54 protein-coding genes and 2 other annotated features are annotated in these 53,987 nt (G+C 30.4%); of the genes, 4 read left to right on the top strand and 50 right to left on the bottom strand.

Going from position 1 to position 53,987, the window contains the following annotated elements; genetic code table 11:
* Positions 1 to 287: 287 nt before the first annotated feature.
* Both N4A57_RS12435 and N4A57_RS12430 read right to left on the bottom strand, forming a co-directional pair.
* Positions 288 to 1,196, bottom strand: coding sequence for a cache domain-containing protein (locus N4A57_RS12435; RefSeq protein ID WP_293658314.1), 909 nt, complete (start codon positions 1,194 to 1,196; stop codon positions 288 to 290).
* Positions 1,197 to 1,252: 56 nt separating this feature from the next.
* Positions 1,253 to 1,384 (bottom strand): hypothetical protein, encoded by a 132-nt coding sequence (locus N4A57_RS12430; protein ID WP_293658313.1) that lies wholly within the window; start codon positions 1,382 to 1,384, stop codon positions 1,253 to 1,255.
* 128 nt (positions 1,385 to 1,512) lie between these two features.
* Between N4A57_RS12430 and N4A57_RS12425 the strand changes: the two genes are divergently transcribed.
* Entirely contained in the window at positions 1,513 to 3,033 is a 1,521-nt protein-coding gene (locus N4A57_RS12425) for a recombinase family protein (RefSeq protein ID WP_293658312.1), read from the top strand.
* 6 nt (positions 3,034 to 3,039) lie between these two features.
* On the opposite strand, the gene N4A57_RS12420 is transcribed toward N4A57_RS12425, so the two are convergent.
* The 4 genes from N4A57_RS12420 to N4A57_RS12400 form a co-directional block, all read right to left on the bottom strand.
* Positions 3,040 to 4,374 (bottom strand): MATE family efflux transporter, encoded by a 1,335-nt coding sequence (locus tag N4A57_RS12420; RefSeq protein WP_330671515.1) that lies wholly within the window; start codon positions 4,372 to 4,374, stop codon positions 3,040 to 3,042.
* A 181-nt stretch (positions 4,375 to 4,555) separates the two neighbouring features.
* Complete coding sequence (locus tag N4A57_RS12410) at positions 4,556 to 4,768, bottom strand: transcriptional regulator (RefSeq protein WP_293658311.1); 213 nt, start codon at positions 4,766 to 4,768, stop codon at positions 4,556 to 4,558.
* Between the two features lie 88 nt (positions 4,769 to 4,856).
* Positions 4,857 to 4,988, bottom strand: coding sequence for a hypothetical protein (locus N4A57_RS12405; protein WP_293658310.1), 132 nt, complete (start codon positions 4,986 to 4,988; stop codon positions 4,857 to 4,859).
* Positions 4,989 to 5,080: 92 nt separating this feature from the next.
* Positions 5,081 to 5,266, bottom strand: coding sequence for a hypothetical protein (locus N4A57_RS12400; protein ID WP_293658309.1), 186 nt, complete (start codon positions 5,264 to 5,266; stop codon positions 5,081 to 5,083).
* Between the two features lie 124 nt (positions 5,267 to 5,390).
* Between N4A57_RS12400 and N4A57_RS12395 the strand changes: the two genes are divergently transcribed.
* Positions 5,391 to 7,025: a recombinase family protein gene (locus tag N4A57_RS12395; protein WP_293658308.1), complete on the top strand. Its 1,635-nt coding sequence runs from the start codon at positions 5,391 to 5,393 to the stop codon at positions 7,023 to 7,025.
* Positions 7,026 to 7,081: 56 nt separating this feature from the next.
* Here N4A57_RS12395 and N4A57_RS12390 read toward each other — a convergent pair whose 3' ends face one another.
* The 23 genes from N4A57_RS12390 to N4A57_RS12280 all read right to left on the bottom strand — a co-directional run bounded on the left by N4A57_RS12390 (position 7,082) and on the right by N4A57_RS12280 (position 30,196).
* The gene (locus N4A57_RS12390) at positions 7,082 to 7,438 is read right to left on the bottom strand and encodes a sigma-70 family RNA polymerase sigma factor (RefSeq protein WP_293658307.1); all 357 of its coding nucleotides are present in this window, start codon (positions 7,436 to 7,438) and stop codon (positions 7,082 to 7,084) included.
* Between the two features lie 70 nt (positions 7,439 to 7,508).
* A complete protein-coding gene (locus N4A57_RS12385) occupies positions 7,509 to 9,155 on the bottom strand; it encodes a peptidoglycan D,D-transpeptidase FtsI family protein (protein WP_293658306.1) in 1,647 nt (548 codons plus the stop codon).
* Between the two features lie 66 nt (positions 9,156 to 9,221).
* Positions 9,222 to 9,872, bottom strand: a complete 651-nt coding sequence (udk, locus tag N4A57_RS12380) for a uridine kinase (RefSeq protein ID WP_293658305.1) — start codon at positions 9,870 to 9,872, stop codon at positions 9,222 to 9,224.
* A 1-nt stretch (position 9,873) separates the two neighbouring features.
* On the bottom strand, positions 9,874 to 11,106 hold the full coding sequence (locus N4A57_RS12375) for a peptidase U32 family protein (protein ID WP_293658304.1): 1,233 nt from the start codon (positions 11,104 to 11,106) through the stop codon (positions 9,874 to 9,876).
* Between the two features lie 11 nt (positions 11,107 to 11,117).
* The gene (locus tag N4A57_RS12370; RefSeq protein ID WP_293658303.1) at positions 11,118 to 11,759 is read right to left on the bottom strand and encodes an O-methyltransferase; all 642 of its coding nucleotides are present in this window, start codon (positions 11,757 to 11,759) and stop codon (positions 11,118 to 11,120) included.
* Positions 11,760 to 11,819: 60 nt separating this feature from the next.
* Positions 11,820 to 12,824: an endolytic transglycosylase MltG gene (gene mltG / locus N4A57_RS12365; protein WP_293658302.1), complete on the bottom strand. Its 1,005-nt coding sequence runs from the start codon at positions 12,822 to 12,824 to the stop codon at positions 11,820 to 11,822.
* Positions 12,825 to 13,003: 179 nt separating this feature from the next.
* On the bottom strand, positions 13,004 to 14,674 hold the full coding sequence (locus N4A57_RS12360; RefSeq protein ID WP_442863861.1) for a ribonuclease J: 1,671 nt from the start codon (positions 14,672 to 14,674) through the stop codon (positions 13,004 to 13,006).
* Between the two features lie 257 nt (positions 14,675 to 14,931).
* Entirely contained in the window at positions 14,932 to 15,378 is a 447-nt protein-coding gene (locus tag N4A57_RS12355; protein WP_330671514.1) for a Fur family transcriptional regulator, read from the bottom strand.
* 49 nt (positions 15,379 to 15,427) lie between these two features.
* Positions 15,428 to 15,658, bottom strand: coding sequence for a DUF1292 domain-containing protein (locus tag N4A57_RS12350; protein WP_293658300.1), 231 nt, complete (start codon positions 15,656 to 15,658; stop codon positions 15,428 to 15,430).
* Between the two features lie 18 nt (positions 15,659 to 15,676).
* Positions 15,677 to 16,087: a Holliday junction resolvase RuvX gene (gene ruvX, locus N4A57_RS12345; protein ID WP_293658299.1), complete on the bottom strand. Its 411-nt coding sequence runs from the start codon at positions 16,085 to 16,087 to the stop codon at positions 15,677 to 15,679.
* Positions 16,088 to 16,102: 15 nt separating this feature from the next.
* Positions 16,103 to 17,053: an aldo/keto reductase gene (locus N4A57_RS12340; protein ID WP_293658298.1), complete on the bottom strand. Its 951-nt coding sequence runs from the start codon at positions 17,051 to 17,053 to the stop codon at positions 16,103 to 16,105.
* Positions 17,054 to 17,056: 3 nt separating this feature from the next.
* The gene (locus N4A57_RS12335) at positions 17,057 to 19,216 is read right to left on the bottom strand and encodes a hypothetical protein (protein ID WP_293658297.1); all 2,160 of its coding nucleotides are present in this window, start codon (positions 19,214 to 19,216) and stop codon (positions 17,057 to 17,059) included.
* Between the two features lie 9 nt (positions 19,217 to 19,225).
* Positions 19,226 to 19,531 carry an IreB family regulatory phosphoprotein gene (locus N4A57_RS12330; RefSeq protein ID WP_442863860.1) on the bottom strand — a complete coding sequence of 102 codons (306 nt, stop codon included), beginning with the start codon at positions 19,529 to 19,531 and terminating at the stop codon, positions 19,226 to 19,228.
* Positions 19,532 to 19,602: 71 nt separating this feature from the next.
* A complete protein-coding gene (alaS, locus tag N4A57_RS12325) occupies positions 19,603 to 22,242 on the bottom strand; it encodes an alanine--tRNA ligase (protein ID WP_293658296.1) in 2,640 nt (879 codons plus the stop codon).
* A 46-nt stretch (positions 22,243 to 22,288) separates the two neighbouring features.
* Positions 22,289 to 22,511 (bottom strand) — a binding site (T-box leader).
* 63 nt (positions 22,512 to 22,574) lie between these two features.
* Complete coding sequence (locus N4A57_RS12320; protein ID WP_293658295.1) at positions 22,575 to 22,769, bottom strand: hypothetical protein; 195 nt, start codon at positions 22,767 to 22,769, stop codon at positions 22,575 to 22,577.
* A gap of 103 nt (positions 22,770 to 22,872) precedes the next feature.
* On the bottom strand, positions 22,873 to 23,973 hold the full coding sequence (gene mnmA / locus N4A57_RS12315; protein WP_293658294.1) for a tRNA 2-thiouridine(34) synthase MnmA: 1,101 nt from the start codon (positions 23,971 to 23,973) through the stop codon (positions 22,873 to 22,875).
* 118 nt (positions 23,974 to 24,091) lie between these two features.
* Complete coding sequence (gene nifU / locus N4A57_RS12310) at positions 24,092 to 24,529, bottom strand: Fe-S cluster assembly scaffold protein NifU (protein ID WP_293658293.1); 438 nt, start codon at positions 24,527 to 24,529, stop codon at positions 24,092 to 24,094.
* Positions 24,529 to 25,713 (bottom strand): cysteine desulfurase NifS, encoded by a 1,185-nt coding sequence (gene nifS, locus N4A57_RS12305; protein WP_293658292.1) that lies wholly within the window; start codon positions 25,711 to 25,713, stop codon positions 24,529 to 24,531. Before nifS ends, nifU begins: the two co-directional genes overlap by 1 nt.
* A gap of 17 nt (positions 25,714 to 25,730) precedes the next feature.
* Positions 25,731 to 26,186, bottom strand: coding sequence for an RrF2 family transcriptional regulator (locus tag N4A57_RS12300; RefSeq protein ID WP_293658291.1), 456 nt, complete (start codon positions 26,184 to 26,186; stop codon positions 25,731 to 25,733).
* A gap of 224 nt (positions 26,187 to 26,410) precedes the next feature.
* A complete protein-coding gene (locus N4A57_RS12295) occupies positions 26,411 to 27,385 on the bottom strand; it encodes a GDP-mannose 4,6-dehydratase (RefSeq protein ID WP_293658290.1) in 975 nt (324 codons plus the stop codon).
* Between the two features lie 3 nt (positions 27,386 to 27,388).
* Positions 27,389 to 28,156, bottom strand: coding sequence for a sugar phosphate nucleotidyltransferase (locus N4A57_RS12290; RefSeq protein WP_293658289.1), 768 nt, complete (start codon positions 28,154 to 28,156; stop codon positions 27,389 to 27,391).
* Between the two features lie 294 nt (positions 28,157 to 28,450).
* On the bottom strand, positions 28,451 to 29,443 hold the full coding sequence (locus tag N4A57_RS12285; protein WP_293658288.1) for a glycosyltransferase family 4 protein: 993 nt from the start codon (positions 29,441 to 29,443) through the stop codon (positions 28,451 to 28,453).
* 27 nt (positions 29,444 to 29,470) lie between these two features.
* A complete protein-coding gene (locus tag N4A57_RS12280; RefSeq protein ID WP_293658287.1) occupies positions 29,471 to 30,196 on the bottom strand; it encodes a hypothetical protein in 726 nt (241 codons plus the stop codon).
* A gap of 129 nt (positions 30,197 to 30,325) precedes the next feature.
* Between N4A57_RS12280 and N4A57_RS12275 the strand changes: the two genes are divergently transcribed.
* Positions 30,326 to 31,642, top strand: coding sequence for a hypothetical protein (locus tag N4A57_RS12275; protein WP_293658286.1), 1,317 nt, complete (start codon positions 30,326 to 30,328; stop codon positions 31,640 to 31,642).
* A gap of 84 nt (positions 31,643 to 31,726) precedes the next feature.
* Here N4A57_RS12275 and N4A57_RS12270 read toward each other — a convergent pair whose 3' ends face one another.
* Positions 31,727 to 32,518 carry a hypothetical protein gene (locus N4A57_RS12270; protein ID WP_293658285.1) on the bottom strand — a complete coding sequence of 264 codons (792 nt, stop codon included), beginning with the start codon at positions 32,516 to 32,518 and terminating at the stop codon, positions 31,727 to 31,729.
* 188 nt (positions 32,519 to 32,706) lie between these two features.
* Between N4A57_RS12270 and N4A57_RS12265 the strand changes: the two genes are divergently transcribed.
* Positions 32,707 to 34,104 (top strand): hypothetical protein, encoded by a 1,398-nt coding sequence (locus tag N4A57_RS12265; RefSeq protein WP_293658284.1) that lies wholly within the window; start codon positions 32,707 to 32,709, stop codon positions 34,102 to 34,104.
* Positions 34,105 to 34,172: 68 nt separating this feature from the next.
* On the opposite strand, the gene N4A57_RS12260 is transcribed toward N4A57_RS12265, so the two are convergent.
* The 20 genes from N4A57_RS12260 to spoVS form a co-directional block, all read right to left on the bottom strand.
* Complete coding sequence (locus tag N4A57_RS12260; RefSeq protein ID WP_293658283.1) at positions 34,173 to 34,442, bottom strand: DUF3343 domain-containing protein; 270 nt, start codon at positions 34,440 to 34,442, stop codon at positions 34,173 to 34,175.
* 185 nt (positions 34,443 to 34,627) lie between these two features.
* Complete coding sequence (gene glyA, locus N4A57_RS12255; RefSeq protein WP_293658282.1) at positions 34,628 to 35,857, bottom strand: serine hydroxymethyltransferase; 1,230 nt, start codon at positions 35,855 to 35,857, stop codon at positions 34,628 to 34,630.
* 100 nt (positions 35,858 to 35,957) lie between these two features.
* On the bottom strand, positions 35,958 to 36,386 hold the full coding sequence (locus tag N4A57_RS12250; RefSeq protein WP_293658281.1) for a SoxR reducing system RseC family protein: 429 nt from the start codon (positions 36,384 to 36,386) through the stop codon (positions 35,958 to 35,960).
* A 133-nt stretch (positions 36,387 to 36,519) separates the two neighbouring features.
* Complete coding sequence (gene aspS / locus N4A57_RS12245) at positions 36,520 to 38,298, bottom strand: aspartate--tRNA ligase (protein ID WP_293658280.1); 1,779 nt, start codon at positions 38,296 to 38,298, stop codon at positions 36,520 to 36,522.
* 11 nt (positions 38,299 to 38,309) lie between these two features.
* Positions 38,310 to 39,566 (bottom strand): histidine--tRNA ligase, encoded by a 1,257-nt coding sequence (gene hisS, locus N4A57_RS12240; protein WP_330671513.1) that lies wholly within the window; start codon positions 39,564 to 39,566, stop codon positions 38,310 to 38,312.
* A 128-nt stretch (positions 39,567 to 39,694) separates the two neighbouring features.
* Positions 39,695 to 39,902 (bottom strand) — a binding site (T-box leader).
* 44 nt (positions 39,903 to 39,946) lie between these two features.
* Positions 39,947 to 41,428: a coproporphyrinogen dehydrogenase HemZ gene (gene hemZ, locus N4A57_RS12235; protein ID WP_293658279.1), complete on the bottom strand. Its 1,482-nt coding sequence runs from the start codon at positions 41,426 to 41,428 to the stop codon at positions 39,947 to 39,949.
* Between the two features lie 14 nt (positions 41,429 to 41,442).
* The gene (locus N4A57_RS12230) at positions 41,443 to 41,622 is read right to left on the bottom strand and encodes a hypothetical protein (RefSeq protein ID WP_293658278.1); all 180 of its coding nucleotides are present in this window, start codon (positions 41,620 to 41,622) and stop codon (positions 41,443 to 41,445) included.
* Between the two features lie 64 nt (positions 41,623 to 41,686).
* Positions 41,687 to 42,307, bottom strand: a complete 621-nt coding sequence (locus N4A57_RS12225; protein ID WP_293658277.1) for an MBL fold metallo-hydrolase — start codon at positions 42,305 to 42,307, stop codon at positions 41,687 to 41,689.
* Positions 42,308 to 42,317: 10 nt separating this feature from the next.
* Positions 42,318 to 42,767 carry a D-aminoacyl-tRNA deacylase gene (gene dtd / locus N4A57_RS12220; RefSeq protein ID WP_293658276.1) on the bottom strand — a complete coding sequence of 150 codons (450 nt, stop codon included), beginning with the start codon at positions 42,765 to 42,767 and terminating at the stop codon, positions 42,318 to 42,320.
* A gap of 13 nt (positions 42,768 to 42,780) precedes the next feature.
* Entirely contained in the window at positions 42,781 to 44,952 is a 2,172-nt protein-coding gene (locus N4A57_RS12215) for a RelA/SpoT family protein (RefSeq protein WP_293658275.1), read from the bottom strand.
* 70 nt (positions 44,953 to 45,022) lie between these two features.
* Positions 45,023 to 45,535, bottom strand: a complete 513-nt coding sequence (locus N4A57_RS12210; protein WP_293658274.1) for an adenine phosphoribosyltransferase — start codon at positions 45,533 to 45,535, stop codon at positions 45,023 to 45,025.
* 157 nt (positions 45,536 to 45,692) lie between these two features.
* Positions 45,693 to 46,574 carry a protein translocase subunit SecF gene (gene secF / locus N4A57_RS12205; protein ID WP_293658273.1) on the bottom strand — a complete coding sequence of 294 codons (882 nt, stop codon included), beginning with the start codon at positions 46,572 to 46,574 and terminating at the stop codon, positions 45,693 to 45,695.
* Positions 46,575 to 46,591: 17 nt separating this feature from the next.
* Entirely contained in the window at positions 46,592 to 47,839 is a 1,248-nt protein-coding gene (gene secD, locus N4A57_RS12200) for a protein translocase subunit SecD (RefSeq protein WP_293658272.1), read from the bottom strand.
* A gap of 28 nt (positions 47,840 to 47,867) precedes the next feature.
* Positions 47,868 to 48,380 carry a gamma carbonic anhydrase family protein gene (locus tag N4A57_RS12195; RefSeq protein ID WP_293658271.1) on the bottom strand — a complete coding sequence of 171 codons (513 nt, stop codon included), beginning with the start codon at positions 48,378 to 48,380 and terminating at the stop codon, positions 47,868 to 47,870.
* Between the two features lie 12 nt (positions 48,381 to 48,392).
* Positions 48,393 to 49,742, bottom strand: a complete 1,350-nt coding sequence (scfB, locus tag N4A57_RS12190; protein WP_293658270.1) for a thioether cross-link-forming SCIFF peptide maturase — start codon at positions 49,740 to 49,742, stop codon at positions 48,393 to 48,395.
* A gap of 173 nt (positions 49,743 to 49,915) precedes the next feature.
* The gene (gene scfA / locus N4A57_RS12185; protein WP_095129783.1) at positions 49,916 to 50,062 is read right to left on the bottom strand and encodes a six-cysteine ranthipeptide SCIFF; all 147 of its coding nucleotides are present in this window, start codon (positions 50,060 to 50,062) and stop codon (positions 49,916 to 49,918) included.
* 58 nt (positions 50,063 to 50,120) lie between these two features.
* Entirely contained in the window at positions 50,121 to 50,519 is a 399-nt protein-coding gene (locus N4A57_RS12180) for a TIGR04086 family membrane protein (protein ID WP_293658269.1), read from the bottom strand.
* A gap of 279 nt (positions 50,520 to 50,798) precedes the next feature.
* Positions 50,799 to 52,229, bottom strand: coding sequence for an adenylosuccinate lyase (purB, locus tag N4A57_RS12175; protein ID WP_293658268.1), 1,431 nt, complete (start codon positions 52,227 to 52,229; stop codon positions 50,799 to 50,801).
* Positions 52,230 to 52,294: 65 nt separating this feature from the next.
* On the bottom strand, positions 52,295 to 53,113 hold the full coding sequence (locus N4A57_RS12170; protein WP_293658267.1) for a PHP domain-containing protein: 819 nt from the start codon (positions 53,111 to 53,113) through the stop codon (positions 52,295 to 52,297).
* A gap of 113 nt (positions 53,114 to 53,226) precedes the next feature.
* Positions 53,227 to 53,487, bottom strand: coding sequence for a stage V sporulation protein SpoVS (gene spoVS / locus N4A57_RS12165; RefSeq protein WP_095129775.1), 261 nt, complete (start codon positions 53,485 to 53,487; stop codon positions 53,227 to 53,229).
* Positions 53,488 to 53,987 lie beyond the last annotated feature (500 nt).

Below are 53,987 nucleotides of genomic sequence, written 5' to 3'. Positions count from 1 at the left end.
TACAACCCACTACTGAAAAGTAGCAAAGCCTATGGAGTGTTATAGCAAACCAAAGTAGCTTCGGCAAAATGGGACATTATGAAGTAGGAAAGAAACAAAATCTTTAATTTGTAGATTTTTATAGATTTTTGGTAACGGAAAAAGATGAAACAAAAAAACTTCAAACTTTCTATCTTTTCTTTTGTATTTTTAGCATTACTTTTAAAGATAATGTACCTATAACTCAAAAGAATTAAATTAAGGTGGTTCTATTTTTTAGAACCACCTTGCACCAAAACTATTTTCTATTATTCTTCATTTTTATATAACTTTTCGTAAACTACCTTACTAATTGCCAAAACCAGCACTTCTGCTAAGGCAGCCAATTCACCAATCTTTTCTATTTGTTCCTTATTCTTCTCATTCATATTTAAATTATTGTACTCTAATACTAAAGTCAATTTGTTGTAAGGAATAGTAAAATATATACCATAAACTTCCTCATCCCTATAATTTTTATAAGGTAACTTATTAGAATAATCTATTGATGATTTTATCTTTCCAATATTTGCACTCTGTTTCCCTACAGCATTAGGAATAAACCTGGATTCAGTAACAAATATTCCTTCACTATCTAACATAAAACTCTCTGCATCTTCTCCTATTAGTTTAGAATTTGCCATTATATCATTCAGATATGTTAAATCTACCTTAGCATATATAGTACCAATTACTTCTTCATCTCTATATACTGGAATTGCCACATCCGTATATATGCTATTTTTTATTTTTAATATTTCTCCAAAAATTAGATCTCCACCTAAGGCATGCTTTATACATTCATTATTATGAAAGTTTTCTTGTCCATAATTATTTCCATATATTAAATTAAACTCCTTATCTATAACAAATATATCCATAAAAATATCTCTGTTTTTGAAATTAATATATTCTATAATTCTATTTACATCGTCACATTTCATTCCTGATATAGAATAGCCCTGTGCAATTAAATTTAAATTATATAAAACATTATCATAGAATTCTAAAATTCTATTTTCTTGATCCTTACCAATTGTATATAATGTTTTAGTAGTAGTATCTAGTATTTGTTCTTCACTAATACTCTTATAGAAAAAGCTTGTACCAAATGCAGTCACAGCAACAAACACCACTACTAGCCCATAAATTAACTTTTTCTTTATTTTCTCTGGCATTTTGCCACCCCTGCTATATAATATTATTTATATCATCTATGTGCTAATAAATTTAATTATTTATTTTTATTAATTATCTCTTTTTTTAAAATAGATATAATACTTTTCTTAATTTCTCCTTCAATTTCCTCCATTTCATCATCTTTTAGTACAGGCTTAACTATTATTATATTCACCTTTTCGCTCATATACGTATCATCCCCTTATTACTTAATATGCATAGACACTCATTTTAATAATAAATTTTTCATAGTTAATAATAAATTCACTTTCTATTAAATATACTCTAATAACAAAACTCAAATGGGTGATTATATTGAAAAAAGTATGTATCTATTTAAGAAAATCAAGAGCAGATGAAAATTTAGAACAAAATCTTTCTAATGAAACCTTAAGAAAACATGAAAGTACTTTGCTTGATTTAGCTGATAAAGGGAATTACATGGTAACATCCATAAAAAGAGAAATCGTATCTGGGGATAGTTTAGTAAGTAGAACTGAAATGTTATATCTTTTAAAGGAAGTAGAAAGGAAAATATACTATGGAGTACTATGCATGGACATCGATCGCTTAGGAAGAGGAAATATGAGAGAACAAGGTCTAATATTAGATACATTTAAAAAATCCCATACTAAAATAATTACTCCAAGAAAAATCTATGATTTAAATAATGAATTTGATGAAGAATATAGTGAATTTGAAGCCTTCATGGCCAGAAAAGAGTTAAAATTAATTACTAGGAGATTGCAACGAGGTAGAATTCGATCTATTTTAGAGGGTAATTATATTTCTCCAAATCCTCCCTTTGGTTATTTTATAAAAGAAAAGGATGAGAATAGATTTTTAATTCCTAAAACTAATGAAGCCTTAATTGTAGAAAAAATATTTCACTGGTATACTACAGAATCTATAGGTTCTAGTAAAATAGCTCAACGACTGAACGATCTAGGTCATATAACTAACACTAATAAGCCTTGGAATAACTATTCCGTATTAAATATACTGAAAAATCCCATATATACAGGTAAAATAACTTGGAAGAAAACTCGAACTTACAAAGATTCCCTTGGAAATAAGCACGTTGTTTCTCAAGATAAAACTAGTTGGATGATTGTTGATGGAAAGCATGATGCCATAATAACAGAGGAAATATATAAAAAGGCTCAATCCATATTAGTTAACAGAAGAAACTCACCTGTTCCCGGGAAAAGGCATTTGAAAAATCCCTTAGCAGGTATAATATTTTGTGAAGTATGTAATAAAAAAATGGTACTAAGACCATATAAGGATAGAGAATCTCAACTAATCTGTACTAATAAATGTGGTAATAAAAGTAGCAAATTTAAATTAGTTGAAAAATCTCTAATTGATAATTTAAAAAAATACTTTTCAAATTATCATATAAACATTCATATGGAAAAGGATTTATTAGATGATCTAAATTCATCTATTTCCCTTTACACTAACTCAATTAATATTAATAAACGCCTATTAAGAGAGCTCCATTTACAGAAAAATAAAGTTTACGATTATTTTGAGAAAAACATATATAATAAACAATTATATGAAGAAAGAATGGTCTTCTTAGAAAATAAAGAATTCCATATTAAGGATGTAATTTCAAAAAGTAAAATGCATCTAGAAGAATATATTAAACTAAAGGATACTCTAAAAACCAACTTATCTATCAACAGAGATTTAATAGACCACTATTTTTTATCCAATAGTATAGAATCACAAAATAGATTTATTAAAAGCCTTTTGTATAGGGTCACTTATTACAAACCTAATAAAAAAAATGTGACTTTAAAAATCTATCCTAAGATAAGATGCTAGATATGTCTACTTAGATTTTTTTAGCATCTTGTCAAATTTATACTTATATATCATATAAATAATCCCCCCTTGAAGTATCCATTGAATAGATGTTATCCACCAAACATAAGTTATTGAACTTTTCTTTATAGCTATAAAATAATACATTAAAGGCAATCTTATTAACCAATTGGTAATTAATGCCACTATAAATGGATTCTTCGTATCACCTATTCCCTTTAGAATTCCTTCAGTAGTCATTGATATGGCCATTGGAATCTGTTCTATTGAAGCAATCATTAAACATATGGTTCCTAATCTTATGACTTCTGTTTCTGAGCTTTTAATAAACATCTGTATAAGATTACTTGGAAATAAAATGAATATACAGGAACATACTCCCATTACCCCTGCACTTAGTATAATAGATGTATTGGCGTATTCTCTTGCTTTATCATATCTATTTTCACCTATTTTTTGTCCTACTAAAGTAGTAGAGGCTACAGCAAATCCCCACCCTGGCATGAAAGATAGTGATTCTATGCTTACTGTAATTTCATTAGCCGAAAATGCCACATTCCCTAAAATCATTATCATAAAAGTATTTATTAATCTAGCAATACTAAAACTTGCCTCTTGTAAGCTGGCAGGAATTGATAGTTTCATCAACTCTTTACCTCTCTTTAAATTCATCTTTAATATTGAATTAATTTCCGGTTTTATGTATTCTTTATTTCTAATATGTAGTAATGTAAATACAAAGCCAATGACACTGGCTACTGAAGTGGCCACAGCTGCACCCTCTACTCCCATTTCTTTGAAACCAAATCTTCCAAAAATTAAAATCCAGTCTAATCCTATATTTATCACATTTATTATAATAGATGAATACAAGGGTGTCTTCGTATCTCCCTGACCTCTTAAAACTCCATTTAAATTATTTCTCATCATATAAAAAAATATTTGTACAGAACATATTTTTATATAGCTTGTCCCTAAGATTACAACTTCTCCAGTTGCTCCAGCTATTAGGAGGATTTCCTTCGCAAAAACAAAAAATAATATGGACACTACAATACTTAAAAATAAGGTTATATGCAAACTTACAGATGCATATTCCTCAGCTCTTTTATAATTCTTGGCCCCCACATTTCTAGCTACTAGGGATGTAACCCCAACACTTATTCCATTGCCAACAAATATACCTATAAAAGTATATATTATTTGAGCACTGAGCCCAACTGCTGTTACGGTAAGTTTGCCTCCATATTTTCCGATCATCATAGTATCACATATCCATATTAACATGTATAAGATCATTTCTCCTACAGCTGGTAGTGCTAGGTTCAAAACATCTCTTATAGTTTTTTTATTAATAAATAATCACCCCTTTAATTTTGATAAATAGTTAATGATAATTCGTTGCCCTCTTTATCAATTCCTATAGGGTCTTGTAGTGATACCTCACTTTTAGTTTTCTTACCAGACCTTATTGTCATTAATATTTCATTAGGAATACTAAACTTAATGCTACTTTATAAAATTACCATGGTATGTTATCGTACATATCACCCCTAAAAATAGGAATTAATCTTTCTCTTAATTTCTTATCCACTTCTTTTAATTTTAAGTTATCTATCCTAAATACTATACAATCATCGACCTTTAATTTTAATGCCAACTCCTTTACAGTGTATGACATATTTTTTCTAAGATAACTTATTTTTTTATTTTTGTTTCTAAAATAAAAAAACATATTTTTCCTCCCTTTTTCCAAAGTACTATATAAAATATATTACTTTGAAAAAACTAATAAGTAAAGAAAAATATGCTTTAATCATATTCTAATTTCTATCATCTATCACATCTTCCATTATCTCTTTTCCTTGAATTATTAATTCAGAAGCAACCATATCTGTATTTAGGCTCATTTCTATTACTCCATTAGTAATTTCCACAATATACTTGTCCATCATAATTCACCTTCCCTAATTAATAGATAGTTAATATCATTGTATGTATGACTTATATCTTATATGCGAGTTTTATAATAGTAATTATACTTTTTTTAATATGAATATTTTTCCCCTTTCTTATTTTCTCTCAATTTTTCACATATCATTTCCTTTTTATCTTCACTAATTTCCAATTCATCTATATAATTTCTAATTATCCTTTTGTGAGTAGTAGTAATACATGTCTTTAATATATCTATTCCTTCATGATCCCTTGGTATATGGATTTTTACAATCATTTCCCATCCTCCTTCTAAAAAAATCTTCCCTCTATTTTAAATTTATTCAATATGACTTGGACTAATTATCTAAAATAATAATAAATCCATATATTACTTAATACTTATAATTAAAGGTGATATTATGAAGTGTGCCATATATTCAAGGAAGTCTAAATTTACAGGTATAGGCGATTCTGTAGAGAATCAAATACAACTATGTAAAGAATATGCTATTAACACTTTCCATCTATCTAATAGGGATTTTATAATATATGAGGATGAAGGTTTTTCAGGTGGTTCCATGGATAGGCCTGAATTTCAAAAAATGCTATTGGATGCTAAATTAAAATCATTTAATATGATAATATGCTATAGACTAGATCGAATCAGTAGAAATGTAGCTGACTTTTCATTTCTCATTGAAGAGTTAAGTAATTATAATATATCCTTCATATCCATTAAAGAAAATTTTGATACCTCTACACCAATGGGACGTGCAATGATGTATATAGCCAGTGTTTTCGCCCAACTAGAACGGGAAACTATAGGTGAACGTATAAGAGATAATATGCTTCAACTTGCCAAAGATGGTCATTGGTTAGGGGGAATATGTCCAACAGGATTTAAATCTACATGTGTAACAATAAGAGATGAAAAAGATAAAACAAGAAAAATTCATATTCTAGAATCTATTCCAAAGGAAATTTATACTGTAAGATTAATCTTTAATAAATTTTTAGATTTAAAGTCTCTAACCCAATTAGAAATATATTGTATAGACAAAAATATAAAAAGTAAAAATAATATTAATTTTTCTCCCATAACTTTGCGAAATATATTATCTAATCCTGTTTATGCTGTGGCCGACTCAAATATTTATGCTTATTTTATTACAAATAAATATTCTGTCTATGGATCTAGAAATCTCTTTAATAACAAACACGGTATTATGGCCTATAATAAAACTATTCAAAAGAAAAATTATGGACCTAAATTGAGAGACCCGTCCCAATGGGTAATAACGGTAGGTTCCCATGATGGAATTATTCCTAGTCAAAAATGGATCACTGTACAAAATATACTCTCTAAAAATACTTTTAAATCCTTCAGACGTAGAAAATCTTCACAGGCCCTTTTGTCTGGGATTTTATATTGCAAAACCTGTGGTTCACGTATGAGACCAAAGATTGGAAGAACTAATAAAAATGGATTTAAAACATTTTATTATATATGTGAAAATAAGATCAAAAGTAAAAAGTCCAATTGTTCTATAAAAAACATTCAAGGTAACGAACTTGATAAAGCTTTATTAGAAAATATAAAAAATAATTTCCGAGAAAATCCAATCTTCATGGATGCAGTGGGCAAAAGTGACTTTACCTTTACTAGGACAAAAAAGAATTCTAATTTAAATCTATTAAAAAAAATTATAGAAAAAAAGAAGTTCCAAATACAACAATTAGTCCAATCCATATCCTACACTGAAGAAGAATCCATTAAAAAATATATTTTTAAAGAAATAAAAACTTTGGAGGAAGACCTGAATGAATTAGAATGTAAGTATAAAATCTTATACAACAAATTAAATACGCAATCGAGTAAATTTAATATTGGCCATTTAGTAAATACCCTAGGAAATTTTCATAAATTAATAGATTTATTGAGTAATGTGGAAAAAACTGACTTGATCAATAGTTTAATAGAAAAAGTAATTTGGGACGGAAATACGGTAGAAGTAGTTTTTGTAGGCTCTACTAAAAAAAAAAGGTTCATGTAAAAAGGATTGGAAATAAAATCTCCAATCCTTTTTTATATTTCTTCTTAATGTTTCCATTAAATAAGTATAGCATTTTCTATACATCTAGCAGCATAAGTAGCCAATCTAGTACCCTTATTCCTATCAAAAGAAGTTATAGCTTTTATCAAACCAATAGTACCAATAGAAATAAGATCATCCATTTCTCGTCCCGTATTGTGGTATTTTTTCACAATGTGTGCAACTAACCTTAAGTTCCTTTCCACTAAAACATTTTTTGCCTCTTCATCTCCTTCTTCGTATTTTTGTAAATATTCATTTTCTTCTTCTGATGTAAGTGGAGTAGGAAAAGAATTATTACTTGATACATATGAAACAAGCATATACAGTGGTTTAATCATAACAATAGATACAGTAGTAAATAAACTCAACATTCCTATGCACACCTCCTAAAACCCATCACTTTTAAATTATATGTAGAAAAATAAGATTTTGTGCATGTCTTTAATGTATTTTTTCTATTTCATCTACTATATCTTTGAATAAGGGCGCTGCCACTTGACCTCCTGATCCACCATCCTCTATACATATACTCACGACATATTTGGGGTTATTATAAGGATAAAACCCTGTAAACCAGGCATGTACCACATCTTTGCCATTTACAGTGGATTGAGCAGAACCAGTTTTTCCTGCAATACTTATATTTTTGTCATATATATTTTTTGCTGTGCCATTTACAACGACCTCTTTCATCATTTTCTTTAACTTTACTGCTATGGATTTATCTATTACTACATTGCTAGGATATTTTTCTATAATTTGCCTATTATTTTGATCAACAATTTCTTTTAACAGGTGTACCCCCCTATCAATACCATCATTTGCTACTATATTAGTCATCTTTGCAACTTGTATTAAAGTACTTTCAATTGGCCCTTGACCTATTGATATATTACCTATGCCAGATCCCTTAATATAATCAATATTAGGAAGAATTCCTTGGCTCTCTTCATCTAATTCAATTTCAGTTTTTTTTCCAAATCCTAATTTTCTTGCCATATTCAATATATTTTCTCCACCTATTTCTTGTCCTAACTTTATAAAATATGAATTACAAGATTTACTAAAAGCCTCTTTCATATGGATATGTCCATGGCCTCCAGACTTATAGCTATGACACTTAATTACTATCTCATCTATTTCTTCATATCCATCACAAAAATAAGATTTATCCATATCTACCCTAGCCTCTAGGGCTGCTGCTGTTACCACAATCTTGAATATGGACCCAGGTGGATAAGAAACCTGTATAGCCCTATTATAAAACTCTTTATCTTTTTTACACAAATATGAAGCTATGTCTAATGGATTAAAATTAGGTCTACTGGCCATAGCTAATACATTTCCTGTTTTAGTATCTAAGACAACTACACTACCTTTGTTAAATTTATCATCCAGCTTTTCTTCTACTATTCCTTGGATTTTTCCATCTATAGTAGTTATAATATCTTTTCCACCTTTATCCTTCAGTTCTTTTGATTTTTCAATACCTAATATTCTTCTCTTTTGTGCATCTACAACTACTTCCATTTTCTTTTCTTGGCCCTCTGTTAAGATATTATTATATTTTCTCTCTAATCCATATTGACCCTTATTATCTGCCATATTTATATACCCGATTAAATGTGCTGCCCTTTGATTTTCTTCATACCTCTCTTCGTAAGCTACAATAAATAAACCCTTCTCCCTTTCTAATATTTTAATTATATCCGTATTATAATCCTTAATTTTTAAATCTAATATTCTCTTTAAGGTTAATTTGTTTTTTATGTTAATACCAGTAATTTCCTCAATTTTACTAAGATTTTCTTTGTCAGGCAAAAAAATTTCTGGATATATAATCATATGTTGACTTCTTACCCTATTAGTTAAGGGATTCATATTAGTATCATATATAGTACCTCTTTTAATGCCTATTGGTATTTCCTTGACTCTTTGACTATTAGCTAAGGATTCATAGGTTTTACCTACTATAACTTGTATATAAAATAATCTTACCATTAGTCCCATCATCATAAAACTAAATACTGTGGCAACTATTTTAACCCTATTATATTCTCTCTTTTTTTTATTTTCTCTTCTACCCATATAAAATCCCTCCTTCATATGACACATTTTAATTTTATCCATATAAAGGAGGGGCTATACTATACTTTATTTTATTTTATATTCTTCACCATGTTGTTTCTCATAAATTATAGATTTTACTTTTGATACCATAATATCTATAGCTACCTTATTATATCCACCCTCTGGAATAATAATATCAGCATATCTTTTGCTAGGTTCTATAAATTGAAGATGGGCTGGTCTTACAGTGGACAAATATTGACTAATCACTGATTCTAATGTTCTTCCCCTTTCATTTATATCTCTTGTTATCCTTCTAACGATTCTCACATCTGCATCTGTATCTACAAATATTTTAATATCCATAAGTTCTCTTAATTTTTCATCTTCTAAAATCATAATTCCTTCTAAAATAATAATATCTTTAGGATACACTGTAACAGTTTTAGTTTCTCTAGTATGCTTAGAAAAATTATATATGGGCTTTTCTATAGGCTTATTGTTAAGTAAATCTACTAAATGCTTATTTAATAAATCCGTATCAAAAGCCAGAGGATGATCATAATTAGTCTTAACTCTTTCCTCCATAGATATATGAGTTTGATCCTTATAGTATGAATCTTGTTCTATTATTGATATGTTTGTTTGAGGAAGACTTTCAAATACAGCCTTTGCAACTGTACTTTTTCCTGATCCTGTTCCTCCTGTAATTCCTATTACTATGGGTCTACTCAATTTAATCATCCTTTCTAGGTCTTCTAAATATATAATATTTTTCCACAGGTGTATCCATCTTAATCTTTATAATCTGTTTTGCATGAGGTGCCACTTGGATTGCCTCATTCTTGTCATTTAACATTACTTCAATAGTTTGGTTGAAATTTTCTATGCTAGGACCCATTATCTCTACTTCTTCTCCTCTGAAAATTCTATTTCGTTGTTCTACAGTTGCAAGTTTAGTTTCACTATCATAATCTAGAACAACTCCGATGAAGTCATAATCACGCACATAGGAACTACTTCCATAATGCTGCTCTGTATGGGTTGGCCTCTGAAAATAAAAACCTGTTGAAAAATCTCTATGACTAGCTTTTTTGATTTCATCTAGCCACTTTGGATTAAACTTGAAATTTTCTTTATCTCTATAATATGTATCTATAGCCTTCCTATATACAGAAACTATGTTAGCCACATAATAGGCACTTTTCATTCTTCCTTCAATTTTAAGACTGTATATACCTGATTCTATTACTTTATCTAAATGCTCTATCATACACAGGTCCTTAGAGTTGAAGAAGTATGTTCCCTTTTCATTCTCTTCAACCTTGTAATATTCTCCTGGCCTTTTCTCTTCTACTAAATAATAATTCCATCTACATGATTGAGCGCAGTCTCCCTTATTAGCATCCCTATTTGTCATATAATTGCTAAGTAAGCATCTTCCAGAATAAGAGATACACATGGCACCATGGATAAAGGCCTCAAACTCTAAATCATCATCTGTCTTTTCCCTAATCTCTTTCATTTCCTTTAATGATAATTCTCTGGCTAAAACTACCCTCTTTATTCCTTGTTTATGCCAGAAGTTAGCACTCATATAGTTAGTATTATTAGCTTGAGTACTTAAGTGAACCTCCATATTAGGAATATACTCTTTTACGTACATTAAAGTACCTGGATCTGATAATATTACTGCATCTACGCCTATTTCTTCTAACTTGCTTAAATAGTCAGGGAGTTCATTAAGATCGTCATTATGGGGAATAATATTTAAGGTAACATATACTTTTTTACCCCTTTCATGGGCAAATTCAATTCCAGCCTTCATATCTTCTAGTGAAAAGTTCTTCGCACTAGCTCTTAGGCCAAATATCTGTCCTCCTATATAAACGGCATCTGCTCCATATACAATTGCCATTTTTAATCTCTCTAAATCACCTGCTGGAGCTAACAATTCTACTTTTTTCATAAATTTTCCTCCTAGCCTTTATAACTTATGGCAACACCATCACCAATTGGTATTACACATGTGGTTAATTCATCCTTTTTGTTGATATAATCAATATAAGTTCTCATTCTTTTTACTATAGTTTTTTTTCTTCTCACTACATATTCATCAGTGGCTATCATTCCCTTGTATAGTACATTATCAGAAATTAGAACTCCTCCAGATTTTAATTTGTCTATGCTCAATTCCAAAAAATTCATGTACTGTCCCTTTGCCGCATCTAAAAAAATCATGTCAAATTGTCCATCCACATGTTCTAAAACTTCCTCTGCACTACCTTCTATGATTTTTATTCTCTCTTTTAATCCAGCCTTATCTATATAATTAGTAGCCTCACTTACTCGATCTGCTCGCCTTTCTATTGTAACTATTTGCCTATCATCATCATCCTTGCATAATACTATTGAAGAATATCCAATTGCCGTTCCAACTTCTAATATCCTTTTAGGCTTATGAATTTTCACAAGTACTTCTAACAACTTAGCTACTTCCGGTTGTACAATGGGCACATGGTTTTCTTCAGCATAGATTTCCATTTCCTTCAAAAGACCATCATATCTTTTTATATTATTTCTTATGTATTCTTCTACTACTTCGTTAACTATATTACTCAAAATGTATTAATCCTCCTTGCACTTTATAAAAACTAATACGTCAACGTATTAGTTTTTATGTTAGCTTCTATTTTTATCCTTTAAATGACCCTTATAGGTTTTGTTAAAATAATGTTGTCCATTTTTTCCAACCACAAAATATAAATATTCCGTATCAGCAGGATTTAAAGCAGCTCTAATGGATACCCTTCCTGGTGAAGCTATAGGTCCCTGTGGTAACCCAGCATAAAGATATGTGTTATATTTAGAATCTATTTGAGTATCCTTTATTGATAATTTAGGTTTTCTTTCTTTTAAAATATATTGTACTGTAGCACAAGATTGTAATTTCATATTTTTATCTATCCTATTATAAAACACACTTGCAACTAAGGGTCTCTCCTCATCGTATTTAGCTTCCCTTTCTATGACAGAGCCTATTGTAATTAGTTCTCTAATTGTCATATTTCTGTCTATACTTTTATTTTTATACTCTTCATAGAAAACATCATCAAATCTTTCAAGCATCTTTGTAATAATTTCATATTCACTAGCACCCTCATATACTTCATAGGTATCTGGAAATAAAAAACCTTCAAGTCTATTCTCACCCTTTGGAATATCCTTTAGAAATTCGTACTCAAAATTCCCCTCATTAACCAATTTATAAAATTTTTCTTTATCTATTAAATTCATACTTACAAGTCTATCTGCAATTTGCCTTAATTCAAATCCTTCTGGTATTGTAAATTTCACAGTATTTTTTACTACATTTCCTTGTACCATTTCCCCAATAATTTCTTTTACATTCATATTTTTAGACAATATATATTTCCCTGCTTTTAATTTGCCATTAGTATGTGATAATTTATTTAATACTCTAAAAGCAGTAGTATTCTTAATTAATTCTTCATCTTTTAGTATGTTCCCAATCTGCCCTGTTGATACACCTTTAGGAATACTGACTAATATCTTACTATTGTCATTAGGATTTACTGGACCTATTTGAATTTTGTAGTATATAGTTAAGGTAAATATAACACATATCACTATGCCTAAAATAAAAATTCCTTTTTTGTTTTTCATTCTAACGCCTCCAACGACTCAAATCCTATCTAATCTATTATACATTTATCTACATGTATTTACAAGATTTTATATTAATTAAGTAAAAAAACTATTAAAGAGGATTCTTTAATAGTTTTTTTAATATTGTCTAATACTATTCTTTTGTTTTTATTTCTTTGCCTATTATTGTATATGTATTATACTTCCATAATAATAGGTAATATCATTGGACTTCTCTTTGTTTTTTCGTATAAGAAACCTCTTAAGCTATCTTTTATGGATGATTTTAGTACGGCCCATTCCCTTGTACCATTACTTTCACATATTTGTAGTGCATTTTTAACCACATTTCTAGCTTCTTCCATAAGAACCTCAGATTCCCTAACATATACAAATCCTCTAGAAATAATATCTGGGCCTGAAACTACATGTCCATTTTCCTTTGTTATAGTGACTACAACCACCATTAACCCATCTTCTGACAAGTGTTTTCTGTCCCTTAATACTATATTTCCCACATCTCCAACGCCAAGTCCATCTACTAGTATTTTTCCAGCAGTTACACTTCCTGCAATTCGTGCATGATCCTTTGAAATCTCCACAACCTGCCCTGTTTCTATAGTGAAGATATTTTCTTTTGGCATTCCAAGACTTTCAGCCAATTTTCCGTGCTGTCTCAAATGTCTGTATTCTCCATGAACTGGTATAAAAAATTTAGGTTTAACTAAAGCATGCATAATTTTTAATTCTTCTTGACATGCATGGCCTGATACATGTACATCTGCTAGGGCTTCATATATTACATTGGCTCCCTTTTCGAATAATTGGTTTATAACTCTAGCTACGGTTTTTTCATTTCCTGGAATCGGAGTGGCTGATAATATTACTAAATCACCTGGATGTATCTCTAACTTCCTGTGTTCAGATGAAGCCATTCGTGATAATGCTGACATAGGCTCTCCTTGACTGCCTGTAGTTATGACCACAATTTCATTATCTGGATATTTATTAATATCATTTATATCAATTAATATATCATCTGCAACTTTCAAGTATCCTAGTTCCATAGCCACGTTTACCACATTTACCATACTTCTTCCTGATACAGATACTTTTCTATTGAATTTATGGGCTGCATCAAAAATTTGCTGAACCCTATGAACATTAGAGGCAAAAGTAGCTACTATTATCCTTTGAGTTGCATTTCTAAATATGTTTTCAAAAGTTACTCCAACAGTTCTCTCTGACATGGTATATCCAGGCCTTTCCACATTTGTAGAATCTGCCAATAATAAGAGTACTCCTTTTTTTCCAAGTTCTGCTAACCTATGGAAATCTATTGGTTCACCATCTATTGGGGTAAAATCTATTTTAAAGTCTCCCGTATGTACAATAACCCCAACTGGCGTATGAATAGCTAAACATACTGCGTCTGCAATAGAATGGCTTGTCTTCATGAATTCAACCTTATAATTTCCTAATTTGATAGTATCTCCTGGTTTTACTATATTAGTCTGAACACTAGATATGAGTTTATGTTCTTTTAATTTATTCTCAACTAGTCCTAAAGTTAATTTAGTTCCATAGATTGGTACATTCAATCGCTTTAGAACATAAGGCAATGCTCCAATATGATCTTCATGTCCATGAGTTAAAACAATCCCTCTAACCTTATCTTTATTCTTAATTAGATAAGTTATATCCGGTATAACAATATCGATTCCTAGCATGTCGTCTTCAGGAAAACTCATTCCACAGTCTACCACTATAATGTCATCCTTATATTCAAAGGCCATCATATTTTTACCAATTTCATTCAATCCGCCAAGAGGAATTACTTTAACTTTTGCTGTTCTCCTTGCCACAATTATCACTCTCCTTATATTTTGGTGTATCTATATTTTAATTATTATAAAGTCTAAATTGAGCCGTACACTTTAACACTTATTTAATTATACTTGATTTGGAATATGTTAGCAATGTTTTAAACTCTCTTACTATATATTATTATTGCTCACTTTAATCATATGTAAACCCTATGATTAAATTATGAATATTATTTATTATAAAAAATCCAATTCTATACATAAAGCCCTTATATTCAAACAATAAAATCCTGTAACTTTTAGCTACAGGATTTATTACATTTAGAACAATGACCAAAAAACTTAACTTTGTGATCACTTATTGTGAAATTGTAATTTCTTTCAATTTCTGATTCTAATTCATCTAATAGATCTACTCCCACTTCTATTATAGCCCCACATTTTGTGCATATCAAATGATGATGTTGATGATTGTCGTCATCGTTATTTAACTCATATCTACTACATCCATCATCTAAATTTATTTTTGAAATTATATCTAACTCATCTAATAATTGTAAAGTTCTATATACCGTAGCCAATCCAATTTCTGGACACTTCTCTTTAACTATATCATATATTTCTTCCGTACTCAAATGTTTTCCCTTGTTTTCTATAACAGTATCTAAGGTGGCTCTACGTTGAGGAGTTAACTTATACCCCTTTTCCTTAAGCCTATCTTTAACAGTATCCATTATCTCATTCACATTTACACCTCTTTATTATTAATATATAGTTCCTATTATCTTTATTAACTTATTCATTAAAATCATCAATTACTCTCATAATAATTGATTCATCAGTAACTAATTCAAGAATTTGATTTTCAATATTTAATACCTTAAATACTAATATCCCTTCTTCTTCATTGTCATCTAAAGGCATTAATATGGCATAAGTATCATTTTCCATTTCAACCATATCTATTATCTGAAATTTTATTTCTTTGTCATTTTCATCTACTAAGCTTATATATCCATTTTTCATCATATTCACCTCTATTTTCTATTTTTGTGCATCCAAGTATCCTTGTAATATGTAGTTAGCAGCCACCATATCAATTACTTTTTTTCTCTTCTTTCTACTTACATCTGCTCCAATAAGCATTTTTTCTGCCGATACAGTAGTAAGTCTCTCATCCCACATTATGATTTCAACTTTAAACCTTCTTTTTATACCTTCTACAAACTCTAATACTTTTTCACCCTGTGGTCCTAAGGTTCCGTTCATATTCTTGGGTAAACCAACTACTAATTTGGACACTTCTTTTTCTTTTATAAGCTCTCCCAATCTTTTATAATCTGATTTCAAGTTGGTTCTTCTAATGGTCTCCACACCTTGTGCAGTCCATCCCATAAGATCACTTACTGATATTCCAATAGTTTTATCTCCTACGTCTAATCCCATTGTTCTCATTTTTATACCTCATCTCTAGACTATTTTTATGCAAAATTGTGGACAATATTTACTACAATATCCGCATAAAACACATTTTTCTTTTTTCACCATAAGCTTTCCTTCTACAATCCCTAGTGCCTTGTGATTACAATGTTTTACACATTCACCACAGGCTTCACACCAAAAGTCTATATGTAACTTTCTTTCTTTGGTAGAAATCCTATTTACTATTTCCTTAGGGATTTCCTTGTTTTCAAATTTATTTACATTATATATTACTTCTTCAACCGTTTGCATTCCCACAGCAATAGAATGTAATTCTTCTATGTTTAAAACATAATCTAATGAAGCAGGTACATCCTTTATAAGATTTCCTCCTCCAATGGGTTTCATACCATAGATGCCTTTACCATTAGTATATGCCTTTTTTATGGCTTCTAACATATCTTTTACTGTTCCATCTTGAATCCCTACACCAGCCTTATTTATGATTGGATGAATAATGTCAATCTCATCCATTTTACTTGCCACTTCTACAGCTCTAACCGTATGAGTAGATAGGCCCACAGCTTTTATAATCCCCTTTTCTTTTAAATTTAAATAGTATTCTAAGGCTTCATAATGGCCCCTTATAGTGTGCTCACTTTCTTGTTCATGCAATAAAAAAATATCTAATACATCCCTATCAAGTTCTCTACGGGCCTTTTCTATACTATTTTTAGCTGTCACCTTATCATAAGCATATGATTTACTTCCTATTATAATATGATTTTCCTTGTAAATTTTTAATGCTTCTCTTATATATGAATAAGTTTCATACAATTCAGCCGTATCAATAAAGTTTACTCCACGTTTAAAGGCTTCCACCATTACATTAGCACCTTCATTAATGGATAGATTGGCTTGAAGAGGACCTACTGTTAGGCCTCCAAAGCACAATCTAGATACTATTAAATCCGTATTTCCTAATTTTTTATATTCCATTGTTTACTCCCGTAATCTATCTTCTTCCATATAGAATATCAAATATAAGATACTCATACCTAAAAATATTATTCCAGTAGCTGCTGCTACTACTCCAGAATCGTTTACTAAAAAGGCAACCATGCAGGCACAAAGTATACCTGAAAATCCCTTAGCTAGATTTGGATATTTATTAGATAATCTAGATATGGTTCCTGTTGGCTTATAAAATAGAACTCCTATGATTAGGATTGTACTAATTAAAACCTTACTCCATACGGTAATTCTAATTAATCTTAAATTCATGCTAATTTTTCTATTTATTATTCTTATAACTTCAATAGGCCCCTCTTTTATGATCTTCATAACAGCTCTTCCTAAATGTGACCCTCCGTTTAATACTTTTATATCTATATATGCCAATATACCCACAATAACTACCACACTAACACCTATAATAACAAAATGCTTTAATCTTATCTTCACATTATAAAGTCTAAGGGTAACAAATATAAATGCACATATGGCCGTAATAGTACCTCCCACATTAGCACCTAATTTAGGAAAACCCATAATTATGATTAGTATAGTAAATAAAGTTATAGTATTTATTCTTTTAATGGAAAATCTATCTAATAGAGCCGTGGCAAAAACTAAACTAGCTCCAATTAGAACTCCCATAAATTCATTTCCTATACCATAATATCTAGCACCTATTATAGGATCATATCCTAACAATGATTTCTTTATTAGGGTAGCCCCTGTGCATATATCCACCATAAGAGATATAGTAGTGACACCTGATAATATTAAAATACCATCTAATGGTTTTTTCTCCATTTTCTTAGCTACCATGGTAAGTAGTATAGTTCCGCCTATTACTAGTCCATAGGTAATATAAATGTTATATATGCCAAATAGAGGTATGATCAATAATACTACTGGTACAGCCATAGTACTAAGCAATACATTAGTATAATATTTAATTCCTTTACTACTAATTTTATCTTTAAATAAGATTAAGATTAAGCCTACTAAAGATATAACTATTTCAAAAATAGCAAAGGTAGATAATACTGGATATCTATTCTTTGATACTAAAACTGTATCTTTATATAGTTTTTCAACATATTCCATATTCTTATCTTTAGGAATGGATATTAAATCCTTACCACTCATATTTTCAGCTTCTAACTTAAAACTGCTTAATATATGGGCAGCCACATCTATATTTCCTACTATAGCTTTTCTCCTAGTAGTATTGGAGTATACTATTCCTTTTTCTATATTATTTCCTGCTAAAATTATAGGTGTAAGTTTTTCCCCCTTCTTCATATGCCCTTTAGATGGGTATGGGTTTAATATTATGACTTCATCATTTTTCAAGTCCATTTGGGTCATACATTCCTTTATGAAATTGTCTATATTTTCTAAAACTATTTCTCTTTTACTTATGTAAGCTTCATTAGTCATATTTGACTTATAATCTTCTAATCTGTATAAGTCTCCAATTTCAACAACTATAAAATCAGCCTTTTGATAATAATCTTTAAATTTTAATTTCATATATTCATAGTCTTCTCTTATACCAAAGGCATAATATAGATCCTGTTTAAATATACTTTCATCAATTGTCCCAAAATCCGTATATCCATCCTTATCCATAGTTATACTTGGCGCAATTCTTAATTGATTGCTAATATCTAAATTTCCTATGACAGCAGTTTTTTTATTAATCCCATGTAATGCTTCACCTAATGCTCCTGGCTGGGCCCCAAAATCTCCATATTCATTTATTTTTTCTAACCTTGCCTGGTCTAAGTTTATGATGCCACCATCTTTTTTAAGTGAACGACCTGTTCTAAATTTATAGATTTTTTTTAAATCCTCGTCTAATTTTTCAAATTTAAAACTTCCAGATGATGCATCTGCCCTAGTTCCCGTTCCAATAGTTAAGTAAGATTTATATAAACTATAGCCACCAGCTGATTTAGAATTCATAAGACCAATAGATCCTGTGTTTATTAATTCATTAGTACTATCCATACTCTTTAAATCATCAAAATTCATATAAGTAGTTACAAACATGACTACTTTTTTATCCTTATTTGCCTCTCCATAAGCCGTATTAAAAAGAACAAGCATAAATACTAGTAGGCAACTTATCAAAATTTTATTTTTCAACTACTACTTCTACTCCTTTTCTAGGTAAGTATTTAATATTTCCTCTAACAATTCATCTCTTTCCAATTTTCTTATCAAACTTCTAGCATTATTATGGCTAGTTATGTAAGTTGGATCTCCAGACAGTATATATCCAACTAATTGGTTTATGGGATTGTATCCTTTTTCTTTCAAAGCCTTGTACACGCTCTTTATTATTTCTTCAGCTTCATTAATTTGTTCCTTTTGTACCTCATCTAATTTCATTGTATAGTTCATGTTTTTTTCACTCACATATACCACTCCTTTTATAATCGGATATGTCCATTTAACCATATTATATCATATATAAATTTTAGTGGACTACCCTAGCCCACTAAAATTTGTTTTTATTTAAAAAGATTTTTCTATTTTATTTGTTCCTTTACTACTTCTTTAACCTTATCTAAAGCTTCACGGATTTTAGATGGGTCCTTTGCTCCGGCTTGAGCCATGTTTGGTCTTCCTCCACCGCCACCGCCAGCAATTTTTGCAATAGTCTTAATAACATTACCTGCATGTATACCCTTGTCCACTGCATCCTTTGTGGCCATGGCTACAAAACTTACTTTGCCTTCATTTTCAGTAGCTAATACAACTAATCCAGATCCCAATTTGTCCTTTAGCTTATCTCCTATAGTTCTTAATGCATTCATATCTAATCCCATAATCTTATTAGATATAACATTAATTCCTTCTATTACTTCTACACTATTAATAATATCATCTAAAGAAGACGATGCTAATTTATTCTTTAGGTCATTTATTTCCTTTTCATAGGATTTTAATTCATTTACTAATTGTTCTACTTTTTTGTTTACATCCTTTGGGTTAGATTTAGTAATCTTTGCAATCTCATTTAATTGAATCTCTTTATCTCTTGTATACTCATATGCACCAAATCCAGTTATAGCTTCTATTCTTCTAATACCTGCTGCAACTCCACCTTCACTTACTATTTTGAATAATCCAATTTGTCCCACATTTGATACATGGGTCCCACCACACAATTCGATACTATATTTGTCCATTGAGACTACACGTACCTTTTCTCCATATTTTTCACCAAACAATGCTGTTGCACCCTTTTCTCTTGCTTCGCTTATGGACATTTCTTCAGTTTCTACCTTTAAACCATCTAATATTCTTTCATTGACTATCCTTTCAACAGTTTCAACTTCATCCTTAGTTAAAGATGTGAAATGTGAGAAGTCAAATCTAAGTCTATCTGCAGATACTAATGAACCCGATTGTTCTACGTGACTACCTAGCACTTCTTTTAAAGCCTTGTGTATTAAATGGGTAGCACTGTGGTTTCTTGCAGAGTTTAATCTGTTATTCATATGTATTTTAGCCATTACTTTGTCATTTTTACTCACTGAACCTTCTTTAATTTCTCCCACATGTAAAATCAATTCATTATTACCTTTTTTACAATCATAAATTTCTATTTTACATGAATCAGTTTCAATTATTCCCTTATCTCCTAGCTGACCTCCACCTTCTGGATAAAATGGGGTTTTATCTAATATTAATGTAACCTTATCAGAAGCTTGAGCTTTATCCACTAATTCATTATCCTTTACTATATTTAGCAATTGAACTTCCACTTCATAGTTGTCATATCCAACAAATTCCGTTTTCATACTATCATCTATTTTTGAAAATACATCTTCTTTCCAAGCTTCTAAACTATCATCCGTTCTAGCAGATCTAGCTCTCTGTCTTTGAAGTTCCATTTCCTCTTTAAATTTTTCTTCATCAACTTCAAGACCTTCTTCTTCTAATATTTCTTTAGTTAATTCAAGGGGGAATCCATAAGTATCATATAGTTTAAATGCTTTCTCTCCTGATAATACTTTATTTTTTTCTTTTCTAAGATCTTCTATGTATTCTTTTAATATTTCACTGCCTTGATCTATAGTCTCTTGAAACCTTTCTTCTTCTATAGAAATTACCTTCTTAATGTAATCTTGTCTTTCTTCTAATTGGCCATATGCTACCTTTGAAACTTCTATTACCTTATCAACTAAATCGTTTAAGAAGGCTCCTTTAATACCTAGTAATTTTCCATGTCTAGCCGCACGTCTTAGTAGTCTTCTCAGTACATAGCCACGGCCCTCATTACTTGGCATTATTCCATCACATACCATAAATGACACGGATCTAATGTGATCTGTTATTATTCTAATTGAAGTATCAGTTTTTTCATCCCTACCATATTCTGCTTTACTTATATCTAATACAGCATCTAAAATGGCCCTTATAGTATCTACTTCAAATATGGAATCCACATCTTGCATTATACATGCTACTCTCTCTAAACCCATTCCCGTATCGATATTAGGATTAGGTAGTGGATTATAAGTACCTGCTTCATCTTTGTTGTATTGAGTAAATACGTGGTTCCAAAACTCTACATATCTATCACAGTCACATCCTGGTTTACAATCTACACAGCCACATCCATACTTTTCCCCTCTATCATAATAGATTTCAGAACATGGACCACAAGGACCTACTCCTATTTCCCAAAAGTTATCTTCTTTTCCTAATCTTACTATCCTATCTTTAGATACACCAATTTCTTCACTCCATATTTCATAAGATTCATCATCATCTAAGTACACACTCACCCACAATTTTTCTACAGGCATATTTAAATGTTTTGTTACAAATTCCCATCCCCAACCTATGGACTCTCTTTTAAAATAATCTCCAAAAGAGAAATTTCCTAACATTTCAAAGAAAGTTGCATGACGGGCAGTCTTTCCTACATTTTCAATATCTCCTGTTCTTATACACTTTTGGCATGTGGCCATTCTGTTTTTAGGAGGAGTTTCTACTCCCATGAAATATTTCTTTAAAGGAGCCATTCCTGCACTAATAAGTAGTAAACTTTTATCTCCTTGAGGAACTAAAGAATAGCTTTCCCTTGCATAATGATCTTTGCTTTCAAAAAAATCCAAGAACTTTTTTCTTATTTCATTTAAACCCATTTTTTCCATTTTCACACTCTCCTTTTTTCAAAAAAAAGATACTCTCATCCCCTGGGATAGGGACGAGAATATCTCGCGGTACCACCCTACTTATTACACATTTATTGTAATCTCTTAGTAAGAGCATTATAACGTATGCTACTCGTTAACCTCTACTTTTATTTTCAAAGTTAATACTCCAAAGCTGCTTCTACCTTATCCGAATGGAGATTTCTCAGCCATGAATCTCTTCTCTGTGAATTGAAATAAAGTATACTCTTCTTTTTCATAGTATTTTTTATATTTTAAATTTAACTTTAGTAGATTATATAAAAATTAGAACTATTTGTCAACGCATATTCTTACAGAATGCTTCTTACTATGCCCATCATATCATTTGCCTTGTTCATTGCATTATGGCTTCTTTTCATTAATTTATGGCCCCTTCTCATTAGCTTTCTTCTTTGACGGGGGCTTATATTATTAGCCATATAAGCACTTGTAGCCATTCCTATCATACCACCAGCAATAATTCCATACATAAATTTATTTCTCATAGTTATACTCCTTTTTATAATTTAATTTTTTTATATAGTGTTGTTATTTTTCCACTTTAAAATTTAAAAAATTCAACAAGTACACTAGAAAATATTTGATATATTATATTGCTTTGGTTATAGTTCCCCCACCTAATAATAAATCCCCATCATAAAACACTACAGCTTGGCCCGGTGTTATGGCCCTTTGATCTTCCTCAAATAAAACTTTCACAAAATCATTACTATGATGATATAACTTTGCTTTTGATGGGTTTGAATTGTATCTTATTTGGCACTCAACTTCTAAACCATCTACAAATTCATGTAAATGTATGAAATTTACATTTTCTGCAATTAATCCCTTATTAAATACATCCTTGTTATCTCCTAATACCACTTCATTTTTAACTGAATCTATTTTAACCACATAAGTGGGTTTTCCTAAAGCAATGCCAAGACCCTTTCTTTGGCCTACGGTATAATGAACAATTCCTTTGTGTTCTCCTACTACATTTCCTTCTATATCTACGAATTTTCCCTTTTTAATCTTTTCTCCACGCTCTTCTTCTATGAATCTTCCATAATTGTCATCTTCAACAAAACATATTTCTTGACTATCAGGTTTTGCTGCCGTATCTAATCCTAGATCAATTGCTATTTTTCTAACCTCTTGCTTTGATGAAAATTCTCCTAAGGGCATTAATATATGCTTTACTTGATCTTGAGTCAGATTATACAATGCATAAGTTTGATCTTTTTTAACAGAATTAGATTTTTTAATTATAGATTTATTTATTTTTTCATCATGATAAATTTTAGCATAATGACCTGTAGCCACATAGTATGCTCCTAATTGATGGGCTTTCTTTAGTAATTCCTCAAATTTTAAATATTTATTACAAGCAATACATGGATTTGGTGTTCTACCATTCATATATTCATCCACAAAATAGTCTATTACTTTTTTTTCAAAAACTTCTTTAAAATTCACAACGTAAAAGGGAATATCTAATTTATTAGCAACCCTTCTTGCATCGTCAACTGCTGATAAGCCACAACATCCCCCTTCTTTTTCCTGAAAATCCTCTCCCTTTTCTGGCCACACGTTCATCATTATTCCAATTACATCATATCCTTGTTTTTTTAATAGATATGCAGCTACCGAACTATCTACACCGCCACTCATTCCTATTATAACTCTTTTTTTATCTAAATTTTCCATCTTAATCACCTACTATTTTTAGTTTTATCTCTTGTTTCTATATTATTCTAACATATACAATAAAAATTAAAAGCTCAGTATTCTCTGAGCTTTTAATTTTTATAGCTTTTTATTAATTTTACTCATGATCATGTCCATGATCATGGTGATCTTCATCTGGATTAAAATCTTTTAATTCATCAAATTCTAATCCATTTTCTTGAGCATAATTTAATATGGCACTTTTTATGGCCTGTTCTGCTAAAACAGAACAGTGTATCTTCGGTGCTGGAAGACCATCTAGTTCACTTACAACCTGTCTATTTGTAAGTTTTAAAGCTTCCTCTACACTTTTGCCCTTAATCATTTCTGTAGCCACACTAGAACTTGCTATAGCAGATCCACATCCAAATGTTTTAAACTTAACATCTTCAATAATTCCATCTTTGATATCTAAATAAATTTTCATTATGTCTCCACATTTAGCATTTCCAACTTGTCCTACTCCTGAGGCATTGTCTATTTCTCCCACATTTCTAGGATTCATAAAATGATCCATAACCTTTTCTGTATACATTACTTTTGTCCTCCTTTTAAAACATCTTCATATAATGGTGACATCATTCTTAATCTATCCACTATTTTAGGTAAGTTTTCTAAGACATAATCAACGTCTTGTTCAGTAGTAAAATCACCTATACTTAATCTAAGTGAACCGTGTGCAATTTCATGGGGTAACCCTATAGCCATAAGTACATGGGATGGATCTAAAGACCCAGATGTGCAAGCAGAACCACTTGAACCAGCCACTCCAATTAAATCTAAGCTTAACAATAAGGATTCTCCCTCTATGAACTCAAATACAAAATTCACATTTCCAGGTAGTCTATCTATAGGATGACCATTTAGTCTTACATATTTTATTTTTTCCCTTATACCATCTATAAGCTTATCTCTTAACCCCTTGATTTTGGCCACGTGTTCGTCTAAGTTTTCAGTAGCCATTTCAGCAGCTTTTCCAAAACCTACGATACCTGCAACATTTTCAGTACCTGCCCTTCTTCGTCTTTCTTGAGCTCCACCATGTATGAAAGAAAATAACTTTGTACCTTTTCTTACATATAGGGCTCCCACGCCTTTTGGACCATATATCTTATGAGCAGATACACTAAGTAGATCTATATTCAATTCATTTACATCTATATCTACATTTCCAAGGGCCTGTACTGCATCCGTATGAAAATATATTTTATGTTCCTTAGCAATTTCTCCAATTTCTTTAATAGGTTGTATAGTTCCTATTTCATTATTAGCAAACATAATAGTTATAAGAATAGTTTCATCTGTTATAGCTTTCTTTAAATCTTCTATTCTTATTTGTCCATACTCATCCACATCTAGATAAGTCACCTTAAATCCTTCTTTTTCTAGATATTCACAAGTATGTAATACTGCATGGTGTTCAATATTACTTGTTATTATATGTTTGCCCTTGTTTTTATTAGCATATGCAATTCCTTTTATTGCCCAGTTATCAGCTTCTGAACCTCCCCCTGTGAAAAATATTTCATCAGTTTTAGCTCCAATCGCCTTAGCTATCTGACCTCTAGCAGTGTCAATAGCTTGTTTACCTTCTCTACCATAAGAATACACACTAGATGGATTCCCAAAAGATTCTGTAAAATAAGGCTTCATAGCCTGAAAAATCTCCTCTTTAACTGGTGTTGTGGCAGCATAATCTAAATAAATTCTTTTGTTCATTTTTATAAGCCCCCTAGCTATATATAATACATATATCCTTCATCAGAAGTCATTTTATCATGGTCATCAATCATATCTTGTAAGGTAATATTATCTACTACATCATTAATACTATCCCTAATTTTTTCCCATATTGTTCTTGTAACACAACAACCAGCTCTGTTACAATCATGGCCTTTATCCTCATTTTCTATAACACAATCAGATGGTGCCAGTGGCCCTTCTAGCGTACGAATAATTTCTCCTACAGTTATTTCATCAGGATTTCTAGCTAATACATATCCACCTTGTGCTCCTCTGATACTTCTAACTAATTCAGCTTTTCTTAAAGTTGAAAATAACTGTTCTAAATAATGGTTGGAAAGGTTTTGCTTCTCTGCAATTATATTTAGGGACGTTGGACCATTTCCATGGGCAAGTGCAAGCTCAAACATGGCTTTTACTCCATATCTTCCCTTAGTTGATAATTTCATTTAACCACTCCCTCTAAATCCTAAGTAAATTACTCAGAATTCATATCTAAGTATATTATACCCTACTAAATATGTCAACATTCACAAAAATTATTTTTTAATATAATTAATGTTAATAGGAATAAGTACCTGTAAAATGTAAAAACTTTAGGATGGCCTAAAGTTTTTTACATTTACACTAATATATAATTACCTTTTCTAAATTTCCTTAATAAAATAATCTTTTATTTCTCCAATTTATTAAAATATTTAACATACCATTTAACCGTTTCCCTTAATCCTTCTTCCATACTATATGTAGAATTCCAGTTTAATAGTTTTTTAGCCTTATTTGCAGATAAATATTGATGTTTAATTTCATTAATTCCCTTATTTAATAAAACAGGTTTCAATTCGCTATTCATAATTTTCAATATTTTATTCACTAATTCTAGTACAGTTAATTGTACTTCATTACTAAAATTAAAGGCTTCTCCCCATATTGATTTATCATCCATATTTTCAGCCAGCAAAATATATGCTTCAACTGCATCTTTAACATAAAAATAGTCTCGAACGAAAGTTCCATCACTTCTAATAATAGGGGATTCCTTATAGTATACAGATCTAATAGTCTGAGGAATTATTCTATTAAAATTAAAATCTCCCTCTCCGTATAAGTTACCGCATCTTGTTACACATACGGGTAAATTATATGTGTAATAATAGGATTGACTTATTAGGTCGGCACAGGTTTTTGACACATCATAAGGATATCTCCCCTTAAGGCACATGTTTTCATCATAGGGTAATCTCTCTTGTTGTCCATAGGCCTTATCACTAGATGCTACTACTACTCTTTTTATTAAAGAATTTCTCCTAGAACCTTCTAATATATTCCACGTACCTAGTATATTACTCTCAAATGTTGATATGGGATTTATGTTAGCTACTCCTACAATGGCCTGGGCAGCTAAGTGAAATATAGTATCTATTTGGTACTCTCCTAATATTCTTTCTATCAGCTTTAGATCTTCTATTTCTCCGTAGACAACATTTACATCCTTATATTCACATATATCCATACCCTTTAATTTATCTCTAACCAATATGGTTATATTAGCACCTTTATTTAGTAACTCTTCCCATAGATGCTTTCCTAAAAAACCAGTAGCTCCAGTTATGAAAACATTCTTATTTCCCCAAAATTTGTTACCCATAATTTACCACACCTTCCACTTTGCCCTGTTCTCATTCCACATTTTATTTACTTCTAATACATCCTTATACGTATCCATTGCCATCCAAAACCCCTTATGTTCATACACTGCTAATTCATTGTGATTAGCTAAAGTCATTAAAGGCTTTCTTTCTAATATGGATTTTTTTTCATCTTCTATATAAGAAAAAATTTCTGGTTCAAAAACAAAGAATCCACCGTTTATTATTTCTTTATTATTTGGTTTTTCTTTAAAATTTCTTGCCATACCCTTTTCTACATCTAGTATGCCGTATTGGCTATTTCTATTTATGCCCGTAACAGTTCCAATTTTTCTCATTTTTTTATGGTAATCTAAAAGTTCTTTTATATTTACGTTGGATAAACCATCTCCATATGTTAAGAAAAAAGTACCTTTTACATACTTTTTAATTTGTTTAACTCTTCCACCTGTCATAGTCTGAAGGCCCGTATCTATAAAAGTTATTTTCCATTTTTCCCCCTCATTTATATAACTTAATCTTTTTTCCCCACTCCTAGCATCTATAGTAAAATCTGAATTTCTCCACTTATAATCTAAAAAATATTCCTTAATTTTATCTCCCTTATATCCTAATAACAAAATAAAATCATTAAAACCATAATACATGTAAGTCTTCATAATATGCCAAAGAATTGGTTTATCCCCTATAGTAGCCATTGGTTTTGGTATGTCCTCTGTGATTTTTTTCATTCTTGCTCCTTTTCCACCACACAAAATTACTACTTGCATACTTGACCCCCTTAACAAATACCCCTAGCAGACTTTTTCCTTAACTTAAAATTTTTAAGTTAATTTTCCTTCATTTTATTCACATATGTTTAATTAGGCATATTCAAAAAATAAATTAGTCATTTCACTGGTTATTTGAATTCTTTTCTTCGTTATGGATCCCTTACATATGTTTAATATGCTCGCTCACCATGCCTTGAAAATAATCCAAATCCCTCAGAGAACTTACTAGTTTATTTCTTTCATATGCCTTAAAAAATGCCTAGGCCTTCTACCTAAACATTTTCTATTATTTTATATTAAAGATCTATATATGTTTTTTAGTTTAAGGCAAATTTTTTCCCAATTGTTGTTTTCATATATATCTTCTCTTAATTTACTATCTCTTTCTTCCCAAAAGGCCTCCATAATATTTTCCTTTATGGAATTTACATCATAGGGATTACAATATTTTGCATAATCCTTAAATATTTCTTTTGTTGTTCCTATTTGGGTAGTTACCACATTGCATCCTGCTAATCCTGCTTCCATGCTAGCTAATCCTGGATATTCAAAGAAACTTGGAAGAACATGAACTTTAGCACTTTTGTACAAAGAAGGTAACTCATATTTACTTTTATCATTAAGTATAAATACATTTTTATTTCTTATTTTAAGACATGTTTTTAAGTACTCTTTATCATTAATATCCCCTGCTATAACTATTGGAATTGTTTCTTTTTTTAAAGCTTCTAGAAGAGATATTTGATTTTTTTGTTTATGGATTCTACCAACGCACAATATATAATTATCTATATTATATTTATTTGATAGATAATTCTTTTTCCCATTTATATACTTATTGTCAACTCCATAGGGAAGTATTTTATAATTTGTCTTTTTTCCATAAAATTTTTCTATTTCATCTAATTCTCTTTGTGCATGAACTAGTATAATGTCACATTTATCTAACATTTCTTTTCTCTTACTCTCATTGCTCTCCCATATCCTAACTAATTCCATATTATTGCTTTTTTTGTAAAAGTCTCTTAAATTCCAATATATGGGCGTTACAACAATTCTTTTCCCACTATTTTCAGCATTTTTAAAAAATTTATAACTTTCATAAACCCTTATAGTATTAAAAATATGAACTACATCGTATTTTTTTACTGAAATCCTATGATCATTGTAGACATCTACAGAAACATTTAATTTCCTCAGACCTTTAACCATATTATTAAATATTACTGCGTCGCCAGCTGGATTTTTTTTATAATCCTTTCTTATTTGAAATAATATGCGCAACCTAATTCCTCCTTAAAAGCCCCTATATTATAGATTATCCTTTATTGGAAAAAAATCCTTTGGAAAGTTTCTTGAATCAAAGGCTTCACATATGGCTCCTTCCATATCCTCATATGTTTCTGCATCTGGAGGTTCTGGTGTTACTTTATATGCTGGTACAAGTAATTGTACTCTTCCAACTACTCTTATTATTGAAAATATGCCTATTGGAATTTCAATTTGATTATTTATGATTTCAGGTGAAGATAATATTTCTGTTCTAGTTTCTGCAACCACTCTAAAATCAAATTCATTTCTTGCCTCTGGTATATACATTATAATATCCTTTTGTAATTCTGGTAAAATCCCATTCATACTTATTAATTCTTTAGTTGTCAAGTTTCTTAGACTTAATGTAAATGGTATTTTTAGAGTGAATTTTATCCTAGAAAAATTTGGTCTTTTCTTTCCTACAGAATTTATTTCTAAAGTTCCCCTCTCAATATAGCCTTCTTGAAATATAATATTCACAAATTCCGTTTTTCTACTAAAATCATGTATATCTATTTTGAATTTTGGAAAACAATCCCTAAGTTGGCAAAATGAATAAACTTTATCCAATAATACCCCTACAGATTCCACTTCATTTAGGAAGTTTTCATTTTCAATTAATTCTACATTATATTCTTTCTTCTTATCATTTGATGTATATGGGTTGGGCTCTAATATTTTATCCTCTAATATTTTACCCTTATTAGAAAAACTAGCTTCCATACTATCCCCCCTTAAATAATATATATGACCTTATTCTTTTGAATATCAAATTTTTTAATTAATTTGTAATTTTTTTTTATAAAAAAATATATATTATAATGGGACAATTTATGAAAGGAGGTATATTATATGAACTCTGTTTATAAAAATCAATATATTTATTTTTCCAAAACTAATTTCATATACTTTTTCTATAAAAAAGATAAAGACCTTTATTTAGACATAATAAAAGACGATCAAGTCTATATGAGTAAAAAGTTGGTAAAAAATATTATAGATTATTCTATTGGTATAGATTCAAATGAAAAATTTCATATAGTAGTCATATCATCCTTAGGAGAATTAAAATACACAACCTATGAAAACGGATATTATGAATTTAAGTCTATAGCTAAATATGATCACAACTCCAACAATTTGGCCAATTTAAAGATTTTCATCATAAATGAAGAAATACATATATTATTAGGTATATGTAATATATTAAACTCAGAACTTTGGACACTAAAGCATCATTACTATAAAATTCATAAATGGTATACTAGGAAAATTTGTAATATAGTCACCGAAAAATACAACAATCCATTCAATGTGGATGTTGATTATCATAATAATATCCATATAGTATTTAAATCTCTATATAATAGAAAATACTTCATATATTATTGTAAATTTAACCCTAGTTATGACCTTTGGACTCATCCAACTAGAATACTTAATACCTTTAACATTCATACTACCCCTTTTATACTATGCGATAACTTAAACAAGGGTCATATGGTTTGGTCTAAACTAGAAAACAACAATCTAGGAATTTATTATACTTGCAATGAAAATTTAAATTCCTCAAAGGGAACTTGGGCTAAAGCACAAAAAATTTCTAGGGAAAGTACTAACAATACCAATCCCATAATAATAAAAATATCTAACTTTATAAAGGTGTTATGGAATGAAAATGGACAATTTATATCTAAGTCAAGAAGCGTATTAACAGATTTGTGGAATGATGAATTTGAAAATATGGGATACGATTATGAGGAACTTGTCCCCTCTACCTTGTTAGGAAATAATTATATTAATTATGAATTATTAAAGATACCTTTTACCTACGCAATCTTAAAGAATAGATTATATATCTTAGGTATAAACCTTATAGATTATAATAAAAAAGAAAATACTCCACCCCAAATAGTTCCACTAGATGAACCAATTCCTAATAGCATTAAACAGGAAAGCTTCAATGATCTTAATAATTTTTTATTACTTATGGAAGATATGAAAAAGAAACAAGAGAATATAAACAACTTGTTAAACTTATTAACTAAAAGACAGGAACTTACTAAGGAAAAAATTGAATTTTTGACAAATCAATGTAATATGTTAAATGAAAATCTCAAAAATGATAATAAAAATTTTTTTTCTAAACTACTAAGCCTATTCAAATAATAAAGTAAGGCATATGAAAAAAATAATTCAAATTTCTCCTTAAAAATAAATTGAGATGTTCTAGGTTAGAACATCTCAATTTATTTATACACAAGGACCAGTTATAAAATCATCTAGTTGTGGTGGGAAGAAAGCAGGTGGTAATTGGGAGTTAAAAATTTCACATGGATCTCCCGTTTTTTCACATGGTCTTGGTGGTGGACAGAATCCAAATGCAGGCATTACTAATTGAACTACTAATTCGCACTTAACTATATTATAAATTCCTACTGTAAATACTGCAAAGCATACGTCTTGATATGGATCTGTACATGGGCACTCTTCCTTATCTATCTGTACATCTAAAACTTTGGCTATTATTTCTAATTTGATAATATCTTCATCTACAGGATAATTTGTATATGGTGTTTCTCTTATAATTGTTTCTGAGTCTGGACAGTATAATGGACCTACAGTTTCACTTCTTCTTAAAATTAATGTGTCTTCAGGTTGTGGTATTCCTTCATCGTTAACAACAGTATACTTTATTTCTAGTGCATAGGTATAGCTAATTATCTTTTTGTTAGGATCTCCTGGAACTTCTCTTTTATCGATTATCTTAAAGGAATTTGGTAATAAGCCTACAACTCTTGCATTTACTATTCCATCTACACTACATGGAATTCTAAGTCTCAAGTCTGCATCAAAGAAAATGCCTTCTGCTTCATTGGCCTTATCTGGATCTCCTACTAAACATAATCTCAAAAGACAAGAATCGTATACCTTAGGAATCTGTACGCAAACTAGCTCACATGCATTTCCAAATTGCTCTCTTAACTCTTCTGGAATTACACCTGGAGTATACATACTAATTCCACAGGATGTTTGTTTGTACATATATTCTCCCCCTCTTTTAATATTTAAAGATAAACATTCTTATCTGTAAGTAGTAAATAAATCTCCTGTTCTAATTGTATATTATGTATTTCTATCCTATTTGGTGATAAAACTTTTGAAATTCCTCATTAAAATCTCCTCATATTGTAATAAAATCTGTAATATATTTTATTAAGGTAGGTGGTAGTATGATAGACAATAAAAAACTTCCTAGGATTTTATATGTCAATAATAAAATTTTTAATATATACGTTGACGAAAGCAATTATTTAAAATATAAATTAAAAGATTCTATTATTCAAATAAGTCCTTATGAAGTGGATGAATATAATTTGGACATGGATGAAGAAGGTAGTATACATATAGTTCTATATTCTAAATGTAAAAAATTAATATATTATAAGTGGCACGAATACATTTTGAGTGATCACTTACTATATGAAATTTCAGAACAGGAAGAAACCATAAAAAATATTTCTATTATTTGTTGTCATAATTCACCACATATTGTTTTTTGTTGGAAAGGTAAATCTTCTTCTTTATTTTTTTCCATACTATCCTATTATATAGAAGACTCTTCCTGGAGAAAAAAAGTGTTTAATAGAATCCGTCTTCATGGGAAAAATTCAACTACTCCATATTTTTTCTATAAGGATCACAATAAAAATTTAGCTTTAATTTATCTTAGCAATAATAATATGATTTTTAACTTAATGTATACAAAGCTAATGAATAGTAATTGGACTGCTCCTATTAAAATATCCACTTGCATATATGCTAAAAATTTTTCCATAGACGCTGTAGTAGATGAAGATAATACTCATCATATCGCCTATTCAGATAAGCATAAAAATAATTATTGTATAAAATATTTAACCCTATATGAAAATAAAATAATTAATAACCCATCTATTAGCTTAGAAATATCTACACCCATTATGGGGCATTTTTTATCTATTGGAAAATCAAACATAATATGCTACTTTTTTTCTAATGAAATGGTTTATTATACAGAAAAGACAAGTAATGGCCCATTTAATCATCCTCATAGTTTAGACCTTCATAACTTACATTTAATAAGAGTATATAAACACAATAAAAATGTATTTTCTCATATATCAAATTTTATTATATGTAATAATATTACCAATCCATCTCCCATGGACATTACAGAAATAATAACAAAAGAAAAGAATCTCCCCCTTAAAAACAGTTTATCTAATGAGGATAATTATAAATCTCTTAAATTAGCACTATATAAAAAGGAACAAGAACTTTATGCAAAGACAAATTTGCTCCATTCCTTAGAAGGTAAAATAAAACTCATGGGAGATGAACTTAAAAAATTAGATAAGGAAAATAAGAATTACATTAATATATTAAATAACAAACATAAAAAAATTCAAAATGATTACAATTCCACTAATGAAGAAAATTTATCTTTACAAAATTCCATTAAAATCTATGAAAAACGTCTCCATGATATGAGTAAACTCCTTGAAAATTCATACAATGAAAATCAGAAATTGAAGGAAGAAATTGATAAAATAAATAAAGGTGGGATTCTTAAACGTATTTTCAAATAGTAGGTAATGATTAAAAGAGGGGATCTAAAACATTAGTTTTTTCCCCTCTTTCATACTTGTCCCTAATCCTATTGTATTTTTTTATAATCCAGCATGCTTCCTATTTGTATCAATTCATAAATTCCCTTAATAGACACTTTAGCCTGACTTATTAGGTCAATGGCTTCATCTAAATCCTTTTTTTGTATATATATGGCCGTATAACATGATGGTGCTATGGCTCTTGGGGCTTTTTTAAAGGTATTAGGAATTAAATTTCTTCTAAGAAGTTCTTCTACATAGTATCCATGATAGGTAGAAGAAAATACTATCACATATTTTTCATTGTGATATAACATCTCATCAGCTCCATTTTTCTTTTACATCATTATATTCATGAATTTATTATATGGTAAACAATCTTCAGAGAAATTAGGCTTTTCGATTCAAAAAGATGTAGAAATAAGATAGGCAATAGAAGGGTCTACAAAATATAAAAAGGAAGGAAATTAAATCACTAATTTCCTTCCTTTTTATATTTTATTTAATATAATGGGAACTTTTCACACAAATCCTTAACCATTACTTTAGCTTCATCTATAGTATCTTTTTTGTCTATTATAATACTCATAATCTCTGCTATTGTTTCCATATCATTTTCCTTCATTCCTCTAGTAGTTACTGCAGGTGTTCCTATACGTATTCCACTAGTTACAAAAGGACTTTCCGGATCATATGGTATTGTATTTTTATTTACTGTAACTCCAGCTTCGTCTAATAATTTCTCTGCCTCTTTACCTGTAATATTCTTATTTCTAAGATCTATTAATATTAAATGATTATCAGTTCCACCTGATACTAGTCTGAATCCTCTTTTTACAAGTTCTTCTCCAAGTTTCTTTGCATTTTTAATAATTTGTTTTTGATATGTAATAAATTCATCTTCAAGGGCCTCTTTGAAGCTTACTGCTTTAGCTGCAATAACATGCATTAAAGGTCCACCTTGGGTACCTGGAAAAATGGCCTTATCAATTCTTTTAGCAAATTCTTCTTTGCATAGGATAGCTCCTCCCCTAGGACCTCTTAGTGTCTTATGAGTAGTCGTAGTAACAAATTGAGCATATTCGCACGGATTTTCATGAAGTCCAGCAGCCACTAATCCTGCTATATGTGCCATATCTACCATTAAATAAGCCCCTACTTCATCGGCTATTTCTCTAAATTTCTTAAAGTCAATAGTACGAGGATAAGCACTAGCACCTGCTACAATTAACTTAGGTTTATTTTCTATTGCAATTCTTCTAACTTCTTCATAATCTATAGTTTCTGTTTCCTTATTTACACCATAATCAATAAATTTGTAATATGTTCCAGAAATATTAACAGGACTTCCATGGGTTAAATGGCCACCATGGGATAAATTCATACCTAAAACCACATCTCCTGGTTTTAATATGGCAAAATATACTCCCATATTAGCATTGGCACCTGAATGGGGTTGTACATTTACATGATCCGCATTGAATAACTTCTTTAGTCTGTCCCTAGCTAGGTCTTCTACCACATCTACATGTTCACATCCGCCATAGTATCTTTTAGCTGGATATCCTTCTGCGTATTTATTAGTAAGCTGACTTCCCATAGCTTCCATAACAGCTTCACTTACAAAGTTCTCAGAAGCTATTAATTCAATTTTTTCTCTCTGTCTACCAATTTCATTACAAATTGCCTCATGTACCTTTTCATCCACAACCTTTAAGTTATTAAAGTCCATAGATAACCCCTCCTTAATATATTTAGAATATTATATAGCTTAAAGTGACTATAACTTCTACATTCACATATGTAATTGTGTCTTAATAATCCTTGTGCCCTTATTCTATAATTCTAGTTATAGTAGGTATATACCTCTTACTATCTTCAAACTTCTTTTCATTTAATCTTATTCCAAAAAAAGTTATAGCTAAAAATATGAAACCTGTTAAAATGGAATATATTTCAGAGTTGTCCATTTTTATCATATTTCCAAAGACATGTCTACTTATAAAAATGCTAATTACCATAGTTAATAATGGAATCACATACATTATGAAAGCTGCTCCTAATACATTTGAGGTTTCTAGATCTACTTCCACTTTGTCTCCTTCTATAGATTTTATCTTATTTAATGCTATAATATTCAAACTCATATTTTCATGACCATGCTGACATGCACCACATTCACCACATGCAGCGTGTTTTTTCATACTAACCTCTGCCCTGTTATTTGGTAAAATTTTAGTAACAAACCCTACTTGATTCATATCTTCACCCCTACTTCAATTCTAGTACAATTACATTATACCCTATTTTTCCAATATTTTATCCATAAATATATCTCTAATTCATTATAAATTATCTAAGGAAAAAGGGCAACCAAAATGGTTACCCTAATATTTATTCTACTACAGATTCTATGTGTAATTCCTCTAATTGCTTCACTTCTACATGGGTTGGAGCTTCTGTCATTGGAGAAGATGCATTTTGAGTCTTAGGGAATGCTATTACTTCTCGAATGCTGTCATTGCCAGTAAGTAGCATTACTAATCTATCTAATCCATATGCAATTCCTCCATGAGGCGGTGTTCCATATTTAAAAGCTTCTAATAGGAATCCAAACTTTTCCCAGGCCTGTTCTTCACTAAATCCTAATGCCTTAAACATCTTTTGTTGAAGTTCAGAACTATGAATTCTTATACTTCCACCACCAATTTCAACTCCGTTTAATACAATATCATAAGCCTTAGCTCTAACTTTATGAGGTTCTGTTTCAAGTAAATGTATATCTTCATCCATTGGACATGTGAAAGGATGGTGTTTAGCCACGTATCTATCTTCTTCCTTGTCATATTCAAATAGAGGGAATTCTGTCACCCACAGCAACTTGTATTCATCTTTATTTAAGATATCTAATCTCTTTGCTATTTCTACCCTTAAATGGCCTAATGAATCAAATACCACATCTGATTCGTCTGCCACAATTAGTATTAGATCCCCTGCCTTAGCATTAAAACGATTCACTATGCCACTTAATTCATCTTCACTTAAAAATTTACTTATTGGAGAATTTATACCTTCTTCAGTAATTTTTATCCATGCAAGACCTTTGGCTCCATATGTTTTTGCAAAATCTTCTAGTTTAGAAATGTTTTTTCTACTAAAACTATCTCCATATCCATCTATGTTGATACCTCTAACATCTCCACCCTTCTTAACAGTACCACTAAATACCTTAAATTCAGAGTTCTCTATTATGTCATTTAAAGACTTCAATTCAAATCCAAATCTTGTATCTGGCTTATCCGAACCAAATCTTTCCATAGCCTCCTTATAAGGCATTCTTTCAATAGGTAAATGAATATCTACATCTAAAGTCTCTTTAAATATTTTATTAATTAATTCTTCATTAATAGATAATACATTATCTATATCAACAAAGGACATCTCCACATCTATTTGAGTAAATTCTGGCTGTCTATCTGCTCTTAAATCCTCATCTCTAAAGCACTTTACTATTTGGAAATATCTATCCATTCCTGATACCATTAATAATTGTTTAAATAATTGTGGTGATTGAGGTAGGGCATAGAATTTTCCTGGATTAACTCTACTTGGTACTAAATAGTCTCTAGCTCCTTCTGGAGTTGGCTTAGTTAACATTGGAGTTTCAACTTCCACAAATCCATTTTCATCAAAAAAGTCCCTAACTATTTTAGTAATCTTATGTCTAAACATTAAATTCTTTTGCATCTTAGGTTTTCTTAAATCTAAGTATCTATACTTTAATCTTAAGTTTTCAGAAACATCATCATCATCTTCTATATAGATTGGAGGAGTTTGAGCTTGTGAAAATATTTTTAATTCTTCAACAAAAATTTCTATTTCTCCCGTTGGCATATTCGGATTTACAGATTGTCTTTTTCTAACAATTCCTCTAATGCCTATTACAAATTCACTTCTTATTTCTTCTGCCTTATTAAAGGCCTCCTCTGATACATCTTTGTCAAATATCACCTGACATATACCTGTTCTATCCCTTAGATCTACAAATACAAGGCCACCTAAATTCCTTCTTTTTTGAACCCATCCCATTAAAGTAACCTCTTGCCCTATATTGTCTGTAGTAAGGTTACCACACATATTATTTCTTTTCATATTACCTATTACATCAGCCATAACTTTACCTCCTATTTACATATATTTTTTATCTCTTGTCCTATATGATGGATTGAAAGCTCCCTTTGCTCTCCAGTTTCCATATTTTTTAGAGTTACAACACCCTTTTCTATTTCGTTTTCTCCAATTACAATACAAAATCTTGCATTTCTCTTATTTGCATATTTAAATTGTGCCTTCATGCTTCTTTCTAAATAGTCTTTATCTGCAGAAAGTCTTTCTTTTCTTATACTCTTTAGTATTTTAACAGATTCTCTATTACTTTTTTCACCTAAACTTACTATAAATACATCTAGATTATCTGGCTTTGGTATGTTAATATTGTTGTTCTCAAGGGTTAATAAGAGTCTTTCAATACCCATTCCAAATCCAATTCCCGGTGTGGATGGGCCACCTAATTGTTCAATAAGGCCATCATATCGACCTCCTCCACATACGGTACTTTGAGAACCTATTTCATTGGATATTATTTCAAAGGCAGTTTTTGTATAATAATCTAATCCTCTAACAATTTTAGGATCTACAATAAAATCTATATCCATCAAATTTAAACTTTCTTTTAATTGATTAAAATCATTATTACACTCTTCACACAAATGATCTATCATAAGTGGTATATCAATTACTTCTTCTTTGCATTTTTCATTTTTACAATCTATTATTCTCATTGGGTTTCTTTCATATCTATCATTGCAAGTATTGCATAAATTCTCAACTTTAGTAGATAAATATTTTTTCAAAATTTCATTATACTCACTTCTACATTTTTTACATCCAACACTATTTATTCTAAGTTCTAAATTTTTAATATGTAGTCTGCTAAAAAAGTCCATGGCAACTCCAATTATTTCTGCATCAATTTGAGGATTTGTAGTTCCAAAAACTTCTATACCAAACTGATGAAAAGCTCTTAGTCTACCCGCTTGTGGTCTTTCATATCTAAAAGATGGAGTTGCATAATATAATTTTGTTGGTTGAGCGTCTGCATATAATTTATGCTCAATAAAGGATCTTACAACAGGGGCTGTGCCCTCTGGTTTTAAAGTTATATCCCTTCCTCCATTATCTTGGAAAGAATACATTTCCTTTTGAACAATATCTGTAGTCTCACCTACTCCTCTTTTAAATAATTCTGTGTGCTCAAATATGGGGGTTCTAATTTCATTATATCCGAAATTTTTACAAGTTTCTCTGAATGTATCCTCAAGATAATGCCATTTATATACCTCTTTAGGTAGCACATCCTTAGTACCTCTTGGTGCTTTCATTCTTATCCTCCTTTATAAACATAATTCTTTAGATTAAATAAAGTTTGTATTTTTACCACTTGATGAAAATTTTACTTAGTAGAAAATTTTTCAAATAAAAAAACCCCCCTATCCCATATATAAACATATAAAGGGACGAGAAGTTTAATCCCGCGGTGCCACCCTTAATTGAATTCCTCCACTTAAATTCGTTAACGCCGAATTACGCATTATCCTACTTTATTCAAATAATGTGCTCAAAAGTGTCTTTAGTATAACCTTTTATTATTGAGCTCTCACCTTCCTCAACTCGCTGCAAATAGTATCATACCTACTAATCTTTATCAAAGCATTTAAACTTTTAAATTAATTATATATAATTAAAACAAATTATGTCAATATTATTTCATATTTTTACCTAATAATTCTTTCTTCTTTCTTTCCACCATTTCCTTAGTTCTGTTTATGTAATGGTCTAAACTAGTCACATTAGGTACCCTTTCAAGTCTATTTTCTTCAGGATAATATATCTTGGACACGGCTCCAGCTCCTAATGCTATTATAGTTTGTTTTTCCTCTATAATTTCAATATTATAAATACATTCATGATTAACCTTCCCATATCCTATGTTTTCTAGATTTCCAACCATATACTTTTGTCTGTACATATAATAAGGAGACATACCCATTTTTTTGCAATACTTGTTAGCTAATTCTATCATTTTTTCAGCACTATTTTCATGGCATAGTTTATATTTTTCTTTGTTGGCCTTTAAAATAGAGCTCTTTTTAATAGCTAAAGTATGGACAGTTATATTTTCTGGATCTAATTTGATCATTTCCTTCATTGTATTCTCAAACTCATCTATACCCTCATTAGGTAACCCTATTATTAAATCCATATTTATAGTTTTAAACCCAATTTGTTTTGCCAATTTATATGTACTCTTTATATCCTCTACAGTGTGATCCCTTTTAATTAGTTTTAGAGTAGGATCATTCATAGTTTGAGGATTTATGCTGATTCTTTCTATCCCATGTTTTTTAATTGTTTCTAATTTTTCAATGGTAATAGTATCTGGCCTTCCTGCTTCTACTGTAAACTCTCTTACTTCACTTAAATCAAGTTCTTCTTTAATAGTTACAAATAATTTATCTAGTTGATCATTCGTAAGGGAAGTAGGTGTTCCACCACCTATGTATATGGTATCTATTTTTTTATTACCTTCCCTTAGGATAATCGACACTTCTTTTATTTCATAGACTAAGCTCTCTATATAAGCTTCTCTTTTATCATTCTTTTTACATATGCTATTAGATGGAAAGGAACAATATAAACACTTTGTAGGACAAAAGGGAATGCCTATATATATACTCACATAATCTTCTTTATTGTTCATTAGATTTTTTTCAATGTTAACTATATTAATTAATAATTGGATTTTTTCTTCATTTAATCTATATTGGACTTTTAATATATTTTTAATTTCTTCCTCTGTAAAACCCTCATTCATGAGTTCATATACAATTTTAGTAGGACGTATTCCTGTCAAAATCCCCCACTTAGGTCTTCTTTTCCTATATTGGGCTAGCAATTCAAATAGAGTCAACTTTAACTTTTGCTTAACTAGTTTTCTCTCTTTTAATGGATTCCTATCTTCTATATTAAATTCTTCTTTTATTTCCATTATTATTTTGCCCTTATCATAAAGGCTAGATATTGAAAATTTCTTTTCGTTCTCATAATATAGTTTATTTATAATTCCTACTCTATCATTTGTGATTTCATCTGCAAATTGAAATTCATCAACATTATAAAATACCTTAATCAATTCGCCAATTTCATATTCATAATCATGGCCTTCTAATTTCACATGTATCATCAATAAACTCCTAACTAAAGTTCCTTATGAATTTCACTTTTGAGCTTCATTACCTCTCCCTTTGTAACTCCTAATTCATAAGCTATTTCCTCATCGTTCATACCATAATCTACCATATCCATGAAATCATGAAAATTCATATCCACAATTTTCTCACTTCTGTATCTGAATGATTTGTTTTTTTTGTTTTTCATAGTTAACCCTCCTAAATCTTATGATAGTAATATTCTTAACATAAAATTTGGAGGATATTCATGGTTATCTTACATATGGATTTGTGGCTTTTTCTATTCCTATAGTTGATGCGGGACCATGTCCAGGTAATACCTTTACATTTTCATCTAATATTATAAGTTTTTCTTTTATTGACTTTATAATATCTTCAAAGGATCCACCTTCTAAATCCGTTCTTCCTATAGAATTAGCAAATAAGGTATCTCCAGTAAACAGTACATTTTCAACTAATATACAACTGCTTCCCCTTGTATGGCCTGGTGAATGGATTAAAAGTAACTCTAAATTCCCCACTTTAATAACCTGTCCATCTTCAAAGGCCTCATCACTATTAAATTCAATACTCGGACCACTCATAAGGGCAGATAAATTGTGATTTGCATTTTTAAGCATATACTCATCATCTTTATGAATTAATACTTTTAAATTAAATTTTTCTCTTAATCCTTCTACTGCTCCAATGTGATCTCCATGACCATGAGTTAATATTATATATTTAGGTGTAAAATCATTTTCTTCAATATAATTAAGTATATTTTCCTCACTTCCTGCAGGATCAATGATTACACATTCATAAGTTTCTTCACATGCTAATATGTAGCAATTTGTGGCATATATGCCTGCTGGTATTCTTTCAATTATCATCTAATCACTCCTAGAACTTTTTATGACTATCTACTAATATGGTAACAGGACCATCATTACATAAGTTCACATGCATATGAGTTTGAAATTTTCCTGTTTCTACTTTTATATCTTCATTTCTACATTTCATAACAAATTCTTCATATAGTTCGTTTGCCTTATGAGGTTTTGCAGCTTCCACAAAGCTAGGTCTTCTTCCCTTTCTGCAATCGCCTAAGAGAGTAAATTGAGAAACTACCATTAATTGACCACCCACATCCTTTAGTGATAAATTCATCTTCTCATTTTCATCTTCAAATATTCTTAAATTTAAAATTTTATCAACCATATACTGTAAATCCTTCGAAGTATCCGTTTCTTCTACTCCAAGTAATACTAATAAACCCTTTTCTATGGCTCCAACTCTTTCATTATCCACATCCACACTAGCACTACTTACCCTTTGTACTACTGCACGCATAATATCCCTCCTATTATGAATTTACACGTTTTACCTCTATTACACCATCCATACTCCTTATTTTGTTAATTAATTTATCTAATTGAGCCACATTGTTAATTTCTATAGTTAAATTTACTATGGCAACCTTATCCTTTGTACTTCTTGCATTGATTGCAGTTACAGTCAATTTAATATCAGCAAGTACACTTGTAACCTCAGATAAAAGTCCTTTTCTATCTGCAGATATGATTTGTATTTCAGTTTGATAGGACTTTTGTCTATCTTCAATCCATTCCACTTCTATAAATCTGTCTAGATCTTCATTTCCATTGGTTATGTTAATACAATCTTTCCTATGTATGGATACGCCTCTTCCCCTTGTTATAAATCCTACAATTTCATCTCCTGGCACAGGGCTACAGCACTTAGAAAATCTTACTAAAATGCTATCTATTCCCTTTACACGAATACCTTGTGTACTTCTTTTATCATACCTTTTCTTAGGTTGTTTATTAATATTTTCAGCTATCTCTTCATTGGATTTTTCTTCCGTTTTAGTTTCCTTATGTTTTTCCTTCAATCTAGGGACTACTTGACTAAGCAATATTCCACCATAACCTATGGCAGCATATAAATCTTCAATGGAATGTAAACTCAATTTTTTAACTAAACTATTTAGCCATTTTGTTCTTAAGAGTTCATGTGGTTCATAGCCATATCTCTTAATTTCCTTTTCTAGCATTTCTTTGCCTTTTATTGTATTTTCTTCTTTACGTTCCTTTTTGAACCATTGTTTTATTTTATTTTTAGCCTGAGTACTTTTAACAAACTTCAGCCAGTCTCTGCTTGGTCCATTAGAATTTTTTGATGTAAGAACTTGTACTATATTACCATTTTTAAGTTTATAGTCAATGGGCACTATTCTACCATCTATTTTAGCCCCTATACAACTATTACCTATGGCAGAATGGATTTTATAGGCAAAATCAATGGGTGTTGATCCTGCTGGCAGATCAATTACATCCCCTTTAGGAGTAAATACAAATACCTCGTTAGTAAACAAATCAATTTTTAAAGATTCCATAAACTCTTTAGGGTCATTCATGTCCCTTTGCCATTCTAATAATTGTCTTAACCATCTTAATTTGTCATCATTAGAGGCATCTACAGACTGTCCTTCTTTATATTTCCAATGGGCAGCAATACCATATTCTGCTATCCTATGCATTTCCCATGTTCTTATTTGAATTTCTAGTGGTTCACCATCAGGACCTATAACTGTAGTATGTAGTGATTGATACATATTAGGCTTAGGCATTGCTATATAATCTTTAAACCTACCTGGAATTGGCTTCCACATAGTATGTACGATACCTAGTACTCCATAACAATCTCTAACCTTATCTACTAATACTCTTATGGCAGTCAAATCAAAAATTTCTTCAAATAACTTATGTCTATATACCATTTTTCTGTATATAGAATAAAAATGCTTAGATCTACCACTTATTTCATATTTAAAATCTAAACTTCTTGATAGAGTAGTATCTAATTGGCTTATTACTTGATTAATGTAAGCCTCTCTTTCTCTCTTCTTCTTAGAAACCTTTTCAACTAAATCATAATATCCTTCTGGGTCTAAATATCTGAGAGATAAATCTTCTAATTCAGATTTTATTTTAGATATACCTAATCGATGGGCTATGGCAGCATAAATTTCTAGGGTCTCTCTAGCTTTTTCCTTCTTTTTATTCTCAGTCATATATTTCAAAGTTCGCATATTATGAAGTCTGTCAGCTAATTTAATAATTATTACTCTTATATCCTTCGCCATTGCCAAAAACATTTTTCTAAGACTCTCTGCCTGTCTTTCTTCTTTTGTTTCATATGTAAATCTACCTAACTTTGTAACACCTTCCACTAAAATAGCCACTTCTTCACTAAAGTCATCTTTTATCTGATCATAAGTATATTTAGTATCCTCAATAACATCATGCATAAGGCCTGCCACAATGGTGGCATCATCCATGTGTAACTCAGCAAGTATTTTGGCCACCTCAACAGGATGAATAAAATACTTTTCCCCAGATTTTCTAACTTGTCCCTCGTGAGCCGCTTCTGCAAAATTATATGCCTTTATAATTAATCGTCTGTCACAAAGTGAATTATATTGTTGTATTTGTGCTAGCAATTTTTCTATCATATCATCACCCTTAAGTTATACCTATCTTTAACATAGTGAATAGAGAATTAGTGGTGGTAAAATTCCACCACTAATATTGAATTAATGATTTAACATTGTAATCACTTAATCGTTTTCTACCGTTTAAGTGACATAACTCAATTAAACATAATACTCCTACTACTTCTCCACCTAATTCTTCTATTAATTTAATAGTTGAAAGTAATGTACCACCTGTAGCTAATAGGTCATCTGCTATAACAACCTTCTGTCCCTTTTGTATTGCATCTTTATGTATTTCTAATGAATCACTTCCGTATTCTAAATCATATTCATATTTTACAGTTTCACCTGGTAATTTACCTGGTTTTCTTACAGGAACAAAGCCTTTTTTTGTAGCATAAGAAAGGGGTGTTCCTACTATAAACCCTCTTGATTCTGGTCCTACTATGAGATCAAACTCAATATCCTCTAATTCTTCTACAAATTTATCTATAGTATATCTAAAACTCTCCCCATCCTTTAACAGAGTAGTTATATCTTTAAAACTAATTCCCTCTTGTGGAAAATTTTCGATTTCCCTTATTTTTTCTTTTAAATTCATATTTTTCCTCCCTAAATATACTTCTTTTAATATTGCGTATAATTCATTATAAAATATATGTTTTGTTCATTCAATACTATCCTTGAGAATAAATATTATATTAACGGAGAAAATGGTGATAATTTGTATTAATCACCACTTTCAAATTAACTATTATCTATCTTCCTCCATAGCCCTTTTTTCTAACTTCATAATTTTTCCATCCTACCCATATCGGACTAGCAACGAATATGGAAGAATATGTTCCAACACCTACCCCAAGTACTAGAGGTAATGCAAATTCTTTTATAGATTCTACTCCTAGGATATATAAGAAAGTTATGGTCATTAAGGTGGTTACGGAAGTATTTATTGATCTTACAATTGTTTGACTAATACTTTCATTTACTAATAACCCATAATTTTTCTTCTTTAAGAATCTTATATTTTCACGTATCCTATCAAATACAACTATTGTATCATTTATAGAATAACCTACTATAGTTAACATGGCTGCCACAAAGGAATTATTAATAGGTATTTTAAATATGGCAAATAATGATAATACCACTAGAATATCATGTATTAATGTTAATATGGCTGCCACACCAAATTTCAGTTCAAATCTAAAACTAATATATATAAGCATTAATATGGATGCAATTAAAATAGATTTAATGGCCTTTGCCTGAATTTCTTTACCTATACTTGGTCCAAATTGTTCTGCTTGCCTAAAATCTTCATCCTTTAAATTGTAGTCTTTCTTTATCTTGTTAAATACTTCTTGTCTACTTTCACTGTTTAAATCCTTTTTAGTCTTTAAAATTATTTCTTCTTTATCCATTCCTGCATGAATTACGTCTGCATCTAATTCAAATTCTTTTATGGTATTTTTCACTTCATCTACTGGTACAGTTTTTCCCATATGTATCTGCATCATTGTTCCACCAGTAAAGTCAATTCCTAAATTAAATCCACTTATCATTCCCATTATTAAACCTAATACAATAATGGCAGTAGAAAGTCCAAACCAAACTTTTGATTTTTCAATAACTTTCATTTGTCTCTCACTCCTTTCTATGCCCCATAAAATTTAGGATTCTTTAATCCTTTAGCATTGGCTACAATATTTAATACTAGTCTTGTCACTCCTAACGCAGTAATCATACTTGCAAATATACCTATCATTAGAGTTACTGCAAATCCCTTAATTGGACCTGAACCAAATTGATACAATACAACACCTGCTATTAGTGTAGTAACATTTGAGTCTAGTATGGTTTTAAAGGCTCTTGAGAAACCAGATGAAATGGACGCTCTAATACTTTTACCATTTCTTATTTCTTCTTTAATTCTTTCAAATATGATTACATTAGCATCTACAGCCATACCTATTGAAAGTATCAATCCAGCAATACCTGGTAATGTTAAAACAGCATTAAATCCTATTAGTGACCATAATACTATTAATATATATATTACTAAAGCTAAATTAGCTATTAACCCTGGTAATCTATATACGATTAACATGAATAAAAAGACACCTATTATGCCAAATAAGGCAGCCTTTACACTTTGATTAAGAGAATCTAACCCTAAAGTAGGTCCTATTACTGATGATTGCACTTCCTTTAATTCTACAGGTAATGCTCCACCTCTAATTAGAGCTGCTAAATTAGCTGCTCCTTCCCTTGTAAAATTCCCCTCTATAGTGGCCTTTCCATTTGGAATTTCACTATTAACTCTAGGAGCTGATATTACAGCGTTATCTAATACTATTAAGATTGGGTCCCTATTAATAGATGCTTCTTTTGTAGCTTCCCTAAATTTATCTGCTCCATCAGATTTAAATTCTAAAGAAACTACAGGTACATTCCCTTTATCAGTTAGAAACATTAGTTCTGCATTTTTCACATCGTTTCCTGTTAATATTACTTTTCCCTCTTTATCAACAAATTGTAACTGGGCTGTTTTACCTATAGCCTTAATAGCTTCATTAGAATCTGAAACTCCAGGAAGTTCTACCCTAATTCGTCTATCCCCTTCTCTGTTTACATTAGGTTGTGTTAGTCCCATTGCATCAATTCTACGTTCTAACACTTCTTTTGTTTGATTCATAATTTTATCTAGTTCATTACCCTTAGCATCTGTTTGTGCTTCAAGTACCACATATACTCCACCTTTTAAGTCTAATCCTAATTCTATCATATCCTTAACAGGTTTTATTTTTACATTTCCAGCTTCAAGTCCCTTAAAACCGGCCACTGCTCCCGTTACTGTTAAACATATAAGTAATATAAGTATAACGGCATTTTTTAAGTTCATAGTTTGCCCTCCTAACTCTCCCTATTTTTTATTTATCAGCTTTCTTATGTCTATTAGCTAAATGGATATAATCTTGAGCTGATTTTTTTATTCTTTCTACATCTTCCTGTGTTAATTCTCTAACTACCTTTGCAGGAGATCCCATAACCAATGTATTAGATGGTATTACCTTTCTAGGAGGTACTAATGACCCTGCCCCTATTATTACATTGTCTCCTATTTTAGCTCCATTTAAAATTATTGATCCCATACCTACCAATACATTATTGCCAACAGTACAAGCATGTACTATGGCTCCATGACCTACTGTAACATCCTTACCTATAATGGTTTCATATTCCCTTGATATGTGAATAGTAGAATTATCCTGTATATTAGTATTTTCTCCAATAGTTACATAATTATCATCAGCCCTAACAACGGTGCCATACCATATATTTACATTTTCTTTAAGTATAGCTCTCCCTACGATTATGGCATTCCTTGATATATAGCAACTTTCATGAATATTTGGTTCATGTCCCTCATAAGGTATTATCATTTAATCTTCCCCCTATTTAGATAAATTAGCATGTATTCCTAATGCACATTCAATCCTTTTCTTCTCCATCTCACATCCCATATCATAAGGTACATTTATGTCATTATTAAAATTAAATGCATTAGCATGACATCCCCCACTACAATAAAACTTGGCCCAACAATCGTTGCATTTTTCTTTATTATATACATGGGCATTTTTAAATACATTTCCTAACTCTGCATTTACATTTTTCGTAAATACATCTCCCATCTTAAACTTATCGTTTCCTACAAATTGATGACATGGATATATATCCCCTTCTGGAGTAACTGCAAGATATTCTGACCCAGCCCCACATCCAGATAGTCTCTTTATAACACAAGGACCTTGATTTAAATCTATCATGAAATGAAAAAAGTTAAAACCTTCACCTTCATTTGTTCTTCTCACATATTCATCCGCCAATAGTTCATACTCTTTGAATATTATATCTAAGTCTTCTTCTCTTATGGCATAGTCGTTCTCTTCACTATCTACTACAGGCTCCACAGATGTTTGTTTGAATCCTAAATCGGCTAGATGAAGTACATCCTTAGAAAAATTTAAATTTTCTCTTGTAAAAGTCCCTCTTACATAATAATTTTTATTACCTCTAATATTGGCAAACTTTTTAAATTTAGGAACTATAATATCATAAGTTCCATTACCATTTATAGTGTATCTCATGTTATCATTAACATCTTTTCTTCCATCTATGCTTAAAACCACATTGTCCATGTGTTCATTTATATATTCCATTTTTTCATCATCTAGCAATAGACCGTTTGTAGTTATGGTAAATCTAAATTTCTTGTTAAATTCCTTTTCTCTTTTTCTTCCATATTCAACAAGATTCTTTACCACCTCAAAGTTCATAAGAGGTTCCCCTCCAAAGAAATCTACTTCAAGATTCCTTCTATTTCCTGATTTTTCTATTAGTAAATCTAAAGCTTTCATCCCTACTTCTTCACTCATTAATAATCTATTTCCTTTAAAATCCCCTTGGGAGGCAAAACAATATTTGCATCTTATATTGCAATCATGGGCCACGTGAAGGCAAAGAGCTTTAACTACAGGTTTTCTATTTATAAAGGTTGGATGATTAGAATAATTATCTTCTGAATAAATAAATCCTTCTTTTTCTAATATGTGAAGCTCTTCTATAGCTTCCTTTAAATCAGCTACAGGATATTTGTCCTTAAGCTTGTCCAAAATCTCATCATCACTATTTTTCTTATACCAATCTAATATATCATATATTATTTTATCAACCACATGAACAGATCCACTATTCACATCTAAAACTATTTTTGTATCCTTATACTGAAACTTATGTATCATTAAATAAACCTCCTAATGTTATGCGTCTGATTCTTATTATTAGCTAATTTTTATGTCTATATATTAACCAAGATTTTAACTACTATCTATATATAACTCCCTAAAGGTATATTATTTATATAAAGTATTTAAAAAACAGTAATATGATCATATTACTGTTTTTCTAGTATGTACTATCTATTTTCACACTCTTGGTTCGCAACAGTACATGAAGTTTTACATGCCGATTGACAAGATGTTTGACATTCGCCACATCCACCCTTATGAGCGCTATCCTTTAAAGTAGCTTTACTTAAAGTTTTTATGTGCTTCATTTTAATATTCCTCCCTTAAAAGACTTTCCACTAAATTATAACACAAAGATAAATTATGTCAAAGTCATTTGTTTAAATTAACCCCTATCATCCCTCCTACAATTGAAGATGCTAAAACCATAATGCTCTTGTATAATATGGAAATGCTTAGTTTAAATTCTTTCATAAATACCCAACTTAAAAATATTATTACTAACATATATATAATTCCTGCAATTATACCATTTAGCCAGCCCTTCTTTTTTCTTTTGCCAGCCACATACATACCATTTATTATAGCTGTTATTACTAAACATATGGTAGATGCCATGGGAATTATACTTTCAGATACATTAGTATATGTAATTAATAAGGCCAAAAATATGAACATTACTAACATTAAAGTACAAGCTGTGAAAATTCCCTTTACGTAAGTCCAAAAAATTTTTTCTCCACCAATTTTCATTTTATTTTTATATGACATAGTAACACCTCCACCAATTACTTATACATATGTATTCAAATAAAAGCCTAATTATTACTATCCAAATGGGCATTAAAAAATAAAAGTCAATTTTTTCAAATTGACTTTTATTTTTTACGCTATAAGAAATTATAATTTTTTAAAACTTTAGATAAGTAAAAAATAAGGGGGTGTGGGGGAAAAATTCCCCTGCCTCTGTAAAGGATGGTGCTCAGCAACGTTAGTATACGCCTGCGGGAACCATAGGGTTCCATAGCGAATCGTACAAAGTACGATTTTTTATACTTCTAAAGTCACCTTAATTCCTAATGCCCCTTGATTTTCTTCTACAATTGGAGCTACATTAGTTTTTATAAACTCTTCTACTTGCTCTTTTGACCTTCCTATGTATAGTTTCGGATCCATTAATTTATCAATATCATCCTTTGACAATCCAAACTCTTGATCATTCACAATCATATCTAGTAGATTGTTTCTATTTCCCTTTTCTTTTACTTCCCTAGCTGCTTCCATGGAATATTCTCTTATTTTTTCATGGAGTTCTTGTCTATCTCCACCTCTTTTTACTGCTTCCATTATAATATTTTCAGTTGTCATAAAAGGTAGTTCTTCCATTATGTGTTTTCTTATGACCTTATCATTTACTACCATACCTTGACTAATATTAATGGCTATCTTTAATATGGCATCTGTAGCTAAGAAACTTTGTGGTATGCTAATTCTTCTATTAGCGGAATCATCTAGAGTTCTTTCAAACCACTGGGTTGAACTAGTCATAGCTGTATTTCCCACACTAGACATTACATACCTTGCTAAAGATGCAACTCTCTCACTTCTCATAGGATTTCTTTTATATGCCATAGCCGACGAACCTATTTGTTTTTTCTCAAAGGGTTCTTCTACTTCCTTTAAATGCTGTAACAATCTTATATCATTAGTCATTTTATGTAGTGACTGGGCAATTCCACTTAGGACAGATAAAACTTTATAATCAAGTTTTCTACTGTAGGTTTGGCCAGTAACAGGAAATACCCTTTCAAATCCCATTTTCTTAGCAACTAATTTGTCTAAGGCCTCTACTTTCTCATGATCATTATTAAATAAATTCAAATAGCTTGCCTGTGTACCTGTAGTACCTTTTACACCTCTAAACATTATGCTATCAATAGTATATATTAGATCTTCATAATCCATTATTAATTCCATAATCCATAGGGTTGCTCTTTTACCAACTGTAGTCAATTGAGCTGGCTGAAAATGAGTAAATCCAAGGGTAGGAACCTCTCTATATTCAAATGCAAATTTACTTAATTCATTTATTAAGTTTACAAGTTTATCTTTAATTAGGATTAATGCCTTTTTAATTGCTATTACATCCGTATTATCTCCCACATAAGCACTAGTAGCTCCTAGATGAATAATTGGCTTAGCCTTTGGACACTGTACTCCAAATGCATATACATGGGACATGACATCATGCCTAGTCTCCCTTTCCCTTTCTTTTGCCACATGATAATTTATGTTTTCGCAAAATTTCTTCATTTCATCAATTTGTTCTTGTGCAATGTTTAATCCTAGTTCCCTTTGTGCCTCTGCTAATGCTATCCACAATTTTCTCCAAGTACTAAACTTTTTATCATTTGAAAAATTTTCTGCCATTTCTTTGCTTGCATATCTGCTGATTAAAGGATTATTATATAAATTTGACAATTTTTTGTACTCCTCTCAATTAAAACTTTTTACCCTATCAATTATACTATATATTTTCTATTTTTCTATAGTTTTCTTAACATTTTTTCTATTTCCTGTTTTTTTATATGTATTTTTCCCAAATGAGGCTCACATGCATATACTGGTTCATGAAAGTCAGTACCCCCTGTTACCAGTTTGTCATTTTCTTTGGCCATTTTTTCAAATTGTTCGCATTTTTCCTTTGTGTGTTTAGTGTGATAAACCTCTATCCCGTCAATACCTAAATTTATAATATCTAATACATCTATATGTTCCTCTAATAATCCAGGATGGGCTAATACGGCAACTCCCCCAGCTTTTCTAATATAATAAACTGCCTCTTTGATTGAAATTTTGTATCGTTCCACATAGGCAGGTCTATTCCTTCCAATCCATTTAGTGAAGGCCTCTTCCATATCCTTTACATAGCCTTTTGCCACCATGATCCTAGCAATATGAGGTCTTCCAATAGACTCAACATGACCTATTTTCACAAGATCATCTTTAGTTATATCCATACCTTTATTCCTTAACTTTTCTATTATTTTTAATGCTCTACTTTTTCTTGCTTCCTTTATATTTCTACAAATTTTGTTTAATTCTTCATTTTCATAATCTATAAAATAGCCTAGTATGTGTACTTCACTACCCTCATGTAAACAGCTAAATTCAATACCAGGAATTAACAAAAAATCAGTATTATCTTTTAATGTTTCAATTGCCTCCTTTATTCCCTCTACCGTATCATGATCAGTTATAGCAATTCCTGCAAGATTTAATTTTAAAGCCCATTCTATTATTTCTTTTGGAGTAAAAATCCCATCTGATGCAGTAGTATGTACATGCATATCTATCTTTTCCATTCCATCACCTTCTTGATTAATTATTATTACCTTTAATTTCTTTTTTATTATTTACCTAATTGATGAAATGAAAAAACCTGCTTTTAAGCAGGTTTTTTCATTACTATATCCAACTATCTTGGTTCAACAATTAACTTAATTGCCGTTCTTTCTTCCCCGTCAATCATTATATCAGTAAATGCTGGGATGCATATCAAGTCTACACCACTTGGAGCAACAAATCCTCTAGCAATTGCTACAGCCTTTACTGCTTGATTTAGAGCCCCAGCCCCTATTGCTTGAATTTCAGCGCCTCCACACTCTCGTAAAACTCCTGCTAATGCTCCTGCAACAGAATTTGGACTTGATTTTGCTGATACTTTTAATACTTCCATGATTACGCCCCCCTATAGTTTTCCTTTGATTTTGGTTTTTTTTAACATTTGCTCTTTATATATATTCTACGTTTCAGGTCTAATTCCTTCTTTTTTATAAATAATATTAAAAAATTACAAAAAATTTTTATTTACAAGAAAACTCAAAAAAACGTGTAACTTCAAGGTATTTGACTTCAAATGATAATGGGATAATATTAAAATAATATAAAAAATCGTACTTCGTACGATTCGCTACGGAACCCTATGGTTCCCGCAGGCGTATACTAACGTTGCTGAACACCCTCCTTTGAAAAGGCAGGGGAATTCTTCCCCCACACCCCCTTATTTTTTACTTATCCACAGTTTTCAAAAATTTATAATTGTAGAGTAAAATGGTGGATTTGATTTATTCTCTTCCACCATCTCCTCATCAAACCGTACGTGAGGTTCTCCCTCATACGGCTTTCCGATGTTCTTCTTCCATCCGCATTACGAGTTTTGAACAATATATTTTAAGC

The sequence above is a fragment of the Anaeromicrobium sp. genome (assembly GCF_025210435.1).
Classification (GTDB): domain Bacteria; phylum Bacillota; class Clostridia; order Peptostreptococcales; family Thermotaleaceae; genus Anaeromicrobium.
Note: the sequence above shows the minus strand (reverse complement) of the source record. Positions and strands in the feature narration are given on the sequence as shown.

Coding starts and splice junctions, on each gene's coding strand:
- N4A57_RS12275 (WP_293658286.1), top strand. CDS start 30,326: ATGAACTCTGTTTATAAAAATCAATATATTTATTTTTCCAAAACTAAT.
- N4A57_RS12300 (WP_293658291.1), bottom strand. CDS start 26,186: ATGAAATTATCAACTAAGGGAAGATATGGAGTAAAAGCCATGTTTGAG.
- N4A57_RS12385 (WP_293658306.1), bottom strand. CDS start 9,155: ATGGGTAGAAGAGAAAATAAAAAAAAGAGAGAATATAATAGGGTTAAA.
- N4A57_RS12295 (WP_293658290.1), bottom strand. CDS start 27,385: ATGGGTAACAAATTTTGGGGAAATAAGAATGTTTTCATAACTGGAGCT.
- hemZ (WP_293658279.1), bottom strand. CDS start 41,428: ATGATACATGTGAAATTAGAAGGCCATGATTATGAATATGAAATTGGC.
- spoVS (WP_095129775.1), bottom strand. CDS start 53,487: ATGGAAGTATTAAAAGTATCAGCAAAATCAAGTCCAAATTCTGTTGCA.
- secD (WP_293658272.1), bottom strand. CDS start 47,839: ATGAACTTAAAAAATGCCGTTATACTTATATTACTTATATGTTTAACA.
- aspS (WP_293658280.1), bottom strand. CDS start 38,298: ATGGCTGATGTAATAGGTAATATGAAAAGAAATAATATGTGTGGTAAC.
- N4A57_RS12390 (WP_293658307.1), bottom strand. CDS start 7,438: ATGTTGAGTTTATTTACTACTGTATCTATTGTTATGATTAAACCACTG.
- N4A57_RS12405 (WP_293658310.1), bottom strand. CDS start 4,988: ATGATGGACAAGTATATTGTGGAAATTACTAATGGAGTAATAGAAATG.
- N4A57_RS12215 (WP_293658275.1), bottom strand. CDS start 44,952: ATGATAGAAAAATTGCTAGCACAAATACAACAATATAATTCACTTTGT.
- mnmA (WP_293658294.1), bottom strand. CDS start 23,973: ATGGAAAATTTAGATAAAAAAAGAGTTATAATAGGAATGAGTGGCGGT.
- N4A57_RS12400 (WP_293658309.1), bottom strand. CDS start 5,266: ATGATTGTAAAAATCCATATACCAAGGGATCATGAAGGAATAGATATA.
- scfB (WP_293658270.1), bottom strand. CDS start 49,742: ATGATACATAAGTTTCAGTATAAGGATACAAAAATAGTTTTAGATGTG.
- secF (WP_293658273.1), bottom strand. CDS start 46,574: ATGAAAGTTATTGAAAAATCAAAAGTTTGGTTTGGACTTTCTACTGCC.
- mltG (WP_293658302.1), bottom strand. CDS start 12,824: ATGAAAAACAAAAAAGGAATTTTTATTTTAGGCATAGTGATATGTGTT.
- nifU (WP_293658293.1), bottom strand. CDS start 24,529: ATGTATACAGAAAAGGTTATGGATCATTTTATGAATCCTAGAAATGTG.
- N4A57_RS12250 (WP_293658281.1), bottom strand. CDS start 36,386: ATGAATCAAGTAGGGTTTGTTACTAAAATTTTACCAAATAACAGGGCA.
- N4A57_RS12280 (WP_293658287.1), bottom strand. CDS start 30,196: ATGGAAGCTAGTTTTTCTAATAAGGGTAAAATATTAGAGGATAAAATA.
- N4A57_RS12230 (WP_293658278.1), bottom strand. CDS start 41,622: ATGAAAAACAAAAAAAACAAATCATTCAGATACAGAAGTGAGAAAATT.
- N4A57_RS12270 (WP_293658285.1), bottom strand. CDS start 32,518: ATGTACAAACAAACATCCTGTGGAATTAGTATGTATACTCCAGGTGTA.
- N4A57_RS12265 (WP_293658284.1), top strand. CDS start 32,707: ATGATAGACAATAAAAAACTTCCTAGGATTTTATATGTCAATAATAAA.
- N4A57_RS12375 (WP_293658304.1), bottom strand. CDS start 11,106: ATGAAAAAAGTAGAATTGTTAGCTCCAGCAGGTGATTTAGAGAGATTA.
- N4A57_RS12320 (WP_293658295.1), bottom strand. CDS start 22,769: ATGAGAAATAAATTTATGTATGGAATTATTGCTGGTGGTATGATAGGA.
- N4A57_RS12195 (WP_293658271.1), bottom strand. CDS start 48,380: ATGATAATACCTTATGAGGGACATGAACCAAATATTCATGAAAGTTGC.
- alaS (WP_293658296.1), bottom strand. CDS start 22,242: ATGGAAAAAATGGGTTTAAATGAAATAAGAAAAAAGTTCTTGGATTTT.
- dtd (WP_293658276.1), bottom strand. CDS start 42,767: ATGCGTGCAGTAGTACAAAGGGTAAGTAGTGCTAGTGTGGATGTGGAT.
- N4A57_RS12340 (WP_293658298.1), bottom strand. CDS start 17,053: ATGGAATATAAAAAATTAGGAAATACGGATTTAATAGTATCTAGATTG.
- N4A57_RS12210 (WP_293658274.1), bottom strand. CDS start 45,535: ATGAATTTAAAAGAAAAAATAAGGGAAATCGAAAATTTTCCACAAGAG.
- N4A57_RS12330 (WP_442863860.1), bottom strand. CDS start 19,531: ATGGTTAAATGGACATATCCGATTATAAAAGGAGTGGTATATGTGAGT.
- hisS (WP_330671513.1), bottom strand. CDS start 39,566: ATGAAAGCACCAAGAGGTACTAAGGATGTGCTACCTAAAGAGGTATAT.
- glyA (WP_293658282.1), bottom strand. CDS start 35,857: ATGGACTTTAATAACTTAAAGGTTGTGGATGAAAAGGTACATGAGGCA.
- N4A57_RS12260 (WP_293658283.1), bottom strand. CDS start 34,442: ATGTTATATCACAATGAAAAATATGTGATAGTATTTTCTTCTACCTAT.
- N4A57_RS12350 (WP_293658300.1), bottom strand. CDS start 15,658: ATGAAAAATGGATATATAAGCTTAGTAGATGAAAATGACAAAGAAATA.
- N4A57_RS12170 (WP_293658267.1), bottom strand. CDS start 53,113: ATGGAAAAGATAGATATGCATGTACATACTACTGCATCAGATGGGATT.
- N4A57_RS12430 (WP_293658313.1), bottom strand. CDS start 1,384: ATGAGCGAAAAGGTGAATATAATAATAGTTAAGCCTGTACTAAAAGAT.
- ruvX (WP_293658299.1), bottom strand. CDS start 16,087: ATGAGAACAATGGGATTAGACGTAGGAGATAAAACTATTGGAATATCA.
- N4A57_RS12225 (WP_293658277.1), bottom strand. CDS start 42,307: ATGATAATTGAAAGAATACCAGCAGGCATATATGCCACAAATTGCTAC.
- N4A57_RS12180 (WP_293658269.1), bottom strand. CDS start 50,519: ATGTCATATAAAAATAAAATGAAAATTGGTGGAGAAAAAATTTTTTGG.
- nifS (WP_293658292.1), bottom strand. CDS start 25,713: ATGAACAAAAGAATTTATTTAGATTATGCTGCCACAACACCAGTTAAA.
- N4A57_RS12435 (WP_293658314.1), bottom strand. CDS start 1,196: ATGCCAGAGAAAATAAAGAAAAAGTTAATTTATGGGCTAGTAGTGGTG.
- N4A57_RS12410 (WP_293658311.1), bottom strand. CDS start 4,768: ATGTTTTTTTATTTTAGAAACAAAAATAAAAAAATAAGTTATCTTAGA.
- N4A57_RS12395 (WP_293658308.1), top strand. CDS start 5,391: ATGAAGTGTGCCATATATTCAAGGAAGTCTAAATTTACAGGTATAGGC.
- N4A57_RS12290 (WP_293658289.1), bottom strand. CDS start 28,156: ATGCAAGTAGTAATTTTGTGTGGTGGAAAAGGAGCAAGAATGAAAAAA.